Origin of the sequence: Fodinibius sp. (assembly GCF_041642155.1) — a bacterium.
GTDB lineage: Bacteria > Bacteroidota > Rhodothermia > Balneolales > Balneolaceae > Fodinibius.
Genome location: NZ_JBEPWZ010000002.1, coordinates 1 through 46,444, shown reverse-complemented (window position 1 = coordinate 46,444; position 46,444 = coordinate 1). Strand labels below are relative to the sequence as shown.

At 50.5% G+C, this 46,444-nt stretch carries 33 protein-coding genes; 22 read left to right on the top strand and 11 right to left on the bottom strand.

Going from position 1 to position 46,444, the window contains the following annotated elements; all coding sequences use genetic code 11:
• Together rpsP and ffh are read right to left on the bottom strand one after the other, a co-directional pair.
• Positions 1-730, bottom strand: a 730-nt coding sequence (gene rpsP, locus ACESLU_RS00490) for a 30S ribosomal protein S16 (RefSeq protein WP_372633602.1), incomplete at its 3' end; no start/stop codon positions are given.
• A gap of 199 nt (positions 731-929) precedes the next feature.
• Positions 930-2,282: a signal recognition particle protein gene (gene ffh / locus ACESLU_RS00485; protein WP_372633599.1), complete on the bottom strand. Its 1,353-nt coding sequence runs from the start codon at positions 2,280-2,282 to the stop codon at positions 930-932.
• Between the two features lie 598 nt (positions 2,283-2,880).
• On the opposite strand from ffh, the gene ACESLU_RS00480 reads away from it, so the two are divergent.
• Complete coding sequence (locus ACESLU_RS00480; protein WP_372633596.1) at positions 2,881-3,729, top strand: enoyl-ACP reductase; 849 nt, start codon at positions 2,881-2,883, stop codon at positions 3,727-3,729.
• 28 nt (positions 3,730-3,757) lie between these two features.
• Here ACESLU_RS00480 and ACESLU_RS00475 read toward each other — a convergent pair whose 3' ends face one another.
• The 3 genes from ACESLU_RS00475 to mutS all read right to left on the bottom strand — a co-directional run bounded on the left by ACESLU_RS00475 (position 3,758) and on the right by mutS (position 9,754).
• Positions 3,758-5,734: a DEAD/DEAH box helicase gene (locus tag ACESLU_RS00475; protein WP_372633593.1), complete on the bottom strand. Its 1,977-nt coding sequence runs from the start codon at positions 5,732-5,734 to the stop codon at positions 3,758-3,760.
• A gap of 201 nt (positions 5,735-5,935) precedes the next feature.
• On the bottom strand, positions 5,936-6,829 hold the full coding sequence (locus tag ACESLU_RS00470) for a GntR family transcriptional regulator (protein ID WP_372633590.1): 894 nt from the start codon (positions 6,827-6,829) through the stop codon (positions 5,936-5,938).
• A 234-nt stretch (positions 6,830-7,063) separates the two neighbouring features.
• Complete coding sequence (gene mutS / locus ACESLU_RS00465; protein ID WP_372633588.1) at positions 7,064-9,754, bottom strand: DNA mismatch repair protein MutS; 2,691 nt, start codon at positions 9,752-9,754, stop codon at positions 7,064-7,066.
• A gap of 209 nt (positions 9,755-9,963) precedes the next feature.
• On the opposite strand from mutS, the gene ACESLU_RS00460 reads away from it, so the two are divergent.
• Positions 9,964-10,881 carry a YihY/virulence factor BrkB family protein gene (locus ACESLU_RS00460; RefSeq protein WP_372633586.1) on the top strand — a complete coding sequence of 306 codons (918 nt, stop codon included), beginning with the start codon at positions 9,964-9,966 and terminating at the stop codon, positions 10,879-10,881.
• Positions 10,882-10,917: 36 nt separating this feature from the next.
• Positions 10,918-11,526 carry a DNA-3-methyladenine glycosylase gene (locus tag ACESLU_RS00455; RefSeq protein WP_372633583.1) on the top strand — a complete coding sequence of 203 codons (609 nt, stop codon included), beginning with the start codon at positions 10,918-10,920 and terminating at the stop codon, positions 11,524-11,526.
• A 60-nt stretch (positions 11,527-11,586) separates the two neighbouring features.
• On the opposite strand, the gene ACESLU_RS00450 is transcribed toward ACESLU_RS00455, so the two are convergent.
• A complete protein-coding gene (locus ACESLU_RS00450) occupies positions 11,587-12,063 on the bottom strand; it encodes a DUF4168 domain-containing protein (protein WP_372633580.1) in 477 nt (158 codons plus the stop codon).
• 596 nt (positions 12,064-12,659) lie between these two features.
• On the opposite strand from ACESLU_RS00450, the gene ACESLU_RS00445 reads away from it, so the two are divergent.
• From ACESLU_RS00445 to priA, 8 genes are all read left to right on the top strand, one after another.
• Complete coding sequence (locus ACESLU_RS00445) at positions 12,660-13,601, top strand: cobalamin-binding protein (protein ID WP_372633577.1); 942 nt, start codon at positions 12,660-12,662, stop codon at positions 13,599-13,601.
• Between the two features lie 181 nt (positions 13,602-13,782).
• A complete protein-coding gene (locus tag ACESLU_RS00440; RefSeq protein ID WP_372633574.1) occupies positions 13,783-14,259 on the top strand; it encodes an NUDIX domain-containing protein in 477 nt (158 codons plus the stop codon).
• 291 nt (positions 14,260-14,550) lie between these two features.
• A complete protein-coding gene (locus ACESLU_RS00435) occupies positions 14,551-15,132 on the top strand; it encodes a DJ-1/PfpI family protein (RefSeq protein WP_372633571.1) in 582 nt (193 codons plus the stop codon).
• A 210-nt stretch (positions 15,133-15,342) separates the two neighbouring features.
• Positions 15,343-16,482: a sorbosone dehydrogenase family protein gene (locus ACESLU_RS00430; protein ID WP_372633568.1), complete on the top strand. Its 1,140-nt coding sequence runs from the start codon at positions 15,343-15,345 to the stop codon at positions 16,480-16,482.
• A gap of 22 nt (positions 16,483-16,504) precedes the next feature.
• Positions 16,505-16,936, top strand: a complete 432-nt coding sequence (locus tag ACESLU_RS00425) for a DoxX family membrane protein (RefSeq protein ID WP_372633566.1) — start codon at positions 16,505-16,507, stop codon at positions 16,934-16,936.
• A gap of 152 nt (positions 16,937-17,088) precedes the next feature.
• Positions 17,089-18,075, top strand: coding sequence for a zinc-dependent alcohol dehydrogenase family protein (locus ACESLU_RS00420; protein WP_372633605.1), 987 nt, complete (start codon positions 17,089-17,091; stop codon positions 18,073-18,075).
• Positions 18,076-18,190: 115 nt separating this feature from the next.
• Positions 18,191-19,192: an isocitrate/isopropylmalate dehydrogenase family protein gene (locus ACESLU_RS00415; RefSeq protein ID WP_372633563.1), complete on the top strand. Its 1,002-nt coding sequence runs from the start codon at positions 18,191-18,193 to the stop codon at positions 19,190-19,192.
• Between the two features lie 341 nt (positions 19,193-19,533).
• Complete coding sequence (priA, locus tag ACESLU_RS00410) at positions 19,534-21,972, top strand: primosomal protein N' (protein WP_372633560.1); 2,439 nt, start codon at positions 19,534-19,536, stop codon at positions 21,970-21,972.
• Between the two features lie 5 nt (positions 21,973-21,977).
• Here the strand turns inward: priA and ACESLU_RS00405 are convergent, their stop codons facing one another.
• The gene (locus ACESLU_RS00405; RefSeq protein WP_372633556.1) at positions 21,978-22,379 is read right to left on the bottom strand and encodes a heme-binding protein; all 402 of its coding nucleotides are present in this window, start codon (positions 22,377-22,379) and stop codon (positions 21,978-21,980) included.
• Positions 22,380-22,601: 222 nt separating this feature from the next.
• On the opposite strand from ACESLU_RS00405, the gene ACESLU_RS00400 reads away from it, so the two are divergent.
• The 9 genes from ACESLU_RS00400 to ACESLU_RS00360 all read left to right on the top strand — a co-directional run bounded on the left by ACESLU_RS00400 (position 22,602) and on the right by ACESLU_RS00360 (position 38,784).
• Positions 22,602-24,560, top strand: a complete 1,959-nt coding sequence (locus ACESLU_RS00400) for a glutamate-cysteine ligase family protein (RefSeq protein ID WP_372633553.1) — start codon at positions 22,602-22,604, stop codon at positions 24,558-24,560.
• A complete protein-coding gene (locus ACESLU_RS00395; RefSeq protein WP_372633550.1) occupies positions 24,550-25,497 on the top strand; it encodes a succinylglutamate desuccinylase/aspartoacylase family protein in 948 nt (315 codons plus the stop codon). The genes ACESLU_RS00400 and ACESLU_RS00395 overlap by 11 nt, the downstream gene beginning before the upstream one ends.
• A gap of 209 nt (positions 25,498-25,706) precedes the next feature.
• Positions 25,707-26,594 carry an SMC-Scp complex subunit ScpB gene (scpB, locus tag ACESLU_RS00390; protein WP_372633547.1) on the top strand — a complete coding sequence of 296 codons (888 nt, stop codon included), beginning with the start codon at positions 25,707-25,709 and terminating at the stop codon, positions 26,592-26,594.
• A complete protein-coding gene (locus ACESLU_RS00385; protein ID WP_372633544.1) occupies positions 26,566-27,372 on the top strand; it encodes a pseudouridine synthase in 807 nt (268 codons plus the stop codon). Before scpB ends, ACESLU_RS00385 begins: the two co-directional genes overlap by 29 nt.
• 490 nt (positions 27,373-27,862) lie before the next feature.
• Positions 27,863-31,201 carry a SusC/RagA family TonB-linked outer membrane protein gene (locus ACESLU_RS00380; RefSeq protein WP_372633541.1) on the top strand — a complete coding sequence of 1,113 codons (3,339 nt, stop codon included), beginning with the start codon at positions 27,863-27,865 and terminating at the stop codon, positions 31,199-31,201.
• 11 nt (positions 31,202-31,212) lie between these two features.
• On the top strand, positions 31,213-32,775 hold the full coding sequence (locus tag ACESLU_RS00375; protein WP_372633538.1) for a SusD/RagB family nutrient-binding outer membrane lipoprotein: 1,563 nt from the start codon (positions 31,213-31,215) through the stop codon (positions 32,773-32,775).
• A 415-nt stretch (positions 32,776-33,190) separates the two neighbouring features.
• The gene (locus ACESLU_RS00370; protein WP_372633535.1) at positions 33,191-36,355 is read left to right on the top strand and encodes a SusC/RagA family TonB-linked outer membrane protein; all 3,165 of its coding nucleotides are present in this window, start codon (positions 33,191-33,193) and stop codon (positions 36,353-36,355) included.
• 27 nt (positions 36,356-36,382) lie between these two features.
• Positions 36,383-37,858, top strand: coding sequence for a SusD/RagB family nutrient-binding outer membrane lipoprotein (locus ACESLU_RS00365; RefSeq protein ID WP_372633532.1), 1,476 nt, complete (start codon positions 36,383-36,385; stop codon positions 37,856-37,858).
• Positions 37,859-38,097: 239 nt separating this feature from the next.
• Positions 38,098-38,784: a DUF4412 domain-containing protein gene (locus tag ACESLU_RS00360; protein WP_372633529.1), complete on the top strand. Its 687-nt coding sequence runs from the start codon at positions 38,098-38,100 to the stop codon at positions 38,782-38,784.
• A gap of 1 nt (position 38,785) precedes the next feature.
• Here the strand turns inward: ACESLU_RS00360 and ACESLU_RS00355 are convergent, their stop codons facing one another.
• From ACESLU_RS00355 to ACESLU_RS00345, 3 genes are all read right to left on the bottom strand, one after another.
• Entirely contained in the window at positions 38,786-39,946 is a 1,161-nt protein-coding gene (locus ACESLU_RS00355; protein ID WP_372633526.1) for a hypothetical protein, read from the bottom strand.
• Positions 39,947-40,266: 320 nt separating this feature from the next.
• Positions 40,267-41,142 carry an alpha/beta hydrolase family protein gene (locus ACESLU_RS00350; protein WP_372633523.1) on the bottom strand — a complete coding sequence of 292 codons (876 nt, stop codon included), beginning with the start codon at positions 41,140-41,142 and terminating at the stop codon, positions 40,267-40,269.
• Between the two features lie 206 nt (positions 41,143-41,348).
• Complete coding sequence (locus tag ACESLU_RS00345; protein WP_372633520.1) at positions 41,349-42,890, bottom strand: YifB family Mg chelatase-like AAA ATPase; 1,542 nt, start codon at positions 42,888-42,890, stop codon at positions 41,349-41,351.
• Positions 42,891-42,987: 97 nt separating this feature from the next.
• On the opposite strand from ACESLU_RS00345, the gene ACESLU_RS00340 reads away from it, so the two are divergent.
• The gene (locus ACESLU_RS00340) at positions 42,988-43,431 is read left to right on the top strand and encodes a DUF4342 domain-containing protein (protein WP_372633518.1); all 444 of its coding nucleotides are present in this window, start codon (positions 42,988-42,990) and stop codon (positions 43,429-43,431) included.
• Between the two features lie 148 nt (positions 43,432-43,579).
• On the opposite strand, the gene trxB is transcribed toward ACESLU_RS00340, so the two are convergent.
• Complete coding sequence (gene trxB / locus ACESLU_RS00335; RefSeq protein WP_372633515.1) at positions 43,580-44,551, bottom strand: thioredoxin-disulfide reductase; 972 nt, start codon at positions 44,549-44,551, stop codon at positions 43,580-43,582.
• 235 nt (positions 44,552-44,786) lie between these two features.
• On the opposite strand from trxB, the gene ACESLU_RS00330 reads away from it, so the two are divergent.
• On the top strand, positions 44,787-46,444 hold a 1,658-nt coding region (locus tag ACESLU_RS00330), incomplete at its 3' end, for a glycosyltransferase (RefSeq protein ID WP_372633513.1).

The following is a 46,444-nucleotide window of genomic DNA, read 5'->3' as shown; positions in this document are numbered from 1 at the left end:
AGTCTGACGCTGATGCTTCTTCACCTGAAGATTTTTCTTCCTGGGCCTCTTCTTCCTCCCGGGCGTCAGCTGCAGGCTCCTGCTCTTCGGTGTCCTCCTTTTCTTCTGCTACATCCGCCGAAATCGCTTCATGGTCTTCCTCTTTCTCGTCGTCCCCGGAATCCTGCTGCGCTTCGACTTCCGCTTCTTGTTCGATCTCTTCATCACCGGCATCTGTATCTTCTGCATCCGCATCCACATCCTCAGCCTGCGCTTCCTGAGGTTCTTCCGCTTCCTCTTCATCGGAAACCTCTACCTCTTCTTCATCCGCTTTTTCCTGCTCGGCTTCTTCCGCAGCAAGGGCTTTTTGCTTGGCCTTTTCCCGGGCCGCCTCTTCCGCCTTTTTCTTAAGCTGCTTCTGAAACTCTTTTTCCTCGGCTTCGAGCAGGGCCTGCTGGCGTTCCTTGCGCGTCGGGACTTTCTTTTCCTTGGCTTCACGCTTTTCACGCCATTCTGTTAGGGCTTCTTCAATCTCTTCTTCCGATTTACCCCATCGCACCAGGTGCATTTCGTACATGATCCCCTGGTTCTTAAAGATGGACCGAACGGTATCCGAAGGCTGGGCCCCCTGCTTTAACCAGTAAAGAGCGCGTTCCCGGTTCAATTCAAGCTGATTTTTGGGTGTGATGTTATCAAAACGACCTAAGTCTTCAATGATCCTGCCATCTCTGGGTTTACGGCTGTCGGCCACTACGATATGATGGATCGGTCGTTTCTTTCGACCTCTACGTTGTAATCTAATTCTTAACAATGGATTATCTCCTTAATTATAACTTTAATTTTGCGTTGATTTCTATAGAGGATATTGTCGGAATCTTGCGCAATACAAGTGCGTTAGCAAAGATGCCGGACTGGGCTAAACAGCACGCGGCATCCGATCTCATATTTTTTTATCTGCCAAAGGGTAATTTGTTTTTCATGCCTTTCATACCCTGCATCATTTGGCCCATCTTGCCCATGCCGGAAAATGATTTCATCATCTTCTTCATCTGTTTAAACTGCTTGAGCAGGTCATTGATGTCAGAAACGCGGGTCCCCGAACCTTTGGCAATACGTCGTTTTCGGGTGGCGTTGAGAATATCCGGGTTGTGTTTTTCTTCCGGAGTCATAGAGCAGATGATGGCCTCGATAGGCTTAAAGGAATCGTCGTCGATATCGGCGTCCTGCAACGCCTGTCCGGCTCCCGGAATCATGCCAACCAGATCCGAGAGATCGCCCATTTTCTTCACTTGCTGCAGCTGCTCGTAAAAGTCCTCCAGATCAAAGCTGTCGGACTTTATTTTTTTCTGCAGCTCCTGTGCTTCTTGTTCGTCAAACTCTTTCTGGGCTTTCTCGACGAGCGAAACCACATCTCCCATGCCCAGGATGCGCTGCGACATCCGGTCCGGATAGAAGGGAGAAAGGGCATCCAGCTTTTCGCCGGTGCTCACAAATTTAATCGGCTTCTGGACCACCGTCTTAATAGACAGGGCGGCCCCGCCGCGGGTGTCGCCGTCAAGCTTGGTCAGTACGACGCCATCGTAATTGATAGTCTCGTTAAATTCTTTGGCTGTATTCACCGCATCCTGTCCCGTCATGGAATCGACGATAAACAGGGTCTCATCGGGTTGAACCGCCTCTTTAATCTCGGCAACCTCATTCATCATCTTCTCGTCCACGTGCATTCGTCCCGCCGTGTCAATAATGACGGTATCGAGGGCCAGGCTTTTGGCCATGGAAACGGCTTCTTTGGCTACGCGGACCGCATCTTTCTGTCCGATGGAATACACCGGCACATCGATGCTGTCGGCCAGCGTCTTCAGCTGGTTGATGGCAGCGGGACGATAAACATCGGCTGCCGCCAGGATGGGGCTTCGGTTGTTTTCCTGTTTCAGGTACCGGGCCAGCTTGGCGCTGAAGGTCGTTTTACCGGAACCTTGCAGGCCGGCAATCAGTATGACCGTCGGAGGGGTGTCTGCAACGGCAATGTCAACGCGTTCCTGCCCGAGTATCCCGGTCAGTTCGTCATGGACAACCTTCGTAAACTGTTGTCCCGGGTTGACGGCCGTCAGCACATCTTCGCCCATGGCGCGTTCCTTGATATCGTTCGTGAACTGTTTGGCAACTTCGTAGTTCACGTCGGCATCCAGCAGCGCTCGGCGTATCTCCCGGACCGTCTCGGCAATGTTGACATCCGTAATCTTAGATTCCCCCTTCAGCGACTGGAAGGCCTTATCTAATTTTGACGAGAGATCTTGAAACATGGGTGTTCGTGGATTCTAAATGATTTCAGTTTGCGCGATGCTTGTAATGAAAATAGGTACGGACACAAAGTCTCGCAAAATAAGGACAATGACGGCTATTATCAACAGGATATATATTTTAAAGCATACAAGGTTAATGGCAGAGAGTATTATCATATCGTCCGACCGCTGATTTTACGGTTGGACCGGTCACAATCGGTGGAAGTACTAACGGAGGGCCCGCCTGCGCGAAACTAAATCGGCAAACATATGGCAAGATACTGCGGCATCGGCAGGCAAAGCCAGCCACACCCGCGCTTAAAGCTTCGGTAAACAGATCGCTTTATAGGTTTTCCAAAAGGCTTCGTATCGTCAGAAGCTTTTTGGAAAACCGGGGGTTTTGTTCAATACCAAAGCCTGAGCGATTTCAAAAACACCGTGGATATATAGTATACAGACGATATATGAGGATCTTGAAATCACGAAAATACAGGGATTGGACAAAAAGCGATTTTGTAAGGCTCTCGATAAATTAAAACCCTTTTCGGATTTGATAATAAACTTTTGTTATTTTCGTAGGCGTAAACTAATTGAAAGAAATGACTGAGGTATCAGACTTATGGCGGATGGACAAGGATATGGCTTGTTAAAAGGAAAAAAGGGGCTCATCTTCGGCGCACTGAACGAGCAGAGCATTGCGTGGCGCATTGCGCTGGCCTGCAAGCGGGAGGGGGCGGAGTTTTCCCTGTCGAATGCGCCTGTGGCCCTTCGTTTCGGAGAGCTGGATGAGCTGTCGGAACAGACCGGGGCGGAAGTCTTTTCCTGTGACGTTACCAAGGAAGAAGATATTGAAGAGCTGATGCAACAGGTGAAAGGGGAACACGGGAATATCGATTTCATCCTTCACGCCATCGGCATGTCGCCGAATGTTCGCAAGAGCGAGAGCTATCAGAAGCTAAATTACAACTGGATGCAGCAGACCCTTGACATCTCCGCCATTTCCCTGCACAAGGTTATTCGCTATGCGGATGAGGCCGGAATATTAAATGACGGGGGCAGTATTGTGGCCCTCTCCTATATCGGAGCACAGCGGATCTTTTCCAAATACAGCGATATGAACGACGCCAAGGCGCTGCTGGAGAGCGTGGCCCGGAATTACGGGAGCCGTCTCGCAGACCGGGGCATCCGCGTCAACACGATATCGCAGGCGCCGACCAAAACATCGGCCGGGAAGGGCATTAAAGGATTTGACGGGATGTATACCTTCGCCGATAAACTGGCGCCCATGGGCAATCCGTCGGCCGACGAATGTGCGGATTATTGTGTCACGCTGTTCTCGGACCTGACGCGCAAAGTTACGATGCAGAACCTCTATCACGATGGCGGTTTTGTCAATGCCGGTATCGACGAAGAGATGATCAGTGACCTGGCGAAATTATACGGGGAGGGAGAGAGCGAGGAAGAGTGAGGGGGGCACGCATGTCGAACCCCTCTCGTTACTGCCCGGTTTTCTGAAATCTTCTCAGCAGTTCGCCCAGGAATTTATTGGCATACACTTTGTTGATATGATCCATATCCGCCAGGATGACGAGCCGGTTTTTGCTCCGTGAAAGCGCCACGTTGAGCAGGCGCGGCACCGCCAGCCCGTTTTTTTCCTCATCAAAGGGGCGCACCGAGTAATGCCGCCGCCGGCCGTACGAGTTCTCACCGCTCATGACGGTATCAAAAATGATCACCTTCTTTTCCCGTCCCTGGAAGGTGTGGATTGTTCCCACTTCCACGATATCCAGTCCCTGGTCGTACAGCTCGCCCCGGATATCGTAAACAGTGCTTCGAAAAGGCACAATGATACCGATTTCTTCCATCGGCACATGGTTTTGGAGAATCAGGCGCTTCAGTATCCGGGTCAGGATAACGTTGTGGACCTCATTTACGGGACTGAATCCCCGTCCCTCGTCTTTCTGGGTCAGCTCCGGTCCGTATTTTTGGCTGTCAATCACATTGACGGTAGGCGCCGGGGTTGCTGCGGGGGCAGGAGTCTCTCCCCTCTCGTTGCCGGGCGCGGCCGTCTTCAGCCGGTCCTCATAGAACACCGAACTCAAAACCTCCGCCAGGTCTTTATTCAGCCGGTATTGCGTGTCAAAAAAGGTAGTCAGCGGCCGATTCCGGTCGTGCCAGGCAAAAAGTTCTTCCGTGCTCTCCGCTTTGGAGGCATAAGTAAAAATATCCTCTTCCAGGAACTGGCGAGCCTCCCTCTCGTCTGTAATGGCAATGGGGGGCAACTGCATGGGATCGCCCACCAAAACAATATGGTCCCCGGCCATGGCCGCCACCACCATCAGGTACGGCAGGTTGGCCATCGACGCCTCGTCGATGACGACGGCATCAAATTCCTGCCCGTCAAAGAGGTCGGAAGTGCACACTTTGGCCAGGGTCGTTGCCACCAGCCGCATCTCCTCCAGCTCCCTGCGTTCATTGACGGAAATGAGGCGGTCAACTTTTTCCTCGAGTGCCGCCTCGCCGCCGTGCTCGTCGAGTCGTTCGCCCAGCCTGGCGATCTCGTCATCCAGCTCCTCCGGCACCGATTCCCCGTGATCCATCAGGTTGTCGATCTCTTTTTGGAGTTTCTGGTATTTTCCAAGCAGGTTGGAGAGGTCCGCGGCCTTCCGTTCCTGCTCCTTCGCTTTTTTCTCAATATGCCGGTCGAACAGCACCGTTTCCAGCCGCTCGCTGTCCAGCGCCATTTCTCCGAAACGCGCCGCTTTTTTTTCAAGGTGTTCTTTTTCTACCGCCGTCAGGGCCTCCAGCGCACTTAGCAGTCCCACATCCACCGCCCGGTTGGTATTCGCCGCAAAGAGCACCCGTTTTCCCTTGATCAGGTAGTTGGCAATCATAAAGCCGAGGGTGGAGGTCTTGCCCGTGCCCGGGGGACCCCAGACATACAGTACCTTGTTTTGAAGGGCTTTCAGCAGTGATTCGTGCTGGGCGTCGTTTCTCCTGCTGTCGTCGAGTACGCGCGTGTTTGGGTCCTTGCTGTGGTGTCGTGCGGCGTCGGGGTAAAACAGGCGTCCTATCCGTTCTCGCATCTGCTGGTCGTCCGTATCCAGTATCCTTTGAAGTTCGGTGCGGAGCCGGCGCAGGATAAAATCATTCTCCCACTCCAGGGTTACCTTTGGAAGCGAGTGGCCGAAATTATGGGGAAAATGCAGGATCGCCTTTTCGTCGGAAATTTCTACCGGGTAAAGCTCGAACTCTTTCTCATACCCTTCCATTTCGGCGCGGATGATTTCCGCAAAACGGAGAGAGGTATTTTTTGATTCAAACTCGTAATAGAACACCCCCGGCGGGTGATGGTCTGACAGCACGCCATCAAACAGAACCTCCTGGGCCGGCTTTTCGCGCACCGCCTCTATCTCGGCGTTGACCGCCTCCAGCGCCCGCTCGATGAGTTTTTTTACTTTTTTGTCAGACAATGGATTGCTGGTTATTGATTATCAGTTAGTAGAAGTTTTTCGGACTTTGTATGAAGATCTGCGGTTTGGTCTCGTTACAACCACCCAAGTCCGACAGATACCCGGCTTGGGGGTTTGATGGTTCCAACAGGCCGTCAACCCCCTAAAATGGCAGCTTCGCCATTCCTGATTCTCCATTCGTAATTCCTGATTCTCAATTCTCTACTGGTCCCAAAGCTCAGCCCGGATGGTGTCGGCGCTCTTCGGGGAAATTTGATATTCCAGCTTAATGCGACGGCGGTCCGGAATTTTCTGTTCCACCAGCTTGGCGCTCTGTGCCGTATAAAGGATGAGATCAGCCTCCCGGACGAAAAGCGGCAGGGATTTCCCGTAGGTTGCTCCCGCCACAAACGACCCGCCGAATTTAATGCTCACTTTTAATTCATTAATGATTTTGGGAATGGTCTGGTCGTCCGCGGTCACCAATCCGATGGTTTCAATAGCGGCGCGATCCACAATGGAGAGCAGCGTATCGGGATTGATACTGTAGACGATCGGCAGCAGCCGGCCCTTTTCGGCGTATTCGCGAAACTTGTTTACCAGCTGTATGGGCACGAAAAGAGCGTCGTAGTTGACCGTCTTGTTGTACTGGTTCGCATTCAGCACGCGGCTTCGTACGCCCACTTCCCGCTGAATGGCATCGGCTATCATCTTGCCCAGCTCATCCGTTTCGCCAATGCTGGCACAGCTTTCGATCCGGTCGGGCCAGTCCATAAAGCTCAGCTGCTCCTGGAAGAGTTCATCCAGTTCCGACTCATCAAGGCCATAGCCGATGAGCTCTTCCAGGAGTTTGCTCATCTTTTCAGCGCCCACCTCCAGCCGGTCGGCTTTATCCAGGTTGGTATTCTGCCGTTCCACGATAAAGCCTTTGCCGCGCTCGCCGCGGATGAGCCCTTCGTCCGCCAAAATGTGATACGCCTTGCGCACCGTATGAAAGCTCGACTCCAGCTGCTGTCCCAACTGGCGTGTGGAGGGCAGCGTTTCGCCCACCTGGAACTGCTTGGTGGCGATCATCAGCCGGATCCGGTCGGCAATATATTTGGCGGAGGTTTTCACTTATTTTCTAACGCGTATTCTATGAGGTTCAATCAGCAGTAACTTGCCTGAAGAATGATCTCGAGGCGGATGATTTAAAAAGTAGTTATTCAAGGGCTCAAGAATTAGATCCGTGACTTCCGGCCTATGGTTACCCTGTAATGCAATAATGCCATGATACTGATGAGGCGGATACCAATATATGTAAAATTTCAGTTTCTTTTTTAAAGCAACAATCCCAATTTACAAGGCCTTCTACTTCCTCTTATCCACCAGCTTCTTCAACTCAGAGACCAGCATCAGCGATTCGATGGGCGTCATGCGGTTGGGGTCGGAAGCCTCCAGTTTGTCAATCAGCACCTCGATGTTGGGGTCGATCTGGGTTTGGAACAGCGACGGCTGGGTAATCTGTTCCTGCTTTTCCATCTCCCGGGCGGCTTTTTTGACCGCCCGTTTCTTTTTCTTGGCGCCTTCCTCGAGGGTACCGTTGCGGTCGGTGACATCCAGGCTGTGACTCTCGAGATTCCCGAGGATCTCTTTGGCTCGTTCGATGACGATGGAGGGCAGGCCCGCCATATCGGCCACCTGGATGCCATAGCTGTGGTCGGCGCCGCCGCGGACCAGCTTGCGCAGAAAGATGACTTTGTCGTCATGTTCCTTGACCGACACATTGTAATTGACGATATGGTCGTACATGTTCTCCAGTTCGTTCAGCTCGTGGTAGTGGGTGGCGAAGAGCGTTTTGGCGGCTACGGAGGGCTGGTTGTGCAGGTATTCGGCCAGCGACCAGGCGATACTGAGTCCGTCGAATGTGCTGGTGCCGCGGCCCACTTCATCCAGCAGAATCAGTGAGTTGCGGGTGGCGTTATTCAGGATATTGGCCGCTTCGTTCATCTCCACCAGGAAGGTGCTCTCGCCCGCCGCCAGGTTGTCGGAAGCCCCCACGCGGGTAAAGATCTTGTCCACCAGCCCGATGTGGGCCTGCTCGGCCGGCACAAAACAGCCGATTTGCGCGAGCAGCACGATAAGCCCGGTCTGGCGCAGGATGATGCTCTTACCCGCCATGTTGGGACCCGTAACAATTAGAATTTGTTCATCTTCATTCTCCAGGTGGATGTCGTTCGGGATAAAAGGCTCGCCGGGCGGGAGGGTCTTTTCCACCACGGGGTGCCGGCCTTTGGTGATATCGATCACCTGGTCGTCGGCGATGGCGGGCTTGCAGTAGTTGTTGCGGTAAGCGAGCTCGGCGAAACTCTGCAGGCAATCGAGTTCGGCCAGGGCCTGGGCAATCTGTTGCACCTCTTCGGCAAAGTCCGCCACATACAGGCGCAGCTCTTCGAACAGCTCGTATTCGAGGGTTTTGCTGCGCTCTTCGGAGGAGAGGATTTTCTCCTCGACCTCCTTCAGCTCGGGAGTGATGTAACGCTCGGAATTCACCAGGGTCTGTTTGCGGATGAAATGATCCGGCACTTTCTCGGTATGGGTGTTGGTAACCTCGATATAGTAGCCGTAGACCTTGTTGTATCCAATTTTAAGCGAGTTGATACCGGTTTCGGCGGCCAGTTCATCTTTAATTTCGCTGATGTAATTTTTGCCGTTGCGGGCGATATCGCGCAGCTCGTCCAGCTCCTTGTTAAACCCGTCTTCAAAAATGCCGCCGTCGCGCACGCTGGCCGGCGGATCCTCCACAATAGCCTTTCCAATTCGTTCCTGCACTTCCACCAACAGTTTCAGTCGATCCAGGATATCATCCAGCAGAGGCTCTTCGAGCTGGTTAAACTGCATTTTAATGCGGGGAACCTGGGCCAGCGACCGTTTCAGCTTCTCGAGGTCGCGGGCATTGGCGCGTCCCACGCAGATCCGGGAAATAAGCCGTTCAAGATCGCCCACCTGTCCCAGTTCCCCGCGCAGTTGTTCCCGGACGTCGTGGTTCACGTGCAGCGCCTCCACCGCATTCAGCCGGTCCCGGATCGGGCGCATTCGCTTGAGGGGACGCATGATCCACTTGCGCAGCAGGCGTCCGCCCATAGCCGTGGCCGTATCGTCAAGAATAGAGATGAGTGTACCCTCGCTTTGTCCCTCTTGTATGGTTGTCGTAAGCTCCAGGTTGCGCTTCGTCGAGCCGTCCAGCGCCATATACTCATGGTTCTCGAAAGACTGCAGCCGCTTAATATGTCCCAGTGACGCTTTCTGGGTCTCCTGCAGGTAGTGCATCAGTGCGCCGGCCGCCGTGTGAGCGACTTCCTGTTTTTCCACGCCAAAGCCTTTCAGCGAATGTGTCTCGAAATGGTCGGTCAGGAGGTTATAGCCGTAATCGCCCTCGTACACCCAGTCTTCAATGAATGTGAGATTGTAGTCCAGCAGTTCTTCGGGGACGTTGTTCTTCAAATTCTGGGGCAGCAATAACTCGGAGGGGGTCACCGACTGCAGCAGATCGCTGAGCTGCTGCCTGGTGATCTGGCTGAGTGCAAATTCGCCCGTTGACACATCAGAGAAAGCCACGCCGGCCGTTTTTCCCTCCCAGTAGATGGCGGCGGCATAGTTATTTCGCTTGTGCTCCAGCAATTTTTCGGACATTGTAACGCCGGGCGTCGTAATCTCCGTCACTTGTCGGGAGACGATCTTGCGTCCCGCTTTTTTCGCGTCGGATGGATTTTCAACCTGTTCGCAAACCGCTACCCGGTGGCCCTTTTTCACCAGCTTCGGCAGGTAGGTATCCAGGGCGTGATAGGGGAAACCGGCCAGGGGCGTCTGGTCGCTGCCGTTGTTGCGCTTGGTTAGCGTGATGCCGAGCTCTTCGCTTACCAGCTCGGCGTCGCCGGCAAATGTTTCATAAAAGTCGCCCACCCGAAACAGCAGAATCGCCCCCTTGTGCTCCTCCTTGATATCGTGATACTGGCGCATCAGCGGGGTTAACTCTTTTTTCTTTTTCTTTGTGGAACTCATCAGTGATTCTGGGTTAAATACGTTGTGTATTTGTTTCAGTCAAAGGTATGAAATTGACGGTTCTTTAAGAAACGTCCGTCTTACGGTGTACACTTTAAAAACAGCAATCGAGCATGAGAAATCAATTATAAATCCGGCCTTTCCCGGAAGCGTAATTTAAGTTAGCATTAAGAGCAATCAGCAGTTATCTTTTACCTATTTACTAACTTATGAGAAACACAGTGCAGAAGTACAAGAATTTCTGGCGGATCATCGTACGGCTGGTGAAAAAGAAAGACATTTTTTTTAATGCGTCCGCCATCACGTTTAACCTGTTTATTTGCGCGATTCCCTTTACACTGCTGATGATCTCTATCATAGGTTATGTGCTCACCTATGACGAAGCGTTCAATGAAATTCTTCGTTATGGACGCGAGCTGTTTCCCAGCTTTACCTACGAGTCAGAATCGGGGGATGTGTACCGGGGAGCCGTGACCCTGGAAACACTGCTTAATCCGCTGATCGGAGCGCGGCAGATTTTTGGGATTATGGGGACCATCATCCTGGTCTTCTTTTCACAGGGGTTATTCCACACGCTAAAGCACGTCGTTTTTGATATCTTTGATATTATAGATCGCCGTCATCCCCTGTTAGAAATGGTCTACAACTTCTTTACCTTCGGGTTGGTGGGCAGCGTTTTTTTGTTTTTCAGCCTCATCATTTCTCTCGTATCGCTGGTATCCGTCAATGAGCTGCCGCTGCCTTTTACGGATATGGTATTTGAGCTGGGTTGGCTGTATGAATTGCTTAACCTGGTTATCCCCGTTTTATTTACCTTTTTCCTGTTTTATATCATCTTCCGCTATATCACGGAAAAGCGGATGCAGCCAAAAGTGGCCCTGCTCGCCGCTCTCATCTATACCATACTATTCGAGCTGGCGAAATTCGGGGTAGGCTGGTACCTGGGATACGCCCTTCATGCCTACCGCTATTTTTATCAGGGATATACGATTCTGGTTATCATTGGCGTATGGGCATTCTATTCTGCAGCCCTCTTTGTATTTAGCACAATTATCGCCCGGGCTTACCAGCAGGTTTTTGTGGAGGATCAATCTATTCCGCGGAACCCGTATACCATTATTTCATAGCTTTCATTCATTACACAATAAGATTAAAAAGGACATATGTCAGCCCGCAAACTTCCCCTTTCATTCTACCGGCAGCCTGATGTTGTCCGGCTCAGCCGGCAGTTGGTGGGGATGGTATTGTGCACCCAAACAGGAGATGCTCCGGTTACAAGCGGACGTATTACCGAAACGGAAGCCTATTCCGGTCGCAACGACAAAGCCTCTCACGCTTACGGCGGCCGCCGGACGCAGCGTACGGAAACCATGTACCGGGCCGGAGGTGTCGGGTATGTATACCTGTGTTACGGTATTCATCACCTGTTTAATGTTGTGACAAATACCGAAAACAAGGCAGATGCGGTACTGATCCGTGCAATTGAGCCGTTGGAAGGCCGGGAAATTATGCTGCAGCGGAGAGGGGCCGAACAAATTTCCCCTTCCCTGACGGCTGGACCCGGCCGACTGAGCCGCGCTTTAAATATAACAACCGCCTTTGATGGGATTGATCTGACCGGAAATACCATCTGGATTGAAGACCGGGGCCGGTCGCCTGCCGATGACGAGATGGTGGCTGCACCCCGTATCGGGGTCGATTATGCCGGTGAGGATGCCGGCCTTCCCCGGCGATTTTATGTGCGTGGAAATCGCTGGGTTAGCGCAAAATAAAAAGGCCCACCCCAGTGGATGAGCCTTCAGAAGGTATATAAAAAAAGTGATATATCAATATCAGTTTTGCGGTCCGTTACCTCCGTTACCTGTAGCGGTAATTTCCTGGAATCGCTTCATCACGTCGGGATTGGTGCGCACCGCCTGCATAATCTGTTGAAAACGCTGCGGCTGCAGGTCGTTATCCTGGATGATACTTACCATCTCCTGCTGGGATTTTTGCTGCATTTCCATCAGCTTGGGTTGTATCGCTTCCATGGTCTCTTCCTCTTCTGCGGAAACTTCGACGGAGTCAGCCATTTGGGGATTGCGCTTGCTCATCATAATCTTTTGGAAACGCTCCATTTCCATATCTTGCTCGGCAAGCATAGAATCGACTTCATCTCTCATTTTTTGTTGAACTTTTTGAGATTCAGTAGTGACGTCGGCAAATTTCTCAAGTTCTGTATCCGTGATACTGTCCGCCTGGGCAGGTTGTTGTTGCTGCGGTTGTTGTTGCTGCGGTTGTTGAACTTGAGCGACGGCTGACCCGGTCATAAGTAATAACCCGAATAAAACGGGTGTTATAGTTTTGAAAAACTTCATAAAGTGTAATCTAAATTAAAAATTAACATCCTCTTTCCTTAGGAGTTGGACTAATATAGAGATTATTTGTTCCGAGTTAAAACAACCTCTGGACACCTGATATATTGTATAATAATTTAGAAGTATGTTGATATTCCACCGTAATGGGATCAAAATCGGTCTCCCAGGGTTTATATCGGAGTACAACGGACGGTTTGCTTTAATCCACTGGCCACTGGCGGGACAAGCCCTGCAAAACGGTTTCAGGTCATAAACCGAAAACCAAGCCTGGGTCCATTCGAGCGGATTGATGTTACAGAGGCCATTGAAAAACCAGGGGTTTTGTTCGATACGAACGTCTGGACGATTACAAACCGCAGTGTTTATTGTAACCATGAGGATTTGAATTGCGAAAATGTAGAAATTGGGCAAAACAACGGTTTTGCAAAGGTCTAATATAGTCACAGGGAAAAGGATTTGTTACGGATTGTTTGGAGCGGACTCGTTTTTTATTTTAATTCTTCATAAGGCATAACGCCAAGAGCATTCACTCCTTATTTATTTTGATAATGCGTATCGTCTCGCTGCTCCCAAGTCTCACAGAAACAGTTGCTGCACTGGGCAGGAAGAAGCCACTTGTGGGGCGTTCGCACGACTGTAATTTCCCGCCCGAAATTACTGTTTTGCCTTCCTGTACGGAGCCCAAATTTCAGGCAGATGGAACCAGTTACGAAATAGATCAGCGGGTTAAAGCGATTCTTCAGGAAGGACTCTCCGTTTACCGGGTGGATGCAGAGCAGCTTGCAAAACTGAAACCGGATATCATTTTAACGCAGGATCATTGTGAGGTTTGTGCCGCCTCGCTTGGCGATGTTCGGGAAGCGGTACAATTGTCCCTGGGTAAAGAGGTTCAGGTTATTTCGGTATCTCCCACCGACCTCTCTTCGACGGTGAATGCTATTCGCACGGTGGCCCGGGCTATAGAAGCCGAAAGAGAAGCGGAAGAGCTAACGGCACAGATGAAAGAAGACCTGCGGGATATTCAGCAGCAGACACGGCCACTCCGCCGTCCCGATGTTCTTTGCATTGAGTGGCTGGATCCGTTGATGGCTGCGGGCAACTGGGTACCCGAGCTTGTGCAACTTGCCGGTGGTGTCCCGCTGGCTGCGACCGCAGGAGCGTATTCACCTAAACTGGAATGGAAAAAAGTGAGGAGATTAAACCCCGATATCATTGCCATGGCCCCCTGCGGATATAGTATTTCCAAAACACTTGCGGAGCTTGCCACAATAACGAACCGTCCGGGTTGGATGGATTTGAAAGCCGTACAGAATCACCAGGTGTTTATCATGGACGGCGATCATTATGTTAACCGTCCGGGCCCGCGTCTTGTCGAATCTACCCGCATTCTGGCCGAGATCATTCATCCTTCCTGTTTTCGTACTTCTTCAGCCCGACATCCGGACTGGATTAACCTTCGCGATTATCAATTCCGGCAAAGCGTTCCCTGATATGCCTGGAATGGAAATATTGTCATCATCGGTGCTATCTCCGGGATGGATTATGCTCTGGCTGGCGAAATGCCCAAGCGCGGATATACAGTAGGTTCCACCGGCAAGCGCGATTGAGCGTCGCGTTAATCATGTACATTTCAATCTCAATCTTATTCTCAATCTCAACCAGCTAACAAGGATGTCCCGAACAAACGCAGGCGTATTACTCTTCCGCCGAAAGCCACATTTGCAACTTTTGCTGGCCCATCCCGGCAGTCCGCTGTGGCAGGATAAAGACGAGGGAGGATGGATTATTCCCACAGGCAGGGTCAAGGCCGGAGAAAATCCACTGGACAGGGCCAGGCAAGAGCTTGAAGAGGTTTTTGGCTTCATTCCCGAAGGTAATTACCTGGAATTGGGATCCGTAACCGAAGACGAGTCCGGAGAAACAATTCTAATATGGGCCACCGAATATGACTTACCGGACGATTTTGTTTTTGAACCCTTCTGGTTCGAGATGGAGTGGCCGCCGGACTCCGGCCAGTTCGAATCCTTTCCCGAAATGGATCGCATCGAGTATTTTAACCCGTTTGAAGCACGAAAAAAGATTCTTCCCACGCGACGTGCGTTTATCGGTCGACTGATAGATGTATGCAGCCGCAAAGAACGGGAATGAGGTATTTATGGTTGTGGATTGTAGATGCGGATTATAGATGTAGTTATAGATATAAATGAAGGTGGGTTCCAGGCTAAGAAGGCTGTGGAGAAGAAATCTCCCCTTCATTCTGCACCACTTATAAGTATCGATCCTGCTGCGTAGGCTGAATGTAAGAGAACAAGTTGAGGGGCGTTCGTTATCTTACGTGAGGAGGGTAGGTATCCGACCGGGAAGCGTGTTAGCACTACTTATTATTTTTTAATACTATCTATAAAATTAAAATAAACATAAAATACATATTGTCAGATTATGGCTGCTAAAAAACTATTGATGATTGTTGGCGACTTTGGAGAAGACTACGAAATTATGGTGCCTTTTCAGGCGCTACAGATGGTGGGACATACCGTCCATGCCGTTTGTCCGGGTAAAAAGGATGGAGAATCGGTAAAGACAGCTATTCACGATTTCGAAGGGGACCAGACCTACAGTGAAAAGCCCGGGCATAATTTTACGCTGAATGCTACCTTTGAGGAGATCGACCCCGAAGAGTATGACGGGCTGGTATTGTCCGGCGGGCGGGCTCCCGAATATTTGCGCCGCGAAGAGGGTGTCATCGAGATGATTACCCATTTTGTAGAGGCGGATAAACCTATTGCGGCTCTTTGCCACGGACTACAGTTGCTTTCTGCGGCCGATGCGGTCAGAGGTAAAACACTTACCGCTTATCCGGCATGCGGACCTGAAATGGAGGCTGCGGGAGCTGATTATAAAGATGTGGCCGCTACCGAGGTGGTCGTAGACGGAAATCTTGTAACCTCACCCGCATGGCCAGGTCATCCCAAGTGGCTGGCCGCTTTTCTTGAGGTTTTGGGGACGGAAATTTCCCTTTAGCCCGAATTCCAAAGCACCCTGCGGGGTAAGCTCGTCGAGGAAGGGGTGGAAGAATGCCTGCCACCTCCCTCTTATATTATATATAAATTGACAAAGGTTTCAGCAAAAGATACATTACTCCATTAAACAACAGGGGCAAAGACCACTATCTTGCTAAGTACTTGCGAGTGGGTTAGATATAGTATCTTTTTGATCAGAGTGGGGTGATTAATGAACATAACGGTTAAACGGCATACCATTCCTTTTCTGGGGCTTGTCTCTTTTATCTTATTTTTCGGATGTACTTCATTCGACGGCCGCGCCCAGCAAGTACTTGACAACCTTTCTCTCCCCGAAGGATTTTCTGTGGAATTCTATGCCTCGAACGTGCCGGATGTTCGACAAATGGTTCTTAGTGACGGCGGTATCGTTTATGCGGGCAGCCGGGATGCCGGTAAAATATACGCTATAGCCGATCATGATGACGACTTTCATGCCGATACGGTTTATACCATTGACCAGGATCTCCGGTTACCCAGCGGCGTAGCTTATCGCAACGGATCGCTGTTTGTAGGAGCCGTAAGCCGTATTCTCCGGTATGACGATATCGATGATCAGCTCGAAGATCCGCCGGAACCGGTTGTCGTAACCGACACGTATCCTTCCGATGGTCATCACGGCTGGAAATTTATTGCCTTTGGTCCCGACGGCAAGCTTTACGTGCCGGTGGGAGCTCCCTGTAACATCTGTGACTCTGATAAGGAACTTTACGCCAGCATAACCAGGATGAATGCCGACGGGTCGAATCGCGAGATTATAGCACATGGGGTACGCAATTCGGTGGGGTTCGACTGGCACCCCGGAACAGGGGATCTTTGGTTTACCGACAACGGCCGCGACTGGATGGGCGACAACCAGCCGCCGTGCGAGCTGAACCATCTCACTGAAAAGGGCCAGCATTTTGGCTATCCCTACAAACACGGGTCGGATATTTGGGATCCGGAATTTGGGGAACAGGGAAAAAACAGCGGACAAGTATTCCGGTCGCCCGCCCGGGAGCTGGGTCCGCACGTGGCCCCGCTGGGTATGATTTTTTACACCGGTGACCTTTTTCCGGAGGAATATCAGAATAATATTTTTATCGCAGAGCACGGAAGCTGGAACAGAAGTGAAAAAATCGGGTATCGTATAACGCGGGTCCCGCTTAACGGGGACAAAGCTGTTTCGTACGATTCATTTGTGGATGGCTGGTTGCAGGAAAACGGTGCCGTGTGGGGACGTCCCGTGGACTTGTTGCAGCTCTCCGATGGTTCGGTTCTTGTTTCCGATGATCACAGAGGCATTATTTACCGCATTACTTATAATCCATAATTAATCTATAATTTAATTGTATATGCTAAGAAGCCAGCGAAGAAGACAAATACGCAATATCGGACTGTTATTGCTAAGGATCGGTCTGGGGATCATGTTTATGCTTCACGGCTACCCGAAAGTTTTTGGCGGTCCCGAAATGTGGTCTGAAGTTGGATCTTCGTTGCAAGGTATTGGTATCAGTGCCGCCCCCATGTTTTTCGGGTTTATGGCGGGCATTGCTGAATTTTTTGGAGGCTTGTTTTTACTGTTGGGATTATTCTTTATTCCAAGCGTTCTCTTTCTGCTGGTGGTAATGTTGGTTGCCACCGCCACCCATATCGGAATGGGCGATCCCTTTACGATCTATTCCCACAGTATAGAATTAGCGATCGTCTTTTTCAGCCTGTTGTTCATCGGGTCCGGCAAGTATAATCTCGATAAAAAGCTCGAAAAACGGCGCCGGCGTTATTAACCTCTCTTCGTGATCCTCCAAGTCCAACAGGTTGCAGGGCCGTTGTGTTTTACTACTCTTGAATGGTAAATGGCATGGAGTATGTTATGGTGATGTAGCCTTCTGCTTGTACAAGTCGCAAATAAACGCAATCGAACGTACGGTATTTTATGATGAAAGCTATGATCATGGATCGCGCCGGTGAACCGCTTCAACTACAGGATCTGCCGGTTCCGAAACCGAGTGAAGAGGAACTGTTGATAAAAGTACAGAGCTGCGGCCTATGCCGCACCGACCTGCACATCATGGACGGGGACCTCGATAATCCGACACTGCCGCTGGTACTGGGACACCAGATTGTGGGTGTTGTCGAAGAAACAGGCCGTAACGTCACCGATTTCGAGGTGGGAGACAAGGTGGGGGTCCCCTGGCTCGGCGCAACCTGCGGCGAATGCGAGTTTTGCCGGTCCGGCCGGGAAAACTTGTGCGATCGTGCCCGGTTTACCGGCTACGATATCAACGGCGGATTCGCGGAATATGCGACTGCCGGTGTTCATTTTTGCTTTCCTATCCCGGACAACTACCCGGCCGTCCAGGCAGCCCCGCTGCTGTGCGCGGGTCTTATAGGGTACCGTTCGCTGCGGAAAACCGGGGACGCACAGGCGCTCGGATTCTATGGGTTCGGATCGGCTGCTCATATCCTGACCCAGGTAGCGCAGTATCAAAACAGGGACGTGTATGCGTTTACACGCCCGGCTGATGAGAAAGGACAACAGTTTGCCCGCTCTCTGGGGGCCGTCTGGGCGGGAGGTTCCGAAACCCTGCCGCCCCGGAAACTGGATGCGGCCATCATTTTTGCTCCCGTGGGCAAGCTTGTCCCACAGGCACTGAAGGCGGTGAAGAAGGGCGGGAAAGTGGTGTGTGCGGGCATCCATATGAGTGATATTCCGGGCTTCCCGTATCGGGACTTGTGGGGAGAGCGGTCCGTGGAGTCGGTGGCCAACCTCACCCGGCAGGACGGAGTGGAGTTCATGCAGCTGGCGCCCCGGATACCGGTAGAGTGCAGGGTTACCACCTATCCGCTTGCAGAGGCGAACCAGGCACTCAATGATTTACGAGACGGTAACATCGAAGGGTCTGCTGTTTTAGAGATCGGTTAACTGTTTTTTGGGAGATCTTTTTTGGCGGTTCCTGATATCGAGGGTTATTATTTGTATTTTCAGGACGTATTACAGCAAACTCGTCTCTATTTGCATAATTTAAAAAACTGTTCATATGCACGACGTTGTACTCATACCCGGCGACGGTATCGGACCTGAGATAACACAGTCCGTAACATCCATTTTTGAAGAGGCAGGCGCTCCCGTTAACTGGGTCCGTTGTTCTGCGGGACTCACGGCGTATGAGGAGCAAGGCAATCCCCTGCCGGAGGAGACGCTCGAGGCTATTGAAAAGCATCGCGTGGCGCTGAAGGGGCCGTTAACCACACCGGTCGGTTCTGGATTTCGTTCCGTAAATGTAGAGCTGCGCAAAAGATTTCAGTTATACAGCAATATTCGTCCCGCCAAATCTCTCCCCCATATCGAAAGCCGTTATGCGGATATCGACCTGGTGATGTTCCGTGAAAATACCGAGGGACTGTATATCGGTAAAGAAAAATGGATTGCGAAAGACAAGCATGCCGAAAGCATTGCCGTCGTAACCCGGGAGGCCAGCGAGCGGTTGATTCGGGCGGCCTTTGAATATGCCCGCGAGAACCACCGGAAAAAAATAACGCTGGTGCACAAAGCCAATATCCTGAAATATACCAGCGGCTTGTTTATGGAAGTCGGGGCGGAGGTCGCGGAGGACTACCCGGATATTGCATACGAGGATCTTATTGTCGACAATATGGCCATGCAGATGGTCATGTATCCGAACAACTACGATCTTATTGTAACCACAAATCTTTTCGGAGATATACTTTCGGATCTCGCATCCGGACTGGTGGGGGGACTCGGTCTCACGGGGGCGGCCAATATCGGGGATGATGCCGCGATTTTTGAAGCGGTACACGGCTCCGCTCCCGATATTGCGGGACAGAATAAAGCCAATCCCATCGCTTTTCTGCTTTCCTCGCTGATGCTGCTCGACTATCTTGACGAGCAGGAGACCGCCGGCCAAATCAGGCAGGCTGTTTATGCGACGCTGGCGGAAAAGCAGGTCTGTACGCCCGATATCGGGGGCAGCGGGTCGACCACGGCATTTACCGAAGCGGTGTGTAATAATATAGGTTAGGCGGGAATTGGTTTAACGCTGTAAATTCTATATCCAGCGATGCGGTATCCAGTAATGCAACGGAGGCCTTTCCACCAAAGCCGTGAGCTGTTCCGGGGTTGATATTTTTTGAATTCAATATTGATTCGAGTCTATATAATGGATATGCTTTCGCTCCATCACTGAATATGAGAAGCCTTTGAAAAACCAGTCCCGAAGCATCGGGAAAGGTCAAGGCCATAGGGAGGTTGGAATCGCAGCGTATAGCCTATATGTGAGAATTTCAAGCGACCGATAACGCCGACATTGGACAAAAGAACGGTTTTGCAAAGACTTCTATGAATTAATTAGAGCTACCCGACTTGCCTGCTTACGCTGACATTGTTTTTTCGACTGCTGTGCGCCAGCCCTTTACGTATGCGCTGTCCGGTGAGGAGGTGCGCTCGGAAGCGGAGGTGGGGAAACGGGTATGGGTACCACTCCGGAAGCACAAGGCGATAGGATTTATTGTTAGTATCCACGACCAGGCCCCTGATTTTGACACGCGTTCCGTCGAAAAGGTGCTCGATGATACCCCCGTACTCTCAAAAGAGCTGCTTGAACTGAGCCGCTGGATTCACCGGTTCTATTACTGCGGGTGGGGAGAAGCAATTCAGGCGGCATTGCCGGCCGGACTCAGCTTCCATGCGGAGAAGCAGCTCAGGGCTGTTGGCGGACCTATCCCGGAGCATCTGGGCGATCGGGAGGCAGAGGTTATCAAAGAAATTCAAGAGTATGGATCCTATTCGCAAAAAGAGGCTCACAAGCGCTGGAACGAAGAGCTCATCGGGCGGCTGGTGGGACAAAAATTGCTGGAGGTCTGGGAAGAGCCGGCGGTGAATATGGAGGCGAGGACCGAAAACATGTGGCGGTGGACGGATGAAAATGCCCGGAACAAAGCGAAACAACTGGTGGAAAAGCATGAGCAGGCGGATAAAAATTATAAGTGGATCCGGGCCCTGAAGCTGCTTACTGAGCTTGATCTGCCTGAATTTCAGCGGAATTTAACGCCCTGTGAGTTGCTGGAGTACTATACGCTCAACCGTGTTGCCCAAGAGGGTTTGATCAGCGTCGAGGAGGTAGCGTCCAATAACCTGAGCCTGAAGCACGAACATGATCCCACCCGGATAAAGACGCTGAATGAAGAGCAGAAAGAAGCCTTTGATCAGATTCGTACCGCCCTGGAATCCCGGGACTATGCCTCTTTCCTGCTGTATGGCGTGACCGGAAGCGGAAAGACGGAAGTGTATATCCATGCGCTGAAGAACGCCCTGGAGCAGGGGAGAGGGGGGTTGGTGCTGGTCCCGGAGATCGGGCTCACCCCCCAGATTGTCAAGCGGTTCTATATGATATTCGGCGATGATATAGCGGTGCTTCACAGCCGCCTGACCAACCGGGAGCGCTATGAAGCCTGGCGGGCGCTCCAGCAGGGAGAAAAACGGATTGCCATCGGGGCCCGATCCGCCGTGTTTGCGCCGGTCCGGAACCTGGGACTGGTTGTCGTTGACGAAGAACACGACGCCTCCTACAAGCAGAAAGATCCCGCCCCCCGCTATCACGGCCGTGATGCGGCGATCATGCGGGCGCACATTAACGATGCGGTGGTGGTTATGGGTTCGGCCACGCCCAGTATGGTCTCCCTGCAGGGAGCTAAAAAGGGGAAGAGTACGATGCTCACGCTGAAAGAGCGTCCCTTTGAGGCTACGCTGCCCGAGGTCAACGTTCTGGATCTCAAACAGTACCGGTCCGCAATGCGCGGGCCCATTGCGGTGCCGCTGTTCCATGCCATAGAAATGGCACTGGAGCGGGAGGAGCAGGCGATCCTGCTTTACAACCGGCGGGGGTTTTCGTTCTACCTGCAGTGCGGGCAGTGCGGGGAGATCCCGGAATGTCCCAACTGTTCGGTGAGCCTGACCTTCCACAAATCCAAAAAGCAGCTTCGCTGCCATTACTGCGGCTATTCCGAGCGCCAGCCTCGTCGGTGCAAGGAGTGCGGACACGAGGCCGTCCATCCGAAAGGGAGCGGTACCCAGCAGCTTGAGGAGCAGATCGCTGAACTGTTTACGGAGGCGCGGACGTTGCGAATGGACTTCGATACCACTTCCGGCAAAAATGCTCACGCGGATATCCTGAAGACCTTTGAGCGCAAGGAAGCCGATATTTTAGTGGGAACCCAGATTGTCGGCAAGGGCCTTGATTTTCCCGATGTGACCGTGGTGGGAGTGATTGATGCCGATACCGAGCTGGCATTTCCTTCCTTTCGGTCGGGCGAACGGATGTTTCAGCTGCTCAGCCAGGTGGCGGGACGCTCTGGGAGGGCCGGCAAGGAAGGGAAGGTTTATTTCCAGACCTGGCAGCCCGATCACCCGGCCATCCAGGCGGCCCAAAAGCATCAGTTCAACGAATTTGCCCGCCGGGAGCTGGCCCAGCGGAAAATGCTGCAATACCCGCCCTATTCCCGCATCATCCGGTTCGTCTTTAAAGGAAAAAAAGAGGAAAGGGTCCGCCGCGTGGCCATGGCATATACCGAATGCCTGATGAAAACGATCGGCCATCCCGATCCGGTACTGGGACCCTCGCCCGCTCCGATCAGCCGGATGCAAAACTATTACCGGTGGGAGAGCCTGGTTAAGATAAAACCGGACAACGGGGCCGGGGCCATCGAACAGCTTTTGGACCGGACGTTCGAACGATATGAGAAGCACAAACCCCGGGGAGCCAGCAGCGTGCGCATCAACGTAAATGTGGATGCGCTGGAGTAATGATTTTATTCTAACGCCTCTGCGCCGGCTTCGGCCACTGCATGATCGTTGTCAACCGTACTGCCCGATACGCCTATGGCTCCTATTATATATCCCTCTTTGTCTTCTATGGGGATCCCGCCCGGAAAGGAAATTAATCCGTCATTGGAGTGTTCGATATTGTAAAGGGCGCCTCCGGGCTGGGATAATTTTCCTATTTCTCCGGTATTCATATCGAAATACCGGGCTGTCTTCGCTTTTTTAATAGCTATGTCAATAGATCCCAGCCACGCACCGTCTTGTCGTGCAAAAGCTTTGAGGTTGGCGCCTCCGTCTACGATGGCAATATTCATCTTCAGATCCAGTTCATCGGCTTTCTTTTTGGATGCTGCAATAGCTTTTTCAGCCTGTTGTAGAGTGATGTCCATAGAATATATAGGTAAAGGAATGAGAGTTAGAGATTTACTTCAATAGAAAAATGATTCTCAAGAAGAATTCGTTTCCCGAAACCGGAAACAGCCTTATTCGGCTTCTTCTTATCTTGATTATACAATAGTCCCCGCAGCGTTCGTTATATTTACTTGCAATCTATTGAATAAATTCGATTATTACAGCTCAGAAAAGATATCATTTTATAGCACGAGGTGCCCATGGGTGAGTTCAAAGTAAAGCTGGCTGACAACCAGGAAGAAGTGCAGCGCTTTATGAAATATGTCTTGAGAGACCTGCGGGCATTGGGTCGCATGCTGGAGGAGGATGGCTGGTTCGAGACAGACCCGATCCGTATAGGGGCCGAGCAGGAACTTTGCCTTGTCGATCAGCAGGCCAAAGCCTGGCCGCGGTCGATGGAGATCCTGGACAAGCTGAAGAGCAAGGGTGCGAAAGGGTTTACTACGGAATTCGCCAAATTCAACCTGGAAATAAATTTAGAGCCGCTTGAATTCGCGGGGAACTGTCTTTCGCAGATGGAGGAGAACCTGCAGCAGAAGGTTGACCAGGTTCGGGCCGTTACTGAAGCGATGGGGGGCGAAATCCTGTTGACGGGGATCCTTCCGACCATCCGCAAGATGGATATCGATCTCAAGAATATGACGCCCCTGCAGCGCTACCGGGCACTCTGTCAGGCAATCATCCGGCAGCGCAGCGAGGATTTTGACTTGCGAATCCAGGGTATGGATGAGCTGCTTATGAAGGTCGATTCTCCGCTCCTGGAGGCCTGCAACACGGCCTATCAGGTTCACCTGCAGATTAAGCCACAGGAATTCGTAACCAGGTACAATATCGCCCAGCTGATCACGGCCCCGGTGCTGGCGAGCTCAGTGGGTTCTCCCATCCTCTTTGGCAAGCGCCTTTGGGATGAAACGCGTATTGCCCTTTTCCAGCAGTCCGTAGATACGCGAACCGTGGGGGATCACCTTCGTGAAAGCAGTCCCCGGGTCACCTTCGGCAACGAATGGGTGCAGGATAGCATCCTGGAAATTTACCAGGAGGATACCGCCCGCTACCGGGTGATGTTGAGCTCGGAAGTGGAAGAGAACGTGGAGAAGATGCTGGATGAGGGTACACCGCCGGCGCTGCATGCGCTGCAGGTACACAACGGCACCGTCTACCGGTGGAACCGTCCCTGTTATGGGATAACCAACGGAAAAGCACACCTGCGGATCGAGAATCGCGTACTGGCTTCGGGTCCAACGGTAACCGATGAGATCGCCAACTCAGCTTTCTGGCTGGGATTAATGAACAAGATGGATGACTATTACCCGGATGTTTCCGAAAAGATGGATTTTGACGACGCCCGGCTGAATTTTGTGGCCGCTTCCAAGATGGGACTCGATACCAAATTTCGATGGTTTGACGACCAGCGGATTAATGCGGTGGATCTGATTACCGAAGAGTTGCTGCCCATAGCGCGGGAGGGGTTGCAGGAGGCGGGCATTGACAGCAGTGACGTTAACAGTTACCTGGATATAATTAACAGCCGGGTATCTTCGGGACAGACACCCTCGTACTGGATGCTCAACAACTATGCGAGGCTGATGAAAGAAAATGAGTCCAAGGAACACACGCTGGCCACCATCACAACGGCCATGATCAAAAACCAGAAAAAGGGCGAGCCGGTTCATAAATGGGGGCGCGCCCGCGCTGAAGACCTGAAACACTGGAAGCCCTCGAGTCTCATCGTGGAAGAGTTCATGACCACCGACCTGTTTACGGTACAAAAGGATGACATTTTGGAATTTGTAGCCAACCTGATGGACTGGCAGGGCATCCAGCACATCCCTGTTGAGGATGATAAAAAACGCTTGGTAGGGCTGGTAACCATGCGAATGATGTTCAAGGAATACAGTCAGGCCGTCAACCAGGGAGAGAAGGTGATGGAATCGGTTGAAGAGATTATGATTGAAAATCCCATAACGATTCATCCGGAGGCCTCTATTATAGAAGCGATGGAAATTATGGAAAGCCAGCAGATCGGCTGTCTCCCGGTGGTGAAAAATAACAGGCTGGTTGGCATTATCACCGAACATAATTATATGAGCATAACAGCAAGACTGCTCAAAGTATTACATTCAAACAGTAATTCCGATAAGCAGTCTGATGATAGCTGAGCACAAAACGGACGTTTCAACAAACCGGACGATTGGATCGCTGAAAGGCCAACAGGAGGGCCCTCTTGTCGTATTACTGACGGGTATGCACGGGAATGAGTATATCGGTGTCCAGGCGGTAGAAGAGGTATTGGGGATTCTTAAAGATTCTGACGGTTTGGTGCGGGGAAAAGCATTGGCGATCCGGGCCAATTTAAAGGCCCTGAAGCATAAAGTGCGTTATATCGACGAGGATATGAATCGCATCTGGTTTCCCTCTATCATAGAGAAAATTCGAACCACTCCCGAAGAGAGCCTTTCATCAAGTGAGCGTGTAGAGGTAAAAAGGCTGTTGCGGGTGCTTGACCAGATTGAAAACCAGTATGGATCCTATCCGACGATTATGGTCGATATCCATACATTTTCAGCAGAGGGATCGATGTTTACCCTGCCGGATCAGGAACCGGGCCAAATTGATTTGCTTTCGGAAATTTATGCGCCGATGGTCCTGGGTATCGGCCGCTCCCTGCACGGGACGGCCCTGAAGTACTATCAAAAACGCGGGCTGTTTTCTTTCGGCCTGGAGGGAGGTCAGCACGAGAACAGCGTGACCAAGAAGAACATCATTGCCTCGGTCATGCTGCTGCTGCGGGCTGTCGGCTGCATCGATTCCGAGGGATACCGTCCCGAAATGATGGAAGATTTTCAAAAGCATTTGAAATCGCAAACACACCATTTGCCGGTGCAGACCGAGGTAGTCTACCAGCATCTTATTGAAGAGGGAGACGATTTTAAAATGCGTCCCGGCTACAAAAACTTTCAGCCGGTAAAGGAGGGACAATGGCTGGCATCCGACCGCAGCGGCAGGATTGTAGCCCAGTGCGACGGCTATGTTTTAATGCCGTTGTACCAGCAGCAGGGCCGGGAGGGATTCTTTATCATCAAGGAGCAGGAGTAGTTTTGAATTGCCGGATTTTGAATATTGAATTATTGAAAGTCCTCCTGATCATCGAATCCCCCGCGTGGAATCTTACCAATGGTTTTATAAAAGCAACTCCGAATAACCAGTAACAAATAACCAATAACGAAACCAGTCGGTAAAGGCCTGTTTTTTTGTTATTTTTACCTTCCTTCAACCAATCGGTTCAGGAGATTGAATCCGAAACTATGAGCACCAGAACGGTTATGAATGATTATCAATTTGTGGACGGTACGCGGCTGTCGTCGGTGATAGAATCACTGATCTTTGCGAGCCCGGAGCCCATTTCGGCAGAAAGGATTTGCGAAATCATTGCCAAAGGAGAGGAAAACCTGGGACTGGAGACCGATGCCATCGAACCCTTTGTGGAGAAATTGAATCAGCGGTACGAGGAGAACGGACTTGCATTTCAAATCGATCTGGTGGGCGGCGGTTATACCTTTGCAACCAAAAAGCGGTACGAGCCCTGGCTGAGTATCTTTCAGCATGAAAACGCCTACCGAAAGCTCTCGCAGTCGGCCATCGAAACGCTGGCTATTGTAGCCTACAAACAACCGGTCACGAAGCCGGAAGTGGATGATATTCGCGGGGTGGATTCCGGGTATATCCTGCGACAGCTGTTGGAGAAAGTGTTGATCGAGGTATCCGGTCGCCTGGATGCACCCGGCAAGCCCCTGCTCTACCGGACGACGAAGCATTTTTTAAAGCATTTTGGCATCAATTCGATAGAAGAGCTCCCCAAGCCGCGCGAGATCGAAGAGATTCTCAAAGACGACGATATGGCCGAACACCGGCAGTTTCTGTTCGACCGGCAGCTTGAACTCCAGGAACTCCGTGAAAAGGCAGAGGATGAAGACACCACCGCAACGGCGCTGTCGCTGATGGAGGCGGTCGAGCATATTGATGAGGAGGAGGTGCCCGACCTGGACGAATATACCGCCAAAGAACTGCAGCTGGATGAGGATCAGGATGAAGAGGAAGAGCGGGAAACGGCCGATCATGTAGGTAAAAAAGAATTTGAACCGTCAGAACAAACAGGGAAAGAGTATGAGTCAGCGAAGAAAGAAGAGGAGTAGAAAGAGTAAGAAGGAGGCTCCTCATGCCATCGATCAAAACTACGGCGAAGAGGAGAAGATACGCCTGAATAAGTATATTGCTCACTGTGGATTCTGTTCCCGGCGAAAAGCCGATGATTATATCGCAGCGGGGAAAGTGGAGGTTAACGACGAGGTGGTCACCCGGATGGGCGTTAAAGTGCAGCGCACCGACAAGGTGGTAGTGGAAGGACAGCACCTCAGCCTGGAGAAGTTCGTCTATATTCTGCTCAACAAGCCCAAAGATACCATTACGACGACCGACGACCCGCGCAATCGCGATACGGTGATGGACAAAATTGAGGACGCCACCGGCAAACGGGTCTATCCCGTGGGACGCCTCGACCGGCATACCATGGGACTGTTGCTGTTGACAAACGACGGCGACCTGGCCAACCGGCTCATGCATCCCAGTTACGAGGTACGCAAGACCTATGAAGTGGAAACGGAGCGCAAGCTGGGCAAGGATGAGCTGCAACAGCTTGCCGAAGGTATAGAATTGGAAGACGGCCCGGCCCGGGCCCACAACCTGGTGAGTACCCCCAACGGCTTTATGCTGTCTATCTTTGAGGGACGCAATCGCCTGGTCCGGCGTATGGTCGAGTATTTTGGAACGGAGGTTACCAAGCTTAAACGAGTGGATTATGCCGGACTGACGCTCGAGAACGTCAACATGGGACGCTGGAGATATCTCAGGAAAAACGAAATTAACGCCCTTCGCAAACTGGTAAAGCTCAAGCCGCTGGATTTTAACCAGTAGTGGCTTTTCGCACCGTCCTTGATCCGTGCTATATAAATAAGAGGAGTTGAAAGTGTTCTATACCATAACGGATGGCTAAGTGCATCCTCCCCGCCGTCTTTTTTTTACTCATAGCCCTGATCCACACTTTTTTTCGACTCATGGGTTTAAGGGCACAGCAGCGCTCCCTACCCCGCTTTTCCCGTCAATGAATGAGAATGTCCATGTCAGCTTTCGTAAAACAAGCGCTTTTCGGTTCTCTTCTTAGCTGTCAGGTTAAGACCGTATAACCTTTATGTAAAAAAACTTTCAATTTATGCGTATAAAAACTAACTTAACGGTGTTAATGGGCTTTTATTATAAATAAGTCTATTATTTTATTTGCCCTTCGCGGGCACATCAGATGAACTTTCAGAAAGGGGACCATCACGTAATATATCAGGGCTATGTTATATTATACTTCCTTTTGTAGTTCAGTCAATTAAATTGTTAACCAATAATGAGGTAATTTATGTTTAGAAAGTTACTATATACGGTTGTCGTATGTCTCATTTCTGCCGGCACGGCCTTTGCACAGACCGGTAGTTTGAGTGGGACCGTTACGGATGCCGATTCTGAAGAAGCATTGCCGGGAGCTAACGTTGTTATTGCGGAGCTTTCGACGGGTGCTTCTGTGAATGTCGATGGAGAATATGAGATAACTAATATCCCGGCTGGCACCTATGAAGTTACTGCCAGTTTTATCGGCTATAACGAAGAAACGCAGACTGTGACCATTGAGGCTAATGAAGAGACGGTCGTTAACTTTACGCTGCAGTCCGGAGTTGACCTGGGCGAAGTGGTTGTGACGGCATTGGGGGAAGAGGTGAGTGAACGAACCCTTTCGTTCTCTTCGCAGAATGTGAACGAGGAACAGTTGAATGTTACACAGGATGCAAATATTAGAACAGGTCTGGCCGGAAAGGTTTCAGGTGTTCAGATCGTCGGACAGGCCGGCTCCAAACTGGGTGATTTCGGTAATATCCGTATTCGGGGAGCGATATCTCTGACGAATGACCTGGCGGAACCGCTCTATGTAGTGGATGGCGTTCCGGTTGAAGATCCCAATATCGTGGATATGAATAATGTCAGCGATGTGAACGTGCTGAAGGGTCCCAATGCAACGGCTCTCTATGGTCAGCGCGGCGAGAACGGGGTTGTTATTATTTCAACGAAGGGGGCCCGGGAAACGGGGGTAAGTGTGGAGTTGAACTCGTCCACCACCTTCGACAGGGTTTCCTACCTGCCAAACTTTCAGAATAAATATGGAAAAGGATATTCTGGAGAATCGGAGTGGGTAACGATGGACTATGAGAATGGATTTAATTTAGGTAATCTGGCTGGAAGCTTAGAGGGTAATTACGTACCATACCCTGAATATTTTCAGCCGCTTGACGGCGAGCGATTTATAGTGAGCGGGTATGCCGACGAGAGCTGGGGTCCGGAGTTTGACGGGGAGCCCTATATTGCATGGTACAATATGTATCCGGACAGCCCCTATTACGGGGAGACTTCTACCTGGGATGCCGCGCCTGATAACATCAGGAATTTCTACGAAACCGGCGTGACCAATAAATCAAGCATGGCGATTAACTATAATACGGATCGCTATAACACCCGGTTGGCCTTTACCAACCTGACGCAGGGAGGGATTCTTCCGTATTCCAACCTGAATAAGCAGATACTCAACGGTAGTTTTGATTATGATGTTACCGACGATTTCCACGTCGGTCTGAAAGTGAATTACGCTACCCAGGCTATCGAGGGAGAGGTTCGCGACGATGATTACGGAAACCAGACGTCCGGACAGTTTAACTCCTGGTTTGCCCGAAACCTGGAAATGGATAAAATTCGAGAACTGAAGGATCTGGAAACCCCTGAGGGATATTCGGCCTCCTGGAATAACTGGGGACCTGGTATTATTGCTTCGGCACCTCTGGCATTGTTTGGCGGATCCGAGTCAGAATACTACAAGCCCGCTTTCTGGTATAATCCCTATACCTGGATGGACCGGTATGACGAAAATCGTGAAACCGACAATTTGTTGTTGAATGTTGATTTGTCTTATCAAATCAGTGAGCAATTGGAATTGGTTGGTAGCGCCAGTACCACGTCTGAAGATTATAGCAGGCGATTTGAATTACCCTATAGTCTGACTTATTCAGCAGCTCCGACGCTGTATAACGAGTGGATTAATTCATTTGGTGAATACAGCGACCAAATAAAAGAGCATAACTTCAGTTCCCGGTTGCGATATGATGAGAACTTTGGGGATTTTAATGTAAACGGTTTTGTTGGTGGCCAGGTCCGTATAGAAGAATTTAAACGATTCAGTGCGGATATGGATCGAGAAAACTGGCAGAGCGGGGGATTGATCATGCCGGATGTGTTCACTTTCAGCAACTCTGCTGAACAGGTAGTACCTATTGAGCGTAACTGGGACAAACAGGTCCTGAGCATGTTCGTGAAGGCGACGGTTGGATACCAGGACTACCTGTATCTTGACGGGACCTACCGCCAGGATTACAGTTCTGCACTGCCTGAAGGGAACAATGGCTACGGATATCCCTCTGTTGGTCTGTCCTTCATATTTACTGAGTTCATGGACTCCGATATTCTTACCAATGGTAAATTGCGAGCCGGCTGGGCTCAGGTTGGCAACGACGTAGATGCCGAACGGATTAACCAGGTATACTCCCTGCAACAGGATCCTTTCACCAACCCGAGAACCGGCGAGGCCAACCCGCTGCTTTACACGGATGCAACCCTGGTCGATCCTAATATCGAGCCCGCGCTCAGTTCCTCTTTTGAGGCGGGAACGGATCTCGAATTCTTCGAGAATCGTCTTAGCTTAAGTGCTACGTATTACCTGGAGAATCGCAATGATGAAATTGTTCCGGCCAGCCTGTCTTCAGGTTCCGGGTATACCGAATACCTGACCAACGCCGGATCGCTGGAGCGTGAGGGTGTAGAGCTTTCACTTGATGCAACTCCTATCGTTAATCAGGATTTCCGATGGGATGCAACAGTTAACTGGTCTACCAATACAGTCACGGTAACCGAACTGCCCGAAGGATTAGATTCCTATGAAATGGCTAATACCACAGCGGCCTTTGGCTATGTCTCCCTGACTCACAGGCTTGACGAAGAATGGGGACAGCTGCGGGGCCCCGGGATCCGCCGGGATGAAAACGGTCAGCCGATCGTTAATGATAACGGGCTGTTTGCTGTTGAGCAGAATCAATACTTTGGCAGCGTGCTTCCCGACTGGACAGGTGGATTTATCAATACGTTTTCCTACAAGGGACTGAGCATGACGGCCAGTATTGACTTCCAGAAAGGTGGTCAGTTCTTTACCCTTTCCGAGCAGTGGGGACAGTATTCGGGCCTGCTTGAGGAAACTGCCGACAATAACAATCGCGGCAATCCCAAGCGCGATCCGGTTTCTGAAGGTGGTGGTGTTCACGTAACCGGCGTTGATGCCGACGGGAATGCCGTTGACACCTATGTAAGCGCTTTTGATTACTACGGCCAGTGGCAGTCAAACACTATTGCCGAGCCGTTTATTCGCGATGCAGATTTTGTAAAGCTTCGTGAATTGAGTCTCAACTATACCTTGCCGAGAGAGTGGGTTGGCAATTTCCTGCAATCCGCTTCAATAGGAGTCGTGGGTCGTAACCTTTGGATGATCGCTGTCGCAGATAATAACGTCCATGAATGGGATCCCTCTGAGCTCGCCGAGACTTTTGGTGAAAACGGGCAGCTGCCGGGTACGAAAAGCTATGGCTTTAATGTAAAAGTAACTTTTTAACGATGTTGACCATGAAGAAACTTAGATTATTACCAATATTCTTATGTATTCTTACGGTAACGTTTGCCTCTTGTGATAGCGTCGATTTCGGCGATATCAACCAGGACGATGACGTACCGCAGGAAGCAAATGTGGAAGGATTGCTTGCCGGTGGGATGAACCAGTTCTTTACGAACTGGGGTCGCGCCTACTTCAACAATCCGACCCTGTATGTGCAGTATCAGGCGCAGAGTACGTATACTACGGAGATGACCTATGGAGAAAATGCCTATCCCTGGACCGATTATTACTCCGGGGTACTGAGTAATTTCAAAGAACTCTATGAAATTACAACGGCCGAGGAAATTCCAAGCACGGTCCCGGGTTTCGGTCATCCCGACAACCAGGCGGCCGTCGCGGAGATAATGAGTGCCCTGGTATTCAAGCGCGTGACGGATATCTGGGGTTCAGTTCCCTATAGTAACGGAGACGGTTCCGTTGGAGAAGCACTTGCAGGGCTCGATAATACTACTCCGGCTTATACCGATCAGCAAACGATCTATCAGAATCTTATTGAGCGGGTAAAAGCTGCTCGTGATATGATCAATACCGGGGCTGACGGACCGACCGGCGATGTATTGTACGGCGGAGATATGACTAAGTGGCAAAAATTCGCCAATTCCCTTATTCTCCAGTTGAGTCTTCAAATCTCTGATGTTGACGCTGAATATGCCTCTCAGGAATTTTCAGCGGCGCTGAATCACCAGGCCGGCGTCATTGAAACTGTTGCAGATGAAGCCTGGTACGATTACCAGAATTCTCCGGGTGCGACGAATCCCCTCTCACAGAACCGGGGTTCTGATTATGTATTGTCAGACGCTTTTACCGATGCATTGATGGGGGAGACGAACGATGATTCAACGATCGTATATTCCAATAGCACCTATGACGACCGCTTGAATGTATTGTCCAGTGAACCTTCGTCTTCCGGAGGTGCCTATGGTATTGCGGGAATCGTCAATAGTGGTGCTTCCATTAGCGGTGTAGTTGCAGATGCGGGTAGTGATCTTCCCTATATGACGGCGGGTTACACCTACCTGAACCGCGCAGAAGCGGCCGAATTGGGCTGGACCAATGAAAGTGCTATTGACATGCTTACGAATGGCATCATGCTGGCTTACGAGAGTGTCGATGAAAACTGGGATGAAAATGACCTGCTGGACAGTGATGGCTCTGCTTTTGCAGCACAGCGTGTGTTAGACGCCACCAGCGCGGAAGGTGGTTTGGCCCAGGTCATTGCGGAAGAAAAATGGGTTGCGCTCTTTCCCATGGGCTTTGATGCATGGTCCGAGTGGCGCCGCACCAATGACGCTAATTGGGGCAATAACCGGGGGGGAGATTATCCCTATGAGGCAACGGGTTATCCCGGCCTGTATCCTGCGGTAGATGCTACGAATGGCGGAGAAATTCCAAGCCGCTATATTTACCCAAGTGATGAGGAAGGCACAAACAGCCAGAGTTACCAGGATGGCGTGTCGCAACTCAACCCGGCAGAGGATAATAATACCTCAAATTTCTGGTGGGATGAGGAGTAAGAGATAGTCAGCATTCGCATTCTTACCTGCATATAAAATCAGGAAAGCCTCTTCCGGCAACGGAAGGGGCTTTTTATATTACTATGAAGGATCAAGATGGAGACAGGGGATGGTCAGTGTACCTTCTTTTTGTTGCTTCCATTAACATCCTTGTGAGCATTTCAGCCCGTCTGTGTATTGGTCTTATGTAAATAAACGTCTTTTATTAACCGATTTCTCGAGTTAAATTACCTTGCGATGATAATCATCATTTATTATATAGAAAATAAATTTATGTTAGGGGTTATCTAAACTTGATTGGTGTTTACTACTAAGAGTGATTAGCGGTAACCTGGGTTTATTAATAATGCCTATGCCAGTTTGAAGAAACAAAAACGAGTATACACAGCGTATCTAATAAAAAACGAGGTAATTTATGTTTAGAAAGTTACTATTGTCGTTTTGTTTCATAGCCTTTTTTGCGCAGATGGCTTTTGCGCAGACCGGAAGTATTACCGGCCAGGTTATAGACAACAACGGAGAATCTGTACCCGGTGCCAACGTACTATTGGTAGAATCGGGCCAAGGCACGGCAACGAATGCTGAAGGTAACTATACAATCAGTAACGTTGAAGCCGGAACCTATACGTTGCGTGTGACATTCGTAGGGTTTACGGAATATACCCAGCAGGTAGCCATCGAGTCGGGGGAAACCGTTGAAGTGGATGTTACGCTGGAAGCGGGAGAAATTGGCTTAGAAGAGGTAGTGGTAACAGCACTGGGTTTTGAGCGTGAAGTTAGATCCATCGGTTATTCTGTACAGGAGGTCACTGGAGAGTCGGTGACTGATTCCCGTGAATCAAATATTGTGAATGCTTTAGCCGGCAAGATTGCCGGTGTGCAGATAAACAGTTCAAGCGGTCAGCCGGGCAAATCCTCCCGTATTACTATCCGGGGAAATTCATCCATGCTGGGAGATAACCAGCCGCTATTCGTTGTGGATGGCATCCCCGTGAGTAATGCTTCGGATGGAAATCCTACGGAGAATATACTTTTTTCAGGGGGAGCTTCAAATCGGGCACTTGATATTGATCCCAGTACTATTGAAAATGTGAGTGTCCTGAAAGGGGCAAGCGCTACCGCCCTTTATGGATCACGTGCAGCGAATGGAGCGGTTATTATTACAACCAAAAGTGGTCAAAAGGATCAAGATTTAAGAGTTGATTTCAATTCATCTGTAGGCTGGGGTACCGCTATTATTGATGGCTTTAATGATGAATATCTTCAGGGCATTGATGGATATTATCATAATGGCCTGCCTTCGGACAACGGGGGATACATAGAGCCTGGCTCCCCCAGTGATGAGCCTCAAATAGGGCGTGCATGGGGACCTCATAAAGACTCGGTTTCTACTCAGGTGTTAAATGATCTGGGTGTGGATAAAATTCAAACATATGATCCCAGGGCCGACTTCTATGAAAACTCACAAAAGACCGAAAATTCCATAAATATTTCGGGCGGAACCTCTCAAAGTAACTACTTTTTTTCTGCAAACAGAACAGATCAAAGTGGAATCGTGCCCGGCAGCGATCTGGAGCGTACCAGTTTGATGGGTAAGTTTGGATCAGATCTTGGAGAGTTGCTCAATGTTCAAACGTCTGTTAATTATATAAATACTGCGAACCAGTGGATGAGTGAAGGGAACGGTCCTCAGAATTTTCTTTACGGGCTTAATTTCGTGCCTATTAATTATGATATTACTCCTGCTACCAGACAGGACGGGACGCAACGTATGCATTCCTCCTCGTATAATAATCCCTTCTGGCTGGCTGAAAATAACCCGTACAACAGTAGTGTGGATCGGTTTATTTCAAACTCTGAAATTACTGTCAATATCTTACCCTGGTTGACGGTCTCGGAACGTATTGGTATAGACACGTATACCGACAGTCGAAAAGGCCGTAAAAATATAGGTACCCGCGGAGTCACGTCCGGAATGTACGATCAAAAGATTAATCGTACCCAGATTAACTCGGATTTTACGATCTCGGCGCAACAAGATCTCAATCAGGATTTTTCTGTTGAGTTGTTGCTGGGTAATAATATTAATACCCGCAATTATGACTACACCCTGCAAGAGGGTACCAACTTAAATATTCCAAACTATTTCCATATTTCGAATGCAAATACGGTTACTGGTGATGAGGAGATAGAAGAGTATCGCTTGTACAGCTTTTACGGGCAGGCGACCGTTGATTATCAGGATTATATCTATCTCACCCTGACGGCGCGCAACGACTGGTCATCCACTCTTCCAGATGATAATAACTCATACTTTTATCCATCGGCCAGCCTTGGTTTTGTCTTCAGTGATGCTGTTGATTTCTTTGACGACAGCTTTGTATCGTTTGCTAAGCTTCGTGCTTCTATTTCCCAGGTTGGTAGTGATGCAGATCCCTACTCGCTTTCTACCAATTATGTCCAGGCAAATCCCGGTGATGGCGTCCGGGGTAATATTAACTTTCCTTTTCAGGGAATTAATGGATATAACTTAGACTTTGAGCTTGGGAACCCGGAATTGAAGCCGGAGATTACGACCGAGTATGAAATGGGGGCTGATCTCAGATTTTTTGCAAACAGAGCCAATGTAGATATTTCTTATTATGATCGATCAACCGAGAACCAGATCTTTCCTGTTCCCATGTCCAATGCCTCCGGGTACGACAGCTACCTGGGCAATGCAGGAGAGATTCGTAATTACGGTGTAGAGCTTGCGTTAGGATTGACGCCCATCCAAACAAGTGAGTTCCAGTGGGATATCGATGTTAATTTTTCCAAGAACACCACTGAGGTTGTCAAGCTGGCCGAGGGTGTTGAGAACATTTATCTGGGGGGATTTACCAGTCCGCAAATACGGATAGAGCCAGAAAAAAATGGATATGGCGTCCTCTGGGGCAGCCGGTACCAGCGATCTGAAAACGGGGAACTGCTTATAAATCCGGAAAGCGGTTTGCCAATAAGGGCTGGCAGTGACGGTCCTATCGGTAATGTGCAACCCGACTGGACTGGAAACCTGAGAACGACCTTCCGCTATAAAGGGGTTTCATTATCCGCCCTTTTTGACCGGCAGCAAGGGGGAGATATATTGAATATGGACCTGTATTATGCAACCTTTTACGGTTCGTCCGAAAATACGGAACAGCGTAATACCACCTATATTTATGATGGTGTCTTTGCCGAGATGAATGATAATGGCGAGTTGGTAAGCTCAGGTAACCCCAATGATATTGAAATCACTCGAGACCGTACATACTGGCAAAGTGTGTATGGTATTACATTCGAAAACTTTGTAGAAGACGGTAGTTATCTGAAATTGAGAGAACTCAGTTTAGCATATACGCTTCCGCAGTCTCTTATAGCAGAATTGCCGGTCCGATCGCTGACTATCAAAGGGGTCGGACGTAACTTGTGGATTGATACTGATTTTTCTTACGGCGATCCGGAGGGTAGTTTATATGGCAGTGGTAATGCTCAAGGTTTTTACCATATGCTTGCTCCGAGTACTCGTAATTATACTGTAAGTTTGCAAGTATCATTCTAAAAACATTTAACTATAGTTATATTAGTTATGAAATTTTCTAAACTTTTAACCAGTGCATTTCTTTTATTTACGATTACTTTACTGGTTGGATCATGCAGTGATTACCTGGATGTCAATCAAGATCCAACGGCCCCGGATGAGGTCCCTCCGGATCTGCAACTTTCCGCTATTCTGGCAAATTTTAGTTATGAAGTAGTTGGGAATGAACCAGCGAGGACAAGTTTATTGTGGGTACAGCAACTGGCCTATAATGGGGAACCACCGTCTGAAGACAACTATGATTATACATCGACAGGTCCCGATAATTTATGGGGAGCTTCTTATATAGATGTATTAAATAATGCCAAAACGCTAAATAAGGACGCTACTGAATCAAATAATTATGCTTATTCTGGTATTGCCAAGGTGATCATGGCGTGGAATTATTCCATACTTACAGATCTTTTTGGCAGTGTGCCATATTCGGCGGCCTTGAATGCTACAGATCCGGCGCCGACTTATACCCCGCAGGAGGAGATTTATCCGGCGTTGCTGGATACGCTTGACGCTGCAATTCAGGATTTTGAATCTGAAAGCGTCAGAACGCCCTCTTCCGACGACCTGTTGTATGGGGGAGATATGGGGAAGTGGGAAAAGCTGGCTTATACCTTGAAGGCACGCCTTCATATGCACTTGACAAATGCATCCGGCTATGATGCCAATGAACAGGCTCAGGCAGCATTGACGGCCCTGCAAAATGGGTTTGAAAGTAATGCGGACGACGCCGATTTTCAGTATTATGAGGAAACGGGCTCCGAAAATCCATGGTATCAGTTTGCCATTGATAGCAAATGGGATACTCGAGATCAGTTGAGTGCCAACTATGTGGACCTTCTAAAATCCCTGGATGACCCGAGACTACCCATCCAGGCGAGACCTGTAGGAGCTATAGACAGTGATGGTCCGGTGGCTGGTTTTTCTGATGAGAACCCGGAATACGAAGGGCATGAAAATGGTGAGCAGGGATCAGGTACAGACACCATCTCATCTATCGGTGAATTTTACAGTGCTCCTGATGCACCACTGAATATGCTCAGTTATGCTGAAGCCAAATTTATAGAGGCTGAGGCAATATTGATTACACAGGGCGCAGCTGCGGCCCAGCCGGTCTATGAGGAAGCAGTTCAAGCTTCAATGGATAAGCTCGGTGTCGCTGATACTGAAGCGGATCTGTACATTGCCTCGCTTCCTCCTCTTATAGTCGGTAATGCGCTGGAGGAGATTATGACTCAAAAGTATATAGCTACTTTTCTGAACTATGAAGTTTATAATGATTGGAGACGCACGGGTTATCCAGAGATTGAACCTGTCAGTAACACTCCTTATACCCCTGGTGGTGGGATTCCAGTGCGTTTTCCTTATCCACAGTCTGAGTATAACAACAACCAGCAGAATGTAAGTGAAACCGGAATCCCCAATAATTATTCAGCCCTTGAAATGAACATTTGGTGGGATGTCGATTGAGTGGAACTTAAAGTGAAATATTAAATTCAGGAAAGCCTCTCCCGTCAGTGGGAGGGGCTTTTCATTTTGATCTATTATATAACGATAATACGTATACAACCTATAGAGGCAGCTGGCCAGACTACAAATATACATCCCTTCAGTATTAATATTAATGCATTGCGGGATCGTGAGTTTAAATAAAAAGAGATATCAATATGATGAATCTAAGAAAAATAAAAGAGACAGGAGATAGGGATATGAAACATGGAAAAGCAATTTGTTCGTTTATTGCGGGATTATGTATGATTGCAGGCCTCAGCCTTCAGAGCCATGCTCAGAATTTCGAAGGAGTCATCCACTACGAATTTGAGGGAGCTTCACAAAACGGGATGGGTGATATTCCCTATATGATTAAAGGCGACAAAGTACGCATGCAGTTTGGGGACGGCCAGTCCAAGGGGGCTATGATATTTCTTCCGGCGGACTCAAAAATGCTGTTTGTCTTGGACAATATGAAAAGCTACATGAATGTGGATACGGAGAAATGGATGGATAATGATGCGTACGACAGCAAGTGGGATGATTCTGAAATGACCCGTACAGGTCAGTCAAAAACCGTGGCGGGCTATAGCTGTGAAGTATGGCAGGTTACCAACGGCAGCGACCAGCTGAACATGTGTATGGCGGAGGGACTCGGTACGTTTATGTCGCCGGGTAACCCAATGGCCCGACAAAATGCGCCGGCGTGGGCAAAAAAAATCATAGCGGATGGTTATATGCCGCTGGAAGTGGTGGAAGAATCAGCCGATGGCAGCACAACCGTTCAGATGAAGGCTACAAAGATCGAGGAAACGTCGCTTTCGGATTCGCTTTTTGAAGTGCCCGACGGCTATAAAAATATGAGCAGCATGATGCAGCAGATGATGAAGCAGCGGAATAATTAACTTAGTTAATTTTTGACAGGAGGTCGCGGGCTTTTTCGCGGTATGCCGGGGCCGTATCCGCTCCCGCAACCTTTTCGAGATAGAATCTTGCCTCCTCAAAATCCTGCCGCTCCGCCAGCAGCTTGCCGGACAGGTACCCGGAGACGACCCAGAAAGCGCGATGAGAGGTGTTGGGGAGCTCCTCTCCCAGCTCAAAAGCCTGCCGGTATTGCTGCAGGGCCTCTTCCGGCCGGTTTTTTTGTTCCAGAATTCGTCCCTTCCAGGTAAGCAGTTCTTCCCGCAGCACCTCGCCGTGAGGCAGCTGGCGGGACTGCCACCGGTTCAGTGTTTCTTCGATAAACCCAAGAGCTTTGTTGTAGCGGCGCCGCTGGTAATAACTTTTCGTGAGAATACGAGCGTAGTAGTTGTTGCGGGGATACCGGGTCGTGAGCTGTTCAAAATAGGGAATGGCCGCAGCATAATCTTTTTCATAATTGTAGTTGATGTTTCCCAGAAAATAGAGCGCTTCTGCCCGTGCAAAGGTTGCTGTTTGCGAAGCTTCCCGGATAAGCTGCAGTCCCTCTTGTTTATCTCCTTCCGGCAAAAACCAGGAGACCGTCTGGACCACAGGGTAGGCTTCGGGCAAGTAGGCCGAATAGTAGCGCTTCAATCCCTGTGCCAGCTTTAAATCTTCCATATCCGGTTGCAGTTCGAGTAAATGTTCATAGGTATTCATTGCCTTGCGGGCATAATTCAGGCTGCTGACCCACTCTTCCCGGTTTGAATACTGACGGCCGACATAGCCGTTGGCAATAGCCTGGATAATAAGCGCATCGGCATGAGAGGATTGCCGGTGGAGGAGCTTGCCGGCCTGGTAGTTCGCTTTTTTCATGACCGTGACCAACTCATCATCGCGGGAGGTATCCTCGAGGTCGGAAAGCACCCCCCACCATACTTTCATGCCGTCCATGAGTGTCCACAACGGATGTCCGGGATAGTCCTCTTTCCACGACGAAAGTACCTCTTCGGCGCCCTCGAAGTTAAAATTATAAATGGAATCGACGGCCGTCTGGGCATCAGAACGGAACCGGGCATCATTAACCAGTTCCGGGACCTGGCCGGTGGCGGGGATGGCGGCCGCCAGTGCCAGTAGGATAAGGAGATAGTGTTTTACAGACTTCACAGGAAAAGTTTTTAATTAATATAGCATCCATGCCATGTCCGCCCGTGTCCATTTCGATAGCTGCAGGGTTGTCCTGTATCCATCGGAGGGTTGAAACACCGGTTCAATGGGTTTGTTAAAGTTCGTTGCGGGGAATCTTAGCTCATGGTTTCAATCGTAAACATTCGGTGAAAAGACCCGCCCGCAACCTCTCGGTGCAGCTGCAGCGGGCGCTGTCCCGATCCTGCGCCACTTTCTGGTGACTATCTTCCGCCCGAATACTGGAGGTCGTCACGGGCACGTCAGGATCTTCCCCTGTAATAACTCATTGATGGATAGCCTTATTGCAGATGATTTTGGAACCACTGCCGGGTATGGTGTAAAACCTGCTGGAACGTATCGGGGAACGTTTCATCCTCAAAGGGATGGGAGGTATCGAACGTATGTCCCGAATCAGGCATCAGCTTGAGTTCCTTGTGGTCGGAGGGACACTGGTTAAAAAGTTTTTCGGCTTCGTCATAGGGTACGGCTTCATCCCCTTTGGAATGAATGAACAGGGCGGGCAGGTTGAGTTCCCGGACCCGTTTAATCGCCATCAAACGGTCAGCGTTGGCCTGAGCATCCTCGTAAACCGTTTTTTTAACCGGCATAACCTGTCCCGTACGACCATTAATAATTTCAGTCACACCCCGCTCCCGCCAGTCCGCAATCATCTTATCGCTCCACCGCGCGTTGTAGTCCGCCACGGCCGACCATGTGACCAGGCACTGTACCTCCGGGTATTCTGCGGCCGCCGCCACAGCCGTGTGTCCCCCGCGCGAGTGTCCCAGCAACCCGATTCGGGAGGGGTCGATGGTTGTGGAAAGGGATTTTGAAGTATCGAAATCGATCGCGTCATCTTTAAAGGCTTGTATGAGGGAACCCACGTCCTCCAGATCCTGGCTCAGGGTTTCCCGGGCAAACAGGTCCAGTTGATCAAATTCGGTCATGCTTTTGCCCACCCCGTTGAGCGAAAAGTTCATCGCCAGCACCGCAAAACCGGCGGAGCTCAGGCTGGCACAGGCCTCCGGGAAGGCGCCCCAGTCTTTAAATCCCTTGAAACCGTGCAGGAATAGAATGAGGGGGAGGGACTGCTCTTCCTTTGCCTCCTCCGGAGTATAGAGATCGTAATAGATCGGCAGGTTTTCAGTCGACGGGATGGAACCGGATTGTTTCATAACTGGGCGGATAGGTTATGTTGTAATTTCTAACATTATGAAGATCATCCGGGTAAGTTTCCGGATTTTTTTTTGTGAAGCAGAACAATTATAAAAATAGAAACTCATAACTTATAAACAATGATGAATTGATGACCTGTTGGAAAGTTGCCCTATAATACTTTTGGTATCATTTATTGCCCCGTCAGGCTGCAGTCCAAAGCAGGTTATCCCAGCCAGCTTTCACGGTCCAGGCTCCGGTACTGGATGGCCTCTGCAACGTGGTTGGATTTAATGGTTTCCGAACGCTCCAGATCGGCAATCGTTCGCGACACCTTTAAGATGCGGTCATACGCACGGGCCGAGAGTCCCAGGGAAGTGATCGCCTTTTTGAGCATGCTGGCGCCGGCATCATCCAGCATGCATATTCTGCGAGACATCTTGGTATTCATCTGTGCATTGCAGTAGACGCCTTTGATTCCCATAAACCGCTGGGTTTGAATCTCCCGGGCCCCTATCACGCGGTTCCGGATATTGGCGGAAGGCTCTCCCTTGGATTTGCTGGAAAGCTCATCATAGCTCACCTTCTGTACTTCAATATGAAGGTCGATGCGATCGAGAAGGGGACCGCTTATTTTACTGAGGTAGCGCTGCATTTGAGCGGGATCTGCTCCCGCCGGATCGGCCGGATCGTACCAGTCGCCCGTGGGCGAGGGATTCATGGAAGCAACCAGCATGATACGGCTGGGGTAGCTGACGCTCATCCGGGACCTGGATATACTGACCGAGCCGTCTTCCAGCGGCTGACGCATCACTTCGAGAGCGCTCCGTTTGAACTCGGGCAGTTCGTCCAGGAAGAGAATGCCGTTGTGAGCCATCGATATCTCTCCGGGCCTGGGGATGCTGCCGCCGCCCACCAGGGCCACGTCTGATACGGTGTGGTGCGGGGACCGGAACGGCCGGGAGGTTACGAGGGCCTTGCCGCTGGGCAGCAGTCCGGCCACGGAATGAATTTTAGTCGTCTCCAGCGCTTCATCAATCGTGAGCGGGGGCAGGATGTCGGGCAGGCGCCGCGCCATCATGGTCTTTCCCGAACCCGGCGGCCCCACCAGAATGATATTGTGTCCCCCTGCCGCGCCCACCTCCAAAGCCCGCTTTACGTTTTCCTGTCCCCGGACGTCGCTGAAATCCAGGATTTGCTGCTGCCCGTTTTCCCGGAACATCTTCCTGACCTCCACCGTCAGGGGATCATGGCTTTGTTTGTCCCGCAGCCATTCCATCACCTCGCTCAGGTGTCCAAAGGCATAGACGTTGATCCCATCGACGACAGCCGCTTCAGGACCGTTTGAGGCGGGCACGATCATATTTTTTAGGCCCTTTTCACGGGCCTGTACCGCCATTGGCAGGACGCCTTTGACGGGACGCAGTCTTCCATCCAGGGCCAGCTCGCCCAGCACCAGCGTCTGATGCAATCCCTTCGTTTTAATTTGTCCCGATACATGAAGCAGCGCTACGGCAATCGGCAGGTCGAAAGCACTGCCTTCCTTCGGAAGGTCGGCCGGCGCCAGGTTAACGGTAATACGTCCGTCGGGAAATGAGGCGCCGGAGTTGCTGAGGGCTGCTTCAATCCGGTCGCTGGACTCACTGACCGCACGGTCCGGCAAACCGACCAGGAAATATTTAGGCATGCCGCTCGTCCTGTTTACTTCGACTTCGATAAGGCGAGCGTCGACCCCGATGGTTGATGCGCAGTAGACTCTTGATAGCATTATATTACTCCTTGAACTGAATCTTTTGGATTTCTTTTACGTAGTAAGATCCTACAGGAGTCCAATCCTTACAAAATAATTAAATTGGTGTTTTATCATGAAGACCTCAAAATCAACACACACCTTTACGGAAGAAATCAAGGGCACCGTCTCAGAAATTATAAGCCAGGTTAAAAAGCTGATAAAAGAAGGAAATGCCCGTCGGATTATGATCGAGGATAAAAACGGGAAGGTCCTGTTTCAGTCCCAGCTGACGGTAGGCCTGGCGGGAACGGCCGTGCTTACGGTTATAGCCCCCATTGTCTCCGCTATCAGCATCTTTGCGTTGTTTATGAACGATGTCAAGATTATTGTGGAACGCTATCCCGAGGAAGAAAACGGGGAAGAAGATGAATATGAGGTGGAGGCCGAAATCATTGAGATCCGGGATGAGGGTGAGGAAGAACAAGCTGAACATGATGATGAAGATGCGGAACTGGCGTCGGAAGAGGGAGCGGAAGAAGAAACTGAAAAAACCGTGGGAAAGTCTGAAGAGCAGTGAGCATCAAAAGGTAAAAACAGAAGAATCGATTAGCTCGAGGCCCGTCGCATACGTCGCATCAGCCCTTACGCATCTCCGAAATATATTCCGGCCTAATGTAATAGAAGGGTTCAGACTTATGATGAGCCACCAAAATAAGCGGTAGCTGTTACCCGCCAACGGCCACTTTTTCCCTGACTTTTTCTTCAGCCAAAAAGCGTTCGGCATCCAGGGCGGCGCGGCAGCCGGTACCCGCAGCGGTTACGGCCTGCCGATAGACCGGATCCATGGCATCGCCGGAGGCAAAAACGCCTTCGAGGTCCGTCGCCGTAGATTCGCCCTTGGTTTTGATATAGCCGACCTCATCGGTCGTAAGCACTTCTTTGAACAGGTCGGTATTGGGCTTGTGCCCGATTGCGATAAACACGCCGGTCACATCATCCAGGGTGGTTACCTCCCGCGTCTTGTTATTGATCACTTCCACGCCGTCAACCACTTCATCGCCCAGTACTTCTTTGAGCTCGGTGTCCCACATAAATTCAATCTTCTCGTCATTAAACGCCCGGCTCTGCAAGGCCTTTGACGCACGCAGCTCCTGTCGACGATGCAGCACCGTCACTTTACTGGCAAACTTGGTAAGGAAGGTGGCTTCCTCCATGGCCGTATCGCCTCCGCCCACGACAATGACGTGCTGGTCGCGGAAAAAAGCCCCGTCACAGGTTGCACAGGCGGAAACTCCTTTGCCCCGCAGGCGTTGTTCGCTGTCGAGTCTCAACCACTTGGCGGAAGCACCGGTGGAGACAATAATGGATTTGGCGAAAAGCTCTGTTTCTTCGTCCACCGTTAATTTATAGGGACGATCTCCAAAGTCAATATCCGTTACCATCCCGTACCGGCAGTCGGCGCCGAATCGCTGAGCCTGTTCGCGGAAATCCTGCATCATTTTCGGCCCTAACACCCCCTCGGGGTAGCCGGGATAGTTCTCCACATCCGTTGTCTGCATAAGCTGTCCCCCGGGCTCGGGACCTTCAAAGACCAGCGGGTTCAGGTCAGCCCTGGCGGCATAAAGCGCGGCGGTCAGCCCGGCCGGTCCACTTCCAACAATTACGACGTCAAATGTTTTTCCTGCGATATCTTCCATTATTTATACCGTTTGCCTGATTTAATTTCATCACAAGGTACAAAAAATAGTGCTAAATAGTGAGTTGATATTTCCTATGGGATTCATAGAAAGCGTTGATGGATATCGCCTGTTGAGCCCCCTCCAAACCAGTCTGTAAAGACCACTCTTAAATACACGATGAATTATTTTCGCCTTTTTCTTTTCAGCTCGTATATTTCGAGAGAACAAACTTATATCATTCGGAAGGTACTCTATGCCTAATACCTCTACCTCGCTGCTTACGGTTACGATTGTCGTACAGGATCAGAAAGATGTCATAGAAACGACGCTGACCTCACTGTATGAGTGCACCGATATCTCCTTTGAACTCTTTGTGATTGATGACGCCTCATCGGACGGGAGCGATGAAGTGATACAGTCTGTGCTTGATTATTACCAGCATGAGCAAACGTTCTACTACGAACACGAACAGCGAGCGGGACGCGGGTACGCCCTCAACGAAGCCCTTGTTCAAAGCAGCGGCTCTTTTTTTTGGGCACCGGAAACCATTCAGGAAATAGACGAGCCGCTCCTCGCGGATTGCCTGGAACAGCTGGGGGAGGCCCCGGAAGCGGGGATGTTACAGCGGCACGGGCTGCCGTCCGACCTGCCGGGATGGATCGATCTTGTCAACCGGAACCAGTGGCCGACAGACGGGGCGTTCCTCTGGAACCTGCAGAATGTGCAGGCGGACAAGCGGTATTTCAATCCCTTTTTAAATGCGTATGGTAGCATGGACCTGGCCGGTCGGCTTGTGGAGTCCTCTTTCCTGCGAAGTGAGAGCCCGTGGTCGCGGCCCAGTCCCATGGAAAAGATCCAGGCGCCGACCCTCCCCTTGCGCCAGGAACTGTTGACCACCTTATTGCGGGGCCTCAAAACAGCCGGGAATGAGCGGAATCAGATCCTCAAAGCCCTGCAGTCCCTGGAAACGGGGAGCCGGCCACTGAGGGAACGGGATTTTGACATTGAGCTGCTTAACGAGGCGGTGGCTATGAAGGAAGACGGCCGTTTTAACGCCGCCCTGGAAAAGATTGAAGAGGTGCTTGACGAACAACCCTCTCATCCGGCTGCAAAGCAGCTTAAAATCCAGCTTCTGGAGAAAAAACGCCGGTTTGTGGAAGCCTCGGAGCTGAAACATGAGATCAGCAAAACGGAAAGGAAAGCGGAGGGGCAAAAAGAGAAATCAGAAATAGAGAAGCGTCAGGCCCCCCAGGCATCCCCGGAGGGAAAAAAAGAAACGCAGCGACGAGATCCGGACATCAGCCTCATCGTTCCCACGGCGATTCACGGGAAGGCTGCGCTGGAGCACGGGCTGCTTTCGGTATCGAAGCACTGCGATCCGGGTGAGATCCAGCTGATTGTTATTGATAACGCCAGCCTTGACGATACGCACGACTACCTGGAAGAGCTGCAGGAAAAGGACTTCCTGGGGTGCAAAGTCATCACGAATCAGCAGAACAGGGGATTTGCCGCGTCCGTAAACCAGGGGTTGGAGCAGGCCGATACGCCTTATGCCTGTATTGTGCATAATGATGTGGTATTCAGGAGCGATGCAGTGGGACAGCTAAAAAAGATCATGGAAGCCCACCCCGGCTATGCGCTGGTGGGTCCCGCTGCGGACAAGACGCTCAACCCCGACCAGGCTATCCGGAATATTGATTCTGACAGTCCGGGGCTGATGCCGGCGGAGTATATCGACAGCTTCTGCATGATGATGCGCACCGATACGGGATTGCGGATGGACGAAGCCTATGAGCTGGCCTTTTTTGAGGATATCGACCTCTGTTTCCAGGCTCGATCTGCCGGCTATAAAGTGGGCATCGCTTCCCACATTGAGGTCACTCACCACTTGGGTACCACCACTTTTCCACT

Excerpts from the sequence above, each read along its gene's own strand:
- ACESLU_RS00350 (WP_372633523.1), bottom strand. The coding sequence starts at position 41,142 with ATGAAACAATCCGGTTCCATCCCGTCGACTGAAAACCTGCCGATCTAT.
- ACESLU_RS00400 (WP_372633553.1), top strand. The coding sequence starts at position 22,602 with ATGGGTGAGTTCAAAGTAAAGCTGGCTGACAACCAGGAAGAAGTGCAG.
- ACESLU_RS00380 (WP_372633541.1), top strand. The coding sequence starts at position 27,863 with ATGTTTAGAAAGTTACTATATACGGTTGTCGTATGTCTCATTTCTGCC.
- ffh (WP_372633599.1), bottom strand. The coding sequence starts at position 2,282 with ATGTTTCAAGATCTCTCGTCAAAATTAGATAAGGCCTTCCAGTCGCTG.
- ACESLU_RS00445 (WP_372633577.1), top strand. The coding sequence starts at position 12,660 with ATGCGTATCGTCTCGCTGCTCCCAAGTCTCACAGAAACAGTTGCTGCA.
- ACESLU_RS00365 (WP_372633532.1), top strand. The coding sequence starts at position 36,383 with ATGAAATTTTCTAAACTTTTAACCAGTGCATTTCTTTTATTTACGATT.
- ACESLU_RS00370 (WP_372633535.1), top strand. The coding sequence starts at position 33,191 with ATGTTTAGAAAGTTACTATTGTCGTTTTGTTTCATAGCCTTTTTTGCG.
- ACESLU_RS00405 (WP_372633556.1), bottom strand. The coding sequence starts at position 22,379 with ATGGACATCACTCTACAACAGGCTGAAAAAGCTATTGCAGCATCCAAA.
- ACESLU_RS00460 (WP_372633586.1), top strand. The coding sequence starts at position 9,964 with ATGAGAAACACAGTGCAGAAGTACAAGAATTTCTGGCGGATCATCGTA.
- ACESLU_RS00420 (WP_372633605.1), top strand. The coding sequence starts at position 17,089 with ATGAAAGCTATGATCATGGATCGCGCCGGTGAACCGCTTCAACTACAG.
- ACESLU_RS00345 (WP_372633520.1), bottom strand. The coding sequence starts at position 42,890 with ATGCTATCAAGAGTCTACTGCGCATCAACCATCGGGGTCGACGCTCGC.
- ACESLU_RS00385 (WP_372633544.1), top strand. The coding sequence starts at position 26,566 with ATGAGTCAGCGAAGAAAGAAGAGGAGTAGAAAGAGTAAGAAGGAGGCT.
- ACESLU_RS00440 (WP_372633574.1), top strand. The coding sequence starts at position 13,783 with ATGTCCCGAACAAACGCAGGCGTATTACTCTTCCGCCGAAAGCCACAT.
- ACESLU_RS00395 (WP_372633550.1), top strand. The coding sequence starts at position 24,550 with ATGATAGCTGAGCACAAAACGGACGTTTCAACAAACCGGACGATTGGA.
- ACESLU_RS00430 (WP_372633568.1), top strand. The coding sequence starts at position 15,343 with ATGAACATAACGGTTAAACGGCATACCATTCCTTTTCTGGGGCTTGTC.
- trxB (WP_372633515.1), bottom strand. The coding sequence starts at position 44,551 with ATGGAAGATATCGCAGGAAAAACATTTGACGTCGTAATTGTTGGAAGT.
- ACESLU_RS00425 (WP_372633566.1), top strand. The coding sequence starts at position 16,505 with ATGCTAAGAAGCCAGCGAAGAAGACAAATACGCAATATCGGACTGTTA.
- ACESLU_RS00480 (WP_372633596.1), top strand. The coding sequence starts at position 2,881 with ATGGCGGATGGACAAGGATATGGCTTGTTAAAAGGAAAAAAGGGGCTC.
- ACESLU_RS00340 (WP_372633518.1), top strand. The coding sequence starts at position 42,988 with ATGAAGACCTCAAAATCAACACACACCTTTACGGAAGAAATCAAGGGC.
- ACESLU_RS00455 (WP_372633583.1), top strand. The coding sequence starts at position 10,918 with ATGTCAGCCCGCAAACTTCCCCTTTCATTCTACCGGCAGCCTGATGTT.
- ACESLU_RS00415 (WP_372633563.1), top strand. The coding sequence starts at position 18,191 with ATGCACGACGTTGTACTCATACCCGGCGACGGTATCGGACCTGAGATA.
- ACESLU_RS00375 (WP_372633538.1), top strand. The coding sequence starts at position 31,213 with ATGAAGAAACTTAGATTATTACCAATATTCTTATGTATTCTTACGGTA.
- scpB (WP_372633547.1), top strand. The coding sequence starts at position 25,707 with ATGAGCACCAGAACGGTTATGAATGATTATCAATTTGTGGACGGTACG.
- ACESLU_RS00435 (WP_372633571.1), top strand. The coding sequence starts at position 14,551 with ATGGCTGCTAAAAAACTATTGATGATTGTTGGCGACTTTGGAGAAGAC.
- ACESLU_RS00360 (WP_372633529.1), top strand. The coding sequence starts at position 38,098 with ATGAAACATGGAAAAGCAATTTGTTCGTTTATTGCGGGATTATGTATG.
- mutS (WP_372633588.1), bottom strand. The coding sequence starts at position 9,754 with ATGAGTTCCACAAAGAAAAAGAAAAAAGAGTTAACCCCGCTGATGCGC.
- ACESLU_RS00450 (WP_372633580.1), bottom strand. The coding sequence starts at position 12,063 with ATGACCGGGTCAGCCGTCGCTCAAGTTCAACAACCGCAGCAACAACAA.